Genomic DNA, 56891 nt, shown 5'->3' with positions numbered 1-56891 from the left:
ACCTGCATATACATGTAGACTAAGGAAAAGAGTGCCACCGTGATGAGAATCTTCAGTGCCTCTCCGGTGTAGAACGAAGCTGTAATTTTCTTTGCAGCCCGCGCTCCACTAAACAGAAATGCACATGTCGCGAATACGGTATTGGCGATGACAAAAATGCCGCCACCGACCAGCGCTGAAAATCCCCATTCAGCATTCACGGCTAGCGTGGTTCCTATTGCTACTAAAATGACCGCGCTCGACTGGATCATCAACAATCGCTTAGCAAGCTCTCGTCCTGGTCTAGCTAACGCAGCCACCATGTATTCGTACCTCTAGTAATATCCCCATTATTAAAAACTTAAATTGCAGTGGGGAAATTGGCGAAATTATACGGTCAGCTAATTGGATTGCAATCTAATCAGCGTAAAAAGTTACAATTTTGTTTAGTAACCGACAACTTCTCAACAAATAATTGCTTTTAAGAACAATTGATTTAGATCAATTATCTCATTTAGCCTTCGAGCTTGGCAATTAGCTGTTCTAATTTGTGAGGTTCATCAACACTGATTGTCATTTTTGCCTTGCCGCTCTTAGAACGAACAATATTCACTTTTACACCGAGTTTTTCACCCAATTTATGCGAGATTTGTTGCGCATCTAAGTCTTCTGGCTCATTTTTTACGTCAGACTGTGGTTCAAGACACTTTTTGACAATTTTTTCAGTTTGGCGGACGGTAAGTTGCTTTTTGGCAACCATGTGAGCGATTTCAATTTGCTGGTCTTTTTCAAGAACCAACAGTGCTCGAGCATGGCCCATTTCTAGCTGTTTGGAGGCTACTAACGTTTTCACTTGCTCGTCGAGCATGTTCAGACGTAGTAGGTTACTAACGGTCGCACGGGATTTCCCGATCACGTCAGCAACTTGTTGGTGAGTGAGTGTGAACTCATCTTGGAGGCGTTCCAGCGCTTGAGCTTCCTCAATAACATTGAGATCTTCACGCTGAATGTTTTCAATCAAAGCCATCGCGATTGCAGCGCGATCTTCCACAGCTTTGATAATACAAGGCACTTGGCGAAGCCCAGCGTGCCTTGCTGCGCGCCAACGACGTTCACCAGCGATGATTTCATATTTGTCATCAACAGGTCGAACGACGATAGGCTGAATAATACCTTGGGATTCAATCGAAGCAGCCAGCTCTTCAAGCGCTTCGTGCGACATATCTTTACGTGGTTGGTAAACTCCTGGCTTCAAGCTTGATACTGACAGTTCAACTAACTCACCATCAGCAGACAACGCTTGGCTTTGAATCGCCGTTTGCTGTTTTTCACGAGCCACAGAACTTGTAGAAAGCAGAGCATCAAGCCCTTTACCTAAACCACGTTTAGACATGTAGATGAATTCCTTTAGTTAATATTATTAAGCAGCAACTTCTTCACGACGCAGCATTTCACCCGCGAGCGCCAAATAAGATTTCGCACCGGCAGAATACTTGTCGTAATACATTGCTGGTTTACCGTGGCTTGGCGCTTCAGCTAAGCGCACATTACGTGGAATAACGGTACGGTAAACTTTATTGCCGAAGTGTTTTTTAAGCTGCTCAGACACTTCGTTTGATAGTCGGTTGCGTGGATCGTACATAGTACGCAGCAAACCTTCAATTTTAAGATTTTCATTTACCACAGCAGACAGCTTGCTAATGGTGTCCATCAATGCGGTTAAACCTTCCAGAGCGAAATACTCACATTGCATTGGGACCAACACGGAGTCGGCCGCAGCCATCGCATTGATGGTCAGTAAATTCAGCGCTGGTGGACAATCAATAAAAATAAAATCGTAATGCTCACGGGCGCTCGCCAATGCATTTTTCAAGCGAACTTCGCGCGCGAACACTTCCATTAATTTAATTTCAGCGGCCGTTACGTCACCGTTAGCAGGAATCAAATCATAATGGCCAGTGGTTTTTTTGCACACCACTTCTTCAAATGGCACATCTTCAACTAACAACTCATACGCGGTTGCATCGACTTGGTATTTATCGACGCCGCTGGCCATAGTGGCATTACCTTGCGGATCGAGATCGACAACTAAGATCTTACGCTTGGTCGCCGCCATTGATGCCGCTAAGTTAATACACGTTGTTGTTTTTCCAACGCCACCTTTTTGGTTGGCGATTGCTACAATTTTACCCACGATGAACCTCGCTGTTATCCCTTGCGCGATAAGATTACAAGATGGCGCTCACCCTCTAATTGGGGAACGCTCAACGCCTTGATATCGATCACAGAACACCAGTCGGGGAGTAGCGCAATTTCATCGTCAGGCTTTTGACCTTTCAATGCCAGAAACACACCCTCTTTCTCGTCTGGTAAATGATGACACCAATTAACCATATCGACCATTGAAGCAAATGCTCGACTTAGTACACCATGAAATTTGACTGGAGGTTGAAATTCTTCAACTCGACTTTGGACAGGGGTCACATTTTCGATCTTAAGCTCGTGAATCACTTGCTTGATAAATCGAATCCGTTTTCCCAGGCTGTCGAGCAGGGTGAATTGTTTCTGTGGATTCATTATCGCCAACGGTATTCCTGGTAAACCAGGACCTGTGCCCACATCAATAAAGTGCTCACCACGTAAGTGAGTACTGACCACTATACTATCAAGAATATGCTTAACTAACATATCACTTGGGTTGCGCACAGATGTCAGATTATACGCTTTATTCCATTTGTCCAACAATTGGACATAGCCAACGAGTTGGCTTCTTTGCTGATCGGACACTTCTAAATCGGTTTTAGCGATTAATGCATCAAGTTGTTCACGCAGCGCGTTCATTATGCTGCCTCTCCCTTCTTCAGTAGCCCTTGCTTTTTGAGGTGGACTAACAGAATCGAGATGGCTGCAGGCGTGATACCTGAAATACGCGAAGCAATGCCTAAGGTTTCAGGTTTGGCTTCGTTGAGTTTGGCCACCACTTCGTTTGATAACCCTTTTACATCGCGGTAATCAAGATCGAATGGCAACTTAGTGTGTTCATGGCGCAGCGATTTCTCAATCTCGTCATGCTGGCGCTTAATGTAACCTTCGTACTTAACTTGAATTTCAACTTGTTCTGCCGCTTGATCATCAGCCAACGCAGGAGCAAAGGCTTCAAGTTCAACCAGTTGATCGTATGTCATTTCTGGACGACGCAGCAGATCTTCACCACTGGCTTCGCGTACGATTGGAGTTTTGAGTAATCCATTCAATTTCTCAATGCCTTGAGAATTTGGATTAACCCACAAACTGCTCAAACGTTGACGCTCAGCTTCAATGTTTTCGATTTTCTGATTAAAACGCATCCAGCGGTTTTCATCGATCAAACCAAGCTCATGGGCTTTTTCAGTCAAACGTAAATCAGCATTGTCTTCACGCAGTAACAAACGGTATTCCGCACGCGAGGTAAACATGCGGTACGGCTCTTTGGTACCCATGCTAGAAAGATCATCGATTAACACGCCCATGTAGGCCTGATCGCGTCGTGGGCTCCAACCCTCTTTGTCTTGACTGAACAAACTCGCGTTCAGACCCGCCATCAAGCCCTGGGCTGCAGCCTCTTCGTAACCCGTGGTGCCGTTGATTTGTCCCGCAAAGAACAGACCAGACACAAACTTAGTTTCGTAGGTTTGTTTGAGATCGCGAGGATCAAAGAAATCGTATTCAATCGCGTAACCTGGACGAACAATATGCGCGTTTTCAAAACCTTTCATTGATTGAACGATCTTGACTTGAACATCAAATGGCAAGCTGGTGGAGATGCCATTTGGATAAAGTTCGTGAGTATTTAACCCTTCAGGTTCGATAAAGATTTGGTGGCTGTTCTTATCCGCAAAACGCATCACTTTGTCTTCAATTGACGGACAGTAACGCGGACCAATACCTTCAATAACCCCTGAATACATTGGGCTACGATCAAGGTTGTTACGAATCACATCATGAGTTTTCTCATTGGTGTGAGTGATGTAACAAGGAATTTGATGCGGATGATGCTCACGTTTACCCATGAATGAAAACACCGGTGTTGGGTTATCACCATGTTGTGCTTCTAGCTGAGAAAAATCGACACTGCGCGCGTCAATGCGTGGTGGTGTACCGGTTTTCAAGCGATCAACGCGAAACGGTAAAGCACGCAAACGATCAGCAAGAGCGATCGATGGAGGATCGCCTGCGCGGCCTCCTGCGAAGTTTTCTAGGCCAATATGGATCTTTCCACCAAGGAAGGTGCCAACGGTCAATACAACCGCTTTAGAGTGAAATTTAAGGCCCATTTGAGTCACAACTCCACGGACTTGATCATTTTCAACAATCAGATCATCCACTGACTGTTGGAATAACGTCAGATTAGGAGCGTTTTCAAGAGCGTGGCGAACATAAGCTTTGTAAAGAGCGCGATCAGCTTGAGCACGGGTGGCTCGAACTGCCGGGCCTTTCGATGCATTTAATGTTCTGAACTGGATACCAGCGTGATCGATGGCTTCTGCCATCAAACCGCCCATAGCATCAACTTCCTTGACTAAGTGTCCTTTGCCGATGCCACCAATTGCTGGGTTGCATGACATTTGACCTAAAGTATCAATATTGTGAGTCAATAAGAGGGTTTTTTGCCCTGTTCTTGCTGCTGCAAGTGCGGCTTCCGTTCCTGCATGACCGCCACCAACTACGATGACGTCAAATGTTTCGTGGTAAAGCATGAACCGACCTCTGGTATCCAAGCGAGTATGAGATAGATAAAAGAGCGACATTCTACCTTCTTTCCAACACAGAGAAAATCGGTTTTGTATTTTTTAATTTAAGGTCCTGATACTTAATATATATAAGATCTATATAGAGATCTTTTTTATTAGTACTATTATTAGGATCGACGATCTTTGTGGATAACCGAAAAATGATCAACAAGATCATGGATCTGAAATGGATCATATCATGTGATCTGATCCTGATCTAAGCGAGGATTAGCTGGGATCAAAATTGGCACTTATACACAAGGGGTGGTTACCTTCAAAGTTATCATTTGGATAACTATAGGTTAATCACTGGAAAACGATCTATTTATACACAGCTCAATTGGTTAAATAATGAACGGTATTTTTTTCAGTCACCGATTATCCCCAACTTAGTCCCTATCTGATGTATAAAAAAAGCAGCTCTAGGCTGCTTTTTTTTATCATTATGATGATTTAGAACTGCTCAATATGCTCTTTTAACCACGCTTCCGCAGCTTCTTCTGGCAATGCATCGACAGTTACGTCGATGGTTAAGCAATCCGTTATTGGGGTTGCGCCAATATCTTGCAGTAAATCGTAGGCGTGTTTGCCTGCTTCACAGAACGTATCGTAGCTAGAGTCGCCAATCGCGATCACGGCATACTTAACGTTACTCATGCGTGGTGGCGTGTCTTGTAGCGCGGCAATAAAGGGTTGGATATTGTCTGGATAATCCCCCGCTCCATGGGTTGACGTGATGATCAACCAAGTGCCTTGTGCGGGGATCTCTGCCAAATCAGGTTGGTTGTGGATAGTGGTCTCGTGGCCTTGTTCGATGAGGAGATCACTTAAATGATCGCCCACATATTCCGCACCACCTAAAGTGCTGCCGGTAATGATTTGTATCATGCGTTGTCCTTGTTAAGCATCGCTTGTCGTTGAATTATTTGCCGATACAGAATGAAGAGAAAATACGGCCAAGTAAATCGTCAGAGCTGAATTCGCCAGTGATTTCACTTAAATATTGCTGAGCAATACGTAACTCTTCCGCCAATATTTCACCTGCCATATAGCCTTCTAGCTGTTGCTGTCCGGTATCTAAGTGCTGCGCGGCATGCTCAATTGCTTCGAGGTGACGTCGACGTGCCATAAAGCCGCCTTCGCTATTACCAGCAAAGCCCATACACTCTTTAAGATGCGAGCGTAGCGCATCAACACCATCACCGGTTTTCGCGGAAAGGCGAATCAGGGTTGGTGAGTTTACGTGGCAAATACCAAGAGACTCTTTAGTTTGATCAACTTTGTTGCGAATGACCGTCATGCCCATTTCGGGTGGCAAACGATCGACAAAATCTGGCCAAATCTCACGAGGATCGGTGGCGTCTGTGGTGGTGCCATCAACCATAAATAGCACTCGATCCGCTTGAGCGATTTCTTCCCAAGCTCGTTCAATACCAATGCGTTCGACTTCATCAGAAGCGACGCGCAGACCTGCGGTATCGATGATGTGCAATGGCATACCATCAATGTGGATGTGCTCGCGCAGTACGTCGCGAGTGGTGCCGGCGATATCGGTTACAATCGCAGACTCTTTACCTGATAAAGCGTTAAGCAAGCTCGATTTACCTGCGTTAGGACGCCCTGCGATCACCACTTTCATCCCTTCACGTAAAATCGCGCCTTGGTTGGCTTCTTTACGCACTGAGTTGAGGTTATCGATGATGGCTTGTAAATCGCTGGCCACTTTACCGTCAGCCAAAAAGTCGATCTCTTCTTCTGGAAAATCAATCGCCGCTTCAACGTAAATACGCAGATGGATGAGCGATTCCACCAGCTGATTAATTCGGCTGGAAAATGCCCCTTGTAGCGACTGTAGCGCGGACTTGGCAGCTTGCTCAGAACTGGCGTCGATAAGGTCGGCTATCGCTTCAGCTTGGGCTAAATCAAGCTTATCGTTAAGGAATGCCCGTTCAGAGAACTCACCTGGCTTAGCGGTGCGAATACCTTCAATCTTGAGGATGCGATTAATCAACATGTCCATCACGACTGGGCCACCATGACCTTGCAGTTCGAGCACATCTTCACCCGTAAACGAGTTTGGATTAGGGAAGAAAAGTGCGATGCCTTGGTCAAGTTGCATACCGTCTTGCGCTTTAAATGGCAGGTATTCTGCGTAGCGAGGACGTAATTCTTTGCCGGTGACTTCGCGTGCAACGTGTGCCGCGAGCGGGCCTGAAACACGAATGATTCCGACGCCACCACGACCTAATGCGGTCGCTTGAGCAACAATGGTCTCTGTGGTCATAGTTTTGCCTGTGGTTGGTGTATTGAATGCCAACTCTGTGGATTAAATGATTAGCTGAATTGTAATCAGCCAAAAACAAAAAGGCGACCTTTTAGGCCGCCTTTATCAAGTCAATTTGCTTTTACTTCTTGGAGTGTAAGCCTTTTTTCTCTAGTGACTTATAAATCAGAGTTTGCTGAATCAGCGTCACTACGTTCGACACCAACCAGTAAAGTACTAGGCCTGATGGGAAGAACAAGAAGAATGCAGTAAACATCACCGGCATAAAGGTCATGATCTTTTGCTGCATTGGATCCGTTACTGTTGATGGGCTCATTTTTTGGATCATGAACATACTTGCACCCATTAGGATCGGCAAGATGTAGTAAGGGTCTTGCGCTGACAAGTCATGAATCCAACCAAAGAATGGTGAGTGACGAAGCTCAACCGATTCCATCAATGCCCAGTAGAGCGAGATGAAGATTGGCATTTGCAGTACTAGCGGTAGACAGCCACCCAATGGGTTTACTTTCTCTTGCTTGTACAGCGCCATCATCTCTTGGCTCATACGTTGGCGATCATCACCGATACGTTCACGCATTGCAGCCAATTTAGGTTGCAGCATGCGCATTTTGGCCATTGAGGTGTATTGCGCTTTGGTTAGTGGGTACATTGCGCCACGAACGATGAAGGTCAAGCACATGATTGCTACACCCCAGTTACCCACGAAGCTTTGAATGAATGAAAGCAGTGAGTGAAGAGGTTTTGCGATAAACCATAGCCAACCGTAGTCAACTACCAAGTCTAGGTTTGGAGCCACTGCCGCCATTTGGTCTTGCAGTTTAGGTCCAACCCAAAGTGTCGCTTTCATTTCCGCTTGGCTACCATCTGCGATGGTTTTGTTTGGCATGCGCAGACCGATATCGCCAACGTTGCCGATAACGCGAGTGTAAAGGCTAGTACCTGGCTCGTTACGCGGAATCCATGCGGTGGCGAAATAGTGTTGAATCATAGCCGCCCAGCCTTTACCGCTTGGTAGCGGGATAGACAGGTTGCGGTCTTGCATATCGTCAAAGCTGTATTTTTTGTAGCGAGTGTCTTCGCTTGAGTAAGCACCGCCGCGGTAAGTCGGCATAGTGATGCTGCCACCGTCATCGACAACACTTTGACGTAAGTGCGCGTACATACCAACCGTTGCATTGCTGCCTGAGTGGTTAGCTACATCATAAACGACGTCCATTGCGTAGCTGCCACGCTTGAGAACGAAAGTCTTGGTGTAATCAATGCCGTTTGCGCTGTAAGTCATTGGAACGCGAAGTTCATCCTGGCCTTCGTCCAGAGTGAAGCTATCGCCTTGAACTTGGTAGCTAGGACGATTGTTGCTGGTTAAATCGATACCTTGAGCGCCAATCAGACCGCTTTGGGCGATAAATTGGTGGCTAGGTGAATTCTTTAGCAATACAAAAGGAGTATTAGAATCAAGCTCTTCGTCGTATTTGTTTAGTTTTGCAGTAACGACATCACCACCAACTGTGTCAATAGACAGAGTCAATACATCAGTTTTAACGGTAATGGTTTTTGCCGATGCCTGAGTTGCTCCAGGAGCCGGGTCTAAATCATCAGCCAGTGACGGCGCAGGTAGCGAGCTGCTTGATTGAGTCTGTTCAACCGGCTGAGGAGCTGGGTTCTTTGCTGTTTGCCATTGTTGGAAAAGCAGAAAAGAAACCAGTGCTAGCGCGATTAACAGGATATTACGTTGAGAATCCATCGTTATTTATCTCTGTCATGTTTTTGGTTTGGCGGTACTGGGTCATACCCACCTTCATTCAAAGGGTGGCATTTTAATAGACGTTTGCCTGATAACCAACACCCTTTTACAAAACCGTGAGCTTTCAGTGCTTCGATCGCATACCTAGAGCACGTTGGCGTAAAGCGGCAACGTGGACCAATTAGTGGACTAATTAGCCAGCGGTATAAGTAGACTAGCCCGATGGCTAACCACGCGAGGGGCGAGACAGGCGATGCCATAGCTTATCAAACAACTGGAACATTTCTTCATTGCTCAGATCCTGAGCGCTTTTCTTGGCAATGACAACAAAATCTTTGCTTGGAAGTTGATGTTGTTTATTACGAAAGCTCTCGCGGGCCAAACGTTTAAAGCGATTACGGCCAACGGCGGTTTTAATTTGCTTTTTCGGAACGGCTAAACCTAGTCGAGGATGAGATAGGTTGTTATTACGAGCGATGATGGTGAAATGAGGTGAGCCTGCTCGGTGAGCTTGCTGAAAGACATTTTGATAATGTTCGGGAGTTAACAGACGTAACTCCCGATTGAACGCGTACGTATTCAAAATAAACGAGCGATTATTTTGATAGGCGCTTACGGCCTTTTGCACGACGTGCATTAATTACTTTACGACCGTTCTTAGTTGCCATACGAGCACGGAAACCGTGAGTACGTTTGCGCTTTAGAACTGAAGGTTGAAAAGTGCGTTTCATGTTTATTACCTTTACTGATCAGTAGTTTTAGGTCAATGTTAACCCGGCGTGGGCTTCCGTTTACTCTTTTAATTAAAGAGGAAAACACCGACGCCTCTCAACAAAGAGGCGGAATTGTAATCACAGTGACCCTCAGTGTCAATGACTGGAGTCATGAGATATTCCGGCCGGGCGATTATACGGAGTGTGAACGAAATCTCAAGGATCGATCGAGTTTGATCCTCGAACTTTATTCGACTCCAACTTGGCGAAGAAACTTTTGCAAGCGTGGATCTTGCGGGTTGCCGAACAGTTGTTGAGGCGAACCTTGTTCGACAATGTGCCCTTCTGCCATGAAGATCACTCGATCGGCGACCTCTCGAGCAAACTGCATTTCATGGGTGACCACTAGCATGGTTTGGTGCTGCGTGGCTAACTTTTTCATTAGTGCCAGCACTTCTCCAACCCATTCTGGGTCTAACGCTGAAGTTGGTTCATCAAATAGCAACAGTTCTGGTTGTAGTGCCATCGCGCGGCCAATTCCGACTCGTTGCTGCTGACCGCCAGACAGTGACGCTGGATACGCATCACCCTTATCACCTAAACCAATATCGTCCAAAATCTGCTGTGCTTTATCTAAGGCTTGCTGTTTGTTCCAACCGCGCACCGTGATAAGCCCTTCTGCAATATTTTGTCTGGCATTCATGTGAGCAAATAATGCGTAGTTTTGAAACACAAAACCGGTTTTTCGTCTGAGCGCTAATTCTTCGGCTCTGCTGTAACGTTCTACGTCAACACTAATGTCATCAATGGTGATATGACCTTGATCGGCCTTTTCTAAAAAGTTAATGCAGCGCAGCAAAGTAGATTTACCGGTACCACTTGAGCCGATCACCACAATGATCTCACCGCGATTAATCTCTAAATCAATCCCTTTGAGTATTTCACTGTCGCCAAAGCGTTTATGAATGTTGGCTAATTTAATCATCGCACGTACGCCTTATTGAGTTTGGTTTCTGCCCAGGTTTGAATTCGCGTCAAAATCAGCACCACACCCCAATAAATCAGGGCGACCGCTAAGAAAGCCTCAAAAAATCGAAAGCTCGATGAGGCTTCCATTTGCGCTTTGGCCATGATTTCAGCCACGCCTAAAGTAAACGCCAGCGAGGTGGATTTGATCATATCAATGAAATAATTCATTAATGAAGGCAGAGCAACGCGAGTGGCTTGCGGCAGAATGACTCGGCGCATCGCTTGTGGAACCGTCATTCCGACCGACAAACTAGCTTCCATCTGACTGCGGTCGATACCGATGATCGCTGCGCGAATGCTTTCTGCCATATACGCGGCAAAGTGCAGGGTTAACCCAATCACGGCTGCCGAAAAGGCATCTAAGCCAACTAAGATAGGGAAAATTTGTGGCAGCCCATAATAAAGCAGAAATAACTGCACCAGTAGCGGCGTGCCACGAAAGAAGCTGATGTAAAGCTGGCTGATTTGATTCAGCACTGGAATTTGAAAAACACGAATGTTGGCGAGAACCACCGAGAGTATCAACGCAAACACCATGCCCCAACACGCCATTTCCATTGTGGTACTGAGGTATTTAAGCAGGATTGGCATTAAACCCAGCATGTAATCAAAATCAAAACCCATAGCGGTACCTTTTAGAGATAAGAAAAGGTGGAATCGAAATTCCACCTTTATACTGCATCGGCAAACGCAGTGCTTAGAACCTGGTTAGGATGACGATTTATTTGGTGATATCGGCATCAAACCATTTTTCAGAAATTTTAGCCAAAGTGCCGTCTTCACGCATTGCAGCCAGTGCTTGGTTAACTTCTTTTTGTAGGCGTTGACCTTTTTCGTTGTTCACGAATGGCCAAGCATTTTCGATGGTTTCAAACGGTTGACCAGCCAGTTGCAATGGTAAGCCGGTTTCTTTGATAAGTTGCAGTGTGGAGAGTCTATCCATCACAAAGGCATCGGCACGGCCAAGAGCAACATCGTGTTCAATACCTGTGTCGTAGGTTTTAATATTGATCTTGCCTTGCGTATCGTACTTCTTCAGTAGCTGTTCAAAGTTCGATCCTAAGTTTACCGCAACGGTTTTTCCTGCCAGATCATCAAGACCTTTGATTGCATTATTACCTTTGCGTACCGTGATCTGCGCGCCATCAACCACATACGGATCGGCAAATAGGTATTTAGCTTGGCGTTCTTTGGTGATGGTAATTTGGTTAGAAATGGTGTCGATACGGCCGGTTTCTAACAGACCAAATAGACCTGAAAAGTTGGCGGTGACATATTTCACCGTGTAATCGTTACGCTTACCAATCTCGTCCCACAGGTCTACTTCAAAGCCTTGAAGCTTATCTTGTTTAACAAACGTAAATGGAAAATAGCGTCCAGACATGCCTACTTTGACTTCAGTCGCGGCTTGAACACTTGCTGCAGAAAGAGCAATAGCGGCGATCGCCACCTTTAACCAGTTTTTCATAATGTGAATCCTTATTTTTTATAGTACAGAATTCTACTTTACCTACTGTTAATTAGATAAATAACTAAGTGAGATAACCTAGATGGCTTCGGAATAAGTTTGTATAAGCCATACTCATTTATAGGATAAGTCGTGGATTTTGCGTGGGTAACTTTTTTCATTCACACAGTTATCACCATCAGCAGGATCCGGCCAAAAACACTCAAATGTGGATCAAACTGTGAGTAAAAATAGTACGAGGTGTGCAGATCTCATCTAATCGGGCGAAATCATTGTGAATAACTTAGATCTTATTCACTGGATCAACGATCATTTGCTGGCGATCTTGGTTATCAACAGGTAAGATTGTCGTTCTTTTCCGATCGTCGATTTATTGAGTGGGGGCAACGTGTCATCTTCGCTTTGGTTGCAGTGTCTGCAACAGCTTCAAGAAGAGCTACCAGCAACAGAATTCAGCATGTGGGTTCGTCCGTTACAAGCGGAGCTAAATGACAATACTCTCACCTTGTTTGCACCGAACCGTTTTGTGTTGGATTGGGTGCGCGATAAATACCTCAACAACATTAATCGTCTGTTGCAGGAATATTGTGGCAACGATATTCCTAGCCTGCGTTTTGAAGTCGGCAGCAAGCCAGTTTCTCGCCCAGTAGCAGAGCCAAGACAACAGCGTCAACGTACTCCTGCGGATGTTGCCGCTGAGTCGTCTGCGCCTGCGCAACTACAAGCCCGTAAACCGATCCACAAAACTTGGGATGACGACAGAGAAGCGATGGCAGACATTAACCATCGTTCCAACGTCAACCCTAAACATAAATTCAACAATTTCGTTGAGGGTAAATCCAACCAATTAGGTTTGGCTGCGGCGCGCCAAGTGTCTGATAATCCAGGCGCTGCGTATAATCCGCTGTTTCTCTACGGTGGTACAGGTTTAGGTAAAACACACTTGCTTCACGCGGTGGGCAACGCAATTGTGGATAACAATCCCAATGCCAAAGTCGTTTACATGCACTCTGAACGTTTCGTTCAAGACATGGTGAAAGCACTACAAAACAATGCGATTGAAGAGTTTAAGCGTTACTATCGCAGTGTTGATGCGTTACTTATTGATGATATTCAATTCTTTGCTAACAAAGAGCGTTCTCAAGAAGAGTTTTTCCACACGTTCAACGCATTGCTTGAAGGCAATCAGCAAATCATTTTGACTTCTGACCGTTATCCGAAAGAGATCAACGGCGTAGAAGATCGCTTGAAGTCGCGCTTTGGCTGGGGTTTAACGGTAGCGATTGAACCGCCTGAGCTAGAAACACGCGTGGCGATTTTGATGAAGAAAGCCGAAGATCACCAAATTCATCTTGCTGATGAAGTAGCGTTCTTTATTGCTAAGCGCTTGCGCTCTAACGTTCGTGAGCTTGAAGGCGCACTTAATCGCGTGATTGCCAACGCAAACTTTACTGGCCGACCAATTACGATTGATTTTGTTCGTGAAGCGCTGCGTGATCTGCTTGCGCTGCAAGAGAAGTTGGTGACCATAGATAACATTCAAAAAACCGTCGCTGAATACTACAAGATTAAAGTCGCGGATCTGCTGTCAAAACGTCGTTCGCGTTCTGTTGCACGTCCACGTCAGTTGGCGATGGCACTGTCTAAAGAGTTGACTAACCACAGCTTGCCGGAAATCGGTGATGCCTTTGGTGGTCGCGACCACACCACTGTTCTGCACGCATGTCGTAAAATCGAACAATTGCGTGAAGAAAGCCACGATATTAAAGAAGATTATTCGAACTTGATTCGTACTCTTTCTTCTTAAATCATCGCGTTATGCGTATCCTAAGCACTATACTTATTCACAGCTAATCGTTAAGAGCGCACTATGAAATTTACTATTGAACGTAGTCATCTGTTAAAGCCTTTGCAGCAAGTGTCGGGCGCTTTAGGTGGCCGTCCAAGTTTACCGATTCTCGGTAATTTACTGATTAAAGTCGAAGATAACCAATTGTCGATGACGGCAACTGACTTAGAAGTGGAATTGATCAGTCGTGTGAGCTTAGAGGGTGAATGGGAATCGGGCAGCATTACCGTACCATCACGCAAATTTCTCGATATTTGCCGCGGTTTACCTGACGATGCCGTGATCACGTTTGTTTACGAAGGCGATCGCGTGCAAGTTCGTTCTGGACGCAGTCGTTTTTCTTTGTCGATCTTACCGGCCAATGACTTTCCTAACATTGAAGACTGGCAAAGTGACGTTGAAGTCACCATGACTCAAGCTGACCTGAAAGGTTTGATTGAAAAAACCCAGTTTTCGATGGCAAACCAAGATGTGCGTTATTACCTCAATGGTATGTTGTTTGAAATCGATGGTAGCACTTTGCGCAGCGTCGCAACCGATGGCCACCGTATGGCAGTGGCTCGCACCGAATTAGATGGCGAATTTGCTCAACAGCAAATTATCGTACCGCGCAAAGGTGTACAGGAATTGGTTAAATTGCTTGATGCACCAGAGCAAACCGTGGTTTTGCAAATCGGCAGTTCAAATGTGCGCGCAGAAGTGAACAACTTTGTGTTTACCTCAAAGTTGGTTGATGGCCGTTTCCCGGATTACCGCCGCGTTATGCCACAAAGCACCACTAAAACGTTAATCGCTGGCTGTGATGAACTGCGCCAAGCATTTTCTCGCGCGGCGATTTTGTCGAATGAAAAATTCCGCGGCGTGCGAGTGAATCTCAGCGGTGAAGAGATGTGCATTACTGCTAATAACCCTGAGCAAGAAGAAGCGGAAGAAATGCTTGATGTCAGCTTTGAGGGCGAGCCTATCGAGATCGGCTTTAACGTGAGTTATGTGCTTGATGTGCTGAATACACTGCGTTGCGACAATGTTCGCGTGTCGATGTCGGATGCTAACGCCAGTGCTTTGATTGAAAATTCTGAAGACGATAGCGCCATGTATGTGGTTATGCCAATTCGTTTATAAGCCGAACTTGAATGCCTCTTAACCGCTTAATCATACAGCAGTTTCGTAATATTAAAGCCTGTGATATTGAACTATCATCAGGCTTTAACTTTCTTATCGGCCCGAACGGCAGCGGTAAGACCAGTGTGCTTGAAGCCATTTATATGCTCGGCCATGGGCGTTCGTTTAAAAGTTCGCTAACTGGAAGAGTGATTCAAAATCAATGCGATGAGTTATTTGTCCACGGTAGAATTCGTCAACCGGAAGCAAATAATGACCAAGAAACTGCGCTTTTTTTGAACTCGGATCAATTTGAGTTACCGGTTGGCATTAATAAGCAGCGTGATGGCTCAACAGAGGTTAAAATAGGCGGTCAGTCTGGGCAAAAGTTAGCTCAGCTTGCCAAGGTTATTCCGTTGCAGTTAATTCACCCGGAAGGGTTTGAATTGCTTACCGACGGACCGAAACATCGCCGCGCATTTATTGATTGGGGTGTGTTCCATAGCCAAAGCGCTTTTTATGACGCATGGGGGCGTTTTAAGCGTTTAAATAAGCAGCGTAATGCCCTGCTCAAAACCGCCAGAAGCTATCGTGAGCTTAGCTATTGGGATCAGCAGCTCGCGACTTTGGCCGAGCAAATCAGTGAGTGGCGATCGGAATATGTCGCGCAACTGGGTGGCCAGGCACAAGCCTTGTGCCAAGCATTTTTGCCAGAGTTTGAAATCCAGCTCAAGTATTACCGTGGGTGGGAAAAAGATACCGCCTATAGTGAGTTGCTGGAAAACAATTTCGACCGTGATCAAGCATTGGGTTACACGGTCAGTGGCCCAAACAAGGCAGATTTGAGAATTAAAGTGAACGGAACACCAGTTGAAGATGTTCTGTCACGAGGTCAATTAAAATTGATGGTGTGCGCACTGCGCGTTGCTCAAGGTCAGCACTTGACTCAGCAGACGGGTAAGCAGTGCATCTATTTGATTGATGATTTCGCGTCTGAATTAGATAGCCAACGTCGTAAACGTCTTGCCGATTGTTTAAAAGCGACGGGGGCTCAAGTTTTTGTAAGTTCTATTACCGAGCATCAAATCGCAGACATGCGAGATGATAAAGGCAAGATGTTTCATGTGGAACATGGCACAATAGAACAAGGATAAATAGTGAGAGAGTAGCTCATGTCTGATAATTACGATTCATCGAGTATTAAAGTACTGAAGGGTCTGGACGCAGTACGTAAGCGTCCTGGAATGTACATCGGCGACACTGATGATGGTACCGGTTTGCACCACATGGTTTTTGAGGTGGTGGATAACTCAATAGATGAAGCGTTGGCAGGTCACTGTAAAGACATCGTAGTGACGATCCATGAGGATAACTCAGTATCTGTTTCTGATGATGGTCGTGGTATTCCAACCGAAATGCACTCTGAAGAGAAAGTCTCTGCTGCCGAAGTAATCATGACGGTTCTTCACGCTGGTGGTAAGTTTGACGATAACTCGTACAAGGTTTCTGGTGGTCTGCACGGTGTTGGTGTTTCAGTTGTAAACGCCCTATCTGAAAAAGTTGAGTTAACCATCAAACGCGGTGGTCACATTCACACTCAAACTTATCGCCATGGTGTTCCTGACGCGCCACTTGCTGTGGTCGGCGACACGGCAGACACTGGTACCATGATTCGTTTCTGGCCAAGCGGCGAAACGTTTACTGATACCGAATTCCATTACGAAATTCTAGCTAAGCGTCTACGTGAGCTGTCGTTCCTTAACTCCGGCGTATCGATTAAATTAAGCGATGAGCGTGAAGATGATAAAAACGATCACTTCATGTACGAAGGTGGTATTCAAGCCTTTGTTACTCACCTAAATACCAACAAAACGCCAATTCACGATAAAGTGTTCCACTTTAACTCAGAGCGTGAAGATGGCATCTCGGTTGAAGTGGCAATGCAGTGGAACGATGGTTTCCAAGAAAACATCTACTGTTTCACCAACAACATCCCTCAACGTGATGGTGGTACTCACCTTGCTGGTTTCCGCGGCGCATTGACTCGTACTTTGAATACCTTTATGGACAAAGAAGGTTATTCGAAAAAAGCCAAAGCAGCGACATCGGGTGATGACGCGCGTGAAGGTTTGACTGCGGTTATTTCGGTAAAAGTACCGGATCCAAAATTCTCAAGCCAAACTAAAGACAAATTGGTTTCTTCTGAAGTCAAATCGGCAGTTGAATCTGCGATGGGTGAAAAGCTCTCTGAGTTCTTGGTTGAGCATCCAAATGAAGCAAAAATCGTTTGTTCAAAAATCATCGATGCCGCCCGTGCACGTGAAGCAGCGCGTAAAGCTCGTGAAATGACTCGTCGTAAAGGCGCATTAGATTTAGCAGGTCTACCAGGTAAACTGGCGGATTGCCAAGAGAAAGACCCAGCGCTTTCTGAACTCTACATAGTGGAGGGTGATTCGGCAGGCGGCTCCGCAAAACAAGGCCGTAACCGTAAGAACCAAGCGATTCTACCTCTGAAAGGTAAAATCCTTAACGTAGAAAAAGCGCGTTTCGATAAAATGCTTTCTTCTCAAGAAGTTGCAACCTTAATTACTGCACTTGGTTGTGGTATTGGTCGCGACGAATACAACCCAGAGAAACTGCGTTACCATAACATCATCATCATGACCGATGCGGACGTTGACGGCTCGCACATTCGTACCCTGCTATTGACTTTCTTCTACCGTCAAATGCCAGAACTGATTGAACGCGGCTACATCTATATTGCTCAGCCACCGCTTTACAAAGTGAAGAAAGGTAAACAAGAGCAGTACATCAAAGATGAAGAAGCGATGAACCAATACCAAACGTCTTTGGCTCTGGATAACGCATCTCTATTTGTTAACTCAAGTGCTCCAGCGCTTACTGGCGAAGCTTTGGAAAAACTGGTTCAACAGTACAATTCTGCCGTGAAGCTGGTGGAGCGTATGAGTCGCCGCTACCCATACGCGTTAGTACATGAATTTATGTACGTGCCGCGCCTAACCGCTGAAATGTGTCACGATGCCGCGCAAGTTGAAGCTTGGACTAAGCAAATTGTTGAAAACCTCAATGCTAAAGAAGTGGGCGCGAGCCAATACAGCTATGAAGTTGAACAACACTTAGAGCTAGGTTTGAACTTACCGAAAATCGTGGTTCGCACCCATGGTGTGATGCATGAGTTTGCATTGAGTGTGGATCTGTTTAACTCAAAAGAATACGGCAAACTGGCGGATGTTTCTGAAGCTCTCGATGGTTTGGTTGAAGAAGGCGCTTACGTTCAACGTGGCGAGCGTACTCAACCGGTATCGACCTTTGTTCAAGCCACTGAATGGCTTATCAAAGAATCACGTCGTGGCCTAAGCACTCAGCGCTACAAAGGTTTGGGTGAAATGAACCCGGATCAGCTTTGGGAAACCACTATGGACCCAGAAACTCGTCGCATGATGCAAGTTACAATTGATGATGCAGTTGGCGCTGATCAATTGTTTACGACGTTAATGGGTGATCAAGTTGAGCCGCGTCGTAACTTTATCGAAGAGAACGCTCTGAAAGTGGCTAACCTCGACGTTTAGATGGATGTTCCGATACGGAATTATCGCTAAATAACAGCAAAACACCGCCTTTTTAGGCGGTGTTTTTTTGTTTTTAACTTATTGAAAATTAATTGATTAAAAATTTTTTCACCAAAATTCCTTGAAAGTGTTTTGGACCGTCCTTATATCTAGTTGTGAAGAGGATGCCGAATGGGCCTCTGTAACGCTTGTCCCTGAATCGTTATTTTGAAAATAAGGTTCCCTATTTGCTCAACAGAGAAATAGGACGTGGAAAGCACACAACTTGGAAATACATTCATCGCACTGTCCCCGAGCGCAGGCCAGAGGAAGTCGAGATGAATGCTTGATTCAACCATTACTGAATCGAGACTATTGCTTAATTAAAGAGGATAGAAATTATGCGTAATGTAGATTTTGCACCCCTATACCGTAATGCCATTGGTTTTGACCGTCTACTTAACTTGATGGAAGCGAACAGCGCCAAAAACTCTTCGGCGGGTTACCCTCCATACAACATCGAGCAAAAAGACGAGAATCATTACCGCATCACTATGGCTGTGGCGGGCTTCGCTGAAGACCAACTCGAACTCACCCAGAAAGAAAACATGCTGATCGTACGTGGTGAACGCCAAGAAGAAGAAGGCAAAAACTATGTATATCAAGGTATTGCTGAGCGTGATTTTGAACGTAAATTCCAATTGGCCGACTATGTGAAAGTCACTGGCGCGGCAATGGAAAATGGTCTCCTTCACGTCGATTTGGAACGTGAAATTCCAGAAGCGATGCAACCCCGCAAAATTGCGATTAATGGTCAAAAATTGATTGAAGGTTAACACTTCAGTTACATAAAAAAAGAGCGCCATTGGCGCTCTTTTTTGTTATCGATAACTTAGCGCTGTTGATACGCTTTTTGCACTTCTTCAGCAATAATCGCGATACCTTTTTGCATCATGTCATCATCTTGGACATAGTTCATGCGCAGACACTGATGGGCATGATCCCACTCGTCTTTTTGGCCGATAAAGAAATATTCACCCGGTACGATTAAGACGCCACGCGCTTTAAGGCGTTTATACAATTCCATGGTGGTAATCGGCAGTTCATCAAACCAAAGCCATAAGAAAATCGCCCCTTCGGGTTTATGAATTCGAAAACGCGGATCGGTAATCGCGGCTTGCAGCAGTTCGACCGCCCGTTGCGACTTGTGTTGATAGAAAGGTTTGATCACCTCACTGCTGAGTTTGAGTAAGTCACCCTGCTCTATCATATGGTTGGCGATGGTCGGCCCGACACTGCCAGGAGCCAAACTGATGATGCCGTTCATATTGGTCAGTGCTTGGGTAATCTCTTCACTGGCGATAACAATGCCGCAGCGCACTCCGGGCAATCCTAGTTTAGATAGGCTCATGCACAGAATGGTGTTGTCATTCCAAAATGGTTCGACATCCTCAAAAATAATATTTGGGAAAGGCACGCCGTAGGCGTTGTCGATCAGGAGTGGAATATTATTGGCGCGCGCTAATTCATCCAATTTGCGGATTTCTTCATTGGTGAGCACATTACCGGTTGGATTGGTTGGCCTTGATGCGCAGATCGCCGCCACACTGTCATCAATTTTTAACTGTTCAAAATCAACGTGATATTTGAACTGACGATTGTCTAGTAGCTCGATTTCCGGGTGATAAGAGACAAAGATATCTTCATCAATACCGGCGTCACCATAGCCAATGTATTCCGGTGCTAGGGGCAATAAAATTTTCTTGTGGGAACCATCAGGCTGCTGGCCGGCGAAGAGGTTAAACAGATAAAAGAAACCACTTTGGCTGCCGTTGGTTAGGCTGATATTTTTACTGCTGATGTCCCAGCCATAGGTTTGCTTGAGTAACTGCGCCAATGATGTCACAAAAGCATCTTTGCCTTGTGGTCCATCATAGTTGGCCAGCGCCGCAATCAATTGTCCGTTGCCAAGTAGTGTCTCACTGGCTTGGGTGAAGTAATCTAGCATCGCAGGAATGGCGGCTGGGTTGCCACCTCCGAGCATGATGGCGCCGGGAGTGCGCAGACCATCATTAAGATCATCCATTAACTGAGTAATACCGGAATACTGATTGAATTTTTCACCAAACTTCGAGAACTGCATGACGTTACCTAATATTTTTGTCGGTTTTAACAGGCGGGTTGAGCGTTGCATACGGCGATGCGTCTCTGACCTTACCGCAATCTAGTTAACAGGCAAGCACAAATTTGGGGCAGGCATAAAAACAAAGCCCAACTCCGATGAGTTGGGCTGGTGTTAAAACCTATTGGCGCGAATTATTTCTGCAGTAGTGAAATATCTGCGATTTGTAGGAACAGGTTACGTAGGTTATTAAGCAGAGTTAAGCGGTTGATTTTCAATGCTTCGTCATCTGCCATTACCATCACGTTATCAAAGAATGCATCAACAGGCTCACGCAGATCCGCAAGTTTGCTTAATGCTTCTTGATAGTTACCCGTTGCAAATGCTGGTTCTAACGCTTCAGTCATGACTTCAACGTTTTGAGCCAGAGTTTTCTCAGCATCTTCTTGTAGAAGAGCAAGATCGATGTCAGCTGGTAACTCGCCGTCAAACTTAGCCAGAATGTTACCCACACGTTTGTTGGCCGCGGCAAGAGATTCCGCTGCTTCCAACTCACGGAAGTGTGAAACCGCTTTAACACGCTGGTCAAAATCAGCAGGTTTGGTTGGATGACGCGCCAATACTGCTTGAATGATATCAACGCTGAAACCTTCGTCTTGGTACCAAGCGCGGAAACGACCAAGCATAAACTCAATCACTTCGCTTTCGACATTGTCGTTGGTGAGGCGATCACCGAATAGCGATTTCGCTTTGGCGATAAGGTCAGTCAGATCAAGGTTGTAACCGTACTCAACGATAATACGTAGCACGCCCAGTGATGCACGGCGAAGTGCAAATGGATCTGAGCCTTTTGGCGCTTGGCCAATACCGAAAATACCCACGATAGTATCGAGTTTATCCGCCATCGCAACCGCGGTTGAAACGCCATTTGATGGCAGTTCATCACCGGCGAAACGTGGCATATATTGCTCGTTTAGCGCTAGTGCTACTTGTTCGTTTTCACCGTCATGGCGTGCGTAGTGCATACCCATTACACCTTGAGTGTCGGTAAATTCAAACACCATTGAGGTCATTAGGTCACATTTAGCCAGTAGACCTGCACGCTTAGACAATTCAACATCAGCACCAATTTGCTCAGCGATATAACCTGCCAACTCAGTGATGCGGTCGGTTTTATCTTTGATGGTACCAAGTTGTTTTTGGAAGATCGCGTTATCGAGTTCTGGTAAGCGGTCAATCAACGGACGTTTACGGTCAGTGTTGAAGAAGAACTCAGCATCAGCCAAACGTGGACGAACTACTTTCTCGTTACCTTCAATAACGTGACGAGGCTCTTTCGATTCAATGTTAGAAACGAAGATAAAGTTTGGCAGCAGCTTTTTGTTGTCATCATAAACTGGGAAGTATTTTTGGTCCCCTTTCATGGTGTAAACCAAAGCTTCAGCAGGAACTTTCAAAAATTCTTCTTCGAATTTCGCGGTCAGTACCACCGGCCATTCAACCAGTGACGCGACTTCTTCAACCAAATCATCTTCAAGGTCTGCGACACCACCGACGGCAGCCGCCGCTTTTTGCGCGTCAGCGACAATGATGGCTTTACGTTTTTCGTAATCGGCCATGACTTTACCGCGCTCTTCAAGTAGCGCTGGGTATTGCTGTGCAGAGTCGATAGTAAACTCTTTTTCACCCATAAAACGGTGACCGCGAATCGTACGAGCCGATTGTACGCCAAGGATTTCGCCTTCAATCAGTTCATCACCAAATAAAATGGTCAGAGTTTTTACCGGACGAATAAATTGAGTGTCTTTGTCACCCCAGCGCATCGGTTTTGCGATTGGCAGATTGGCCAGTGCTTTTGCTGCCAATTCAACCACGACGTCTTTAGCGCTTTGGCCTTGCACTTCTTGTTTGAACAGCAGCCATTCACCTTTGTCTGTCACTAGGCGATCTGCTTGTTCAACAGTGATGCCGTTACCACGAGCCCAGCCTTGCGCGGCTTTGGTTGGATTGCCATCAGCGTCAAACGCAACCGCAATCGCAGGACCACGTTTTTCAACCACTTTATCGGCTTGACCTTCAGCAAGGTTAGCCACTTTCAGTGCTAAACGGCGCGGCGCTGCATACCAAGTGATGCCGTCGTTCGCTAGGTCAGCGGTTTTGAGTTCCGCAGCAAAGTTACTTGCAAAAGCTTCAGCCAAAGTACGCAGTTGCGTTGGTGGAAGCTCTTCAGTGCCAAGTTCAATGAGAAATTCTTTTGCCATAATGTCTTGTTCCTCTTATGCCTTGTCTTGTGGCTTTTTACACATAGGGAAGCCAAGAGCTTCACGAGAGGCGTAGTAAGCTTCTGCAACCGACTTCGTCAGGTTACGAATGCGCAGAATGTAGCGTTGACGCTCAGTCACAGAGATCGCTTTACGTGCATCAAGCAAGTTAAATGCGTGACCCGCTTTCAAGATACGTTCGTAGGCAGGTAGTGGCAGAGGTTTTTCAAGCTCAAGCAGTTTCTTACACTCTTTTTCGCATTGATCGAAGAAGGTGAAGAGGAAATCAACATCGGCGTGTTCGAAGTTGTAAGTTGATTGCTCAACTTCGTTTTGGTGGAAAATGTCACCATAGGTCACTTTGCCTAGAGGGCCATCTGTCCAAACCAAATCGTAAACCGAATCGACACCCTGAATATACATTGCTAAACGTTCGATACCGTAAGTGATTTCACCTGTAACAGGTTTACACTCAAGGCCACCCACTTGTTGGAAGTAAGTAAATTGAGTCACTTCCATACCGTTTAGCCATACTTCCCAGCCTAAGCCCCAAGCACCCAAGGTTGGGTTTTCCCAGTTGTCTTCCACGAAACGAATGTCGTGGACTTGTGGGTCAACACCCAGTACTTCAAGCGAGCCAAGGTAGAGTTCTTGGATATTGTCTGGTGATGGTTTGATGATCACCTGGAACTGGTAGTAGTGCTGCAGGCGGTTCGGGTTTTCGCCGTAACGACCATCAGTTGGTCGACGTGATGGCTGAACATAAGCCGCAGCAATTGGCTCTGGGCCAAGAGCGCGTAAACAGGTCATTGGGTGAGAGGTTCCTGCACCTACTTCCATGTCTAGAGGTTGCACTACAGTACAGCCTTGTTGGGCCCAATAATCCTGCAGCGCGAGGATCATACCCTGAAAGGTTTTGATATCGTATTTTTGCATAGTCAGGTTCGCGCGATTCTTCTTTGTGAATGGAGAAAAAATAACGATCAAGTATACCGAGATATTCTGCGTGGGAGTAGGGTTAATCTTGCCTAAATCGTGGTCAATTATTCCTTTTAATGGAAATTATTGCATTTAATCGCTGTTTTCCCTGAATTGGCATTTTGTGATCATGTTTACACTTGAGATTTAGCGCGTAGCTCATTAGAATGGCGTCTATCTTTGGGGAGTAGCCTACTTATTGAGCAGCAGCGAAGTAAGTTCTTTCGTCAACATAATTGGTGCAAAATCACCATGGCGTTTGAGACTCATCACCACTCTTTGGGTGAGTTTGGCAAGACCTTAGATAAGCATCGTCAACCGGGGTGGGGGGCGAGGTTTATCTTTGGTTAAAATAATTATCCCTGCCCCACTGAGTAGGTCGTGAGCGTTATTGCTATTTCTATCTCCACCGTTGCTTTGGCGGAAATCGGAGATAAAACTCAACTTTTGTCGTTAATGCTGGCCAGTTGCTATCGCAAGCCAGTGCCGATTATCGCCGCTATTTTCCTAGCCACTATTTTTAATCACGCTTTAGCTGCGTGGCTTGGTGTCGTAGTCGCCGATTATATTTCACCTGATGTTCTAAAATGGGTCGTCGCGGCCAGCTTTTTTGCTGTGGCGCTGTGGATTTTAGTGCCAGATAAATTAGACGATGAAAGCTGTCCTACCGAGCGTAATCCGTTCTGGGCAAGCTTCATTGCTTTCTTTATCGCTGAAATCGGTGACAAAACTCAAATTGCTACCTCAATTCTTGGTGCGCGTTACGCAGATGCGTTGATTTGGGTGATTGCTGGTACCACTATCGGGATGCTACTTGCCAACGTGCCTGTCGTGTTGATCGGTAAGCTATCAGCCGATAAATTACCACTCAAATGGATTCGTCGCGTTACCTGTGTGCTGTTTATCGGTTTGGCGATAGGCTCTGTTCTGTACGCGTGAGTTAACTCTCGCTTTTACTGAATGATGTCTTGTTATCAAGCATTTACTGTAAACGGCGTGATATTTGCCATATTTGTGTCATCCTTGTCATGGTAACGTCACTGTAAACGGTGGCGGGAGGGCAATATTATGCTGACACGTTATATGGGGATGACCCCGAGAAGTCAAAGTTACTTGTTTACCTTTGGGTTACTGTTAACTTTGTTGGGAATGGCGTTAACCGATATGTGGTTACCTATGGTTGCAGGCGCATTCATTTTGACCGGGCTGACGGTTGAAGCTTGGATTCGTGTTGCCCATATTATTCCGATGCATGAGGAGCTGCGTTCACTGCGAAAACAGGTGGATCAGTTGCAACGGAATCAACGTCAATTTACCGACCAAGAATAGAAAAAGGCTGCCAATTGGCAGCCTTTTTTATTGTTAATTGATGTAAGTAAAGCCTTGCTTAGTCTAGGCCTTTTTTGATTAAGTATTGGTATGGCAAGCTTTCTGTTTGCGAGTCGATAAGCTGGTGATCCATAAAGCGGCAGAAACTTGGAATATCACGAGTTGTCGATGGGTCGTCTGCGGTGATCAAGAGGGTTTCGCCGCTTTTCATATTGCGGATAGTTTTTCTCACCATCATTACTGGCTCAGGACAGCGTAGGCCTTCAGCGGCTAAGACTTGGTTGGCTGATTCGGGATTGAACGTCATGATCACTTCGATATTGCTAAGATAAGACCGTGATCATACTGCTGGAGAAAAAATATTCAATATCCCTTGGCAAAGAGATCATTTTGTTTTAAATTATTTAACAAGTTAGCAACATAAGAGGTAGCGCTGATGTTAACCGTTCTTGATAGATTAACCATCTACTCAGTTCTTTGTATTGTATGCTTCGGCGCTCTATTTGTTGTTCCAGCCTCGGGTTGGTCTCTCATGCCTCTGCTCGGTATGGCGGCCACCATAATCGGGATATGGCTGGAAGTGTTTTGCTGGTCTGGTATTTCAGAAGAGCAAGAACCCTAATCGACCGACACCTCCTTTGTTCGATAGCGCTAGACTATCTTCTCCAATTTTCTTGGGCTTCCCCGCTGTGAAAGGCGGGATTTTTTTGCCTGCTATTTAGATAATCGAGGCACAAAAAAGCCGCCCTGCGGCGGCTTGAAATGCTTATTTGGTTATTTGGATAAGAAGAATTTATACGCCGGGTTTGCTGACTCATCTTTGTATTGATAATCCAGCTCTCGTAGATGGGCAGAAAATTCGCTTAAATCGCTATCGTCCAATTCAAAGGCACACAATACGCGGCCGTAGTCGGCGCCGTGATTGCGGTAGTTGAATAAGCTGATATTCCAGTGGGTGGTGAGAACGCGTAAAAAGCGCAGCAATGCACCAGGATATTCAGGAAATTCAAAACTATACAAACGCTCATTCATAGGTTTTGAAGGTTTACCGCCGATCATATAGCGAATGTGTTGTTTCGCCATTTCATCTTCTGACAAATCGACCACTGGATAACCGCCTTCGCGTAAATCCTTAATGATGCTGTCGAGTTCTTGTTGGCCGTTTTGCAAACGGACACCGACAAAGATATTTGCCAGTTCGTCGTCACCGTAGCGGTAGTTAAACTCTGTTACTGCTCGACCGCCAATCAAGTTACAAAACTCGAGAAACGCCCCTTGTCGTTCTGGAATCGTGACTGCAAGTAAGCCTTCACGTTTTTCACCAAGCTCACAGCGCTCTGAAACGTAGCGTAAGCCGTGGAAATTGGTATTCGCACCTGACAACACGGTTGCCAATTTCTGGTCTTTAAGTTGTTGCTGCTCGGCGTATTTTTTTAGTCCAGCAAGAGCCAAAGCGCCAGATGGCTCAGCGATAGCGCGAGTATCTTCAAAAATATCTTTGACTGCAGCGCAGATTTCATCGCTTGAGACACACACATGGCCATCGAGGTATTTTTGGCACAGACGGAAGGTTTCGTCACCAATACGTTTTACTGCCACGCCATCGGCAAACATGCTGACTTGATCAAGCACTACGGGCTCGCCCGCGTCTAATGCAGCTTTAAGGCAAGCGGAATCTTCAGGCTCAACCGCGATCACTTTGATTTCTGGCATTAACTGTTTGATAAGAACCGCCACGCCAGCCGCAAGGCCACCACCGCCAACCGGAACAAAAATGTAATCTAGGTGGCCGTTTTGCTGCAGCATTTCCATGCCTATGGTGCCCTGCCCGGCGATCACCAATGGATGGTCGAACGGTGGCACAAAGGTATAGCCGTGCAGGGCAGATAAGCGTTCCGCTTCTGCTTTTGCTTCGTCAAAATTACTGCCATGTAGAACCACTTCTCCGCCGAAACTGCGCACAGCATCGACTTTGATGTCTGGAGTAGTTTTAGGCATAACGATAATGGTTTTAATGCCGAGTTTGGTGCCGGATAACGCCATGCCTTGTGCGTGGTTGCCCGCTGAGGCGGCAATAACCCCTGCCGCTTTTTGCTGTTCATCTAAACTCGACACCATATTGTAGGCGCCGCGCAGTTTAAATGAATGCACTGGCTGGCGATCTTCACGTTTTAATTGCACTTGATTGTGAATGCGTTCCGATAGTCTTGGCATGTCTTGAAGTGGCGTAACGCTCGCCACTTCATAGATAGGGGCTCTTAGGATTTGGCGCAGATAATCTGCGCCAGATTGACATTCACTCCCTGATTGTTCGTCGCTCATTTGGCTAGTCCTCTAGCTTAGATTTGTCTCGTACTGCCCCTTTATCCGCGCTGGTGGCCATGCTGGCGTAAGCTTTCAGTGCAAAAGAGACTTCACGCTGACGATCAACCGGTTTCCAGCCGAGCTTATCTTGCTCTGCGCGGCGCTCGGCCATTTCTTGCTCGGACACGTCCAAGCTAATGGTACGATTTGGAATATCGATAGAAATGGTATCGCCATTTTTCACTAAACCAATCGCACCGCCGTTGGCTGCTTCTGGAGAAGCATGACCAATCGAAAGGCCTGATGTACCACCAGAGAATCGACCATCGGTCAAAAGCGCACACTCTTTACCTAAGCCCATTGATTTGAGGTAAGTGGTTGGGTAGAGCATCTCTTGCATACCCGGGCCACCTTTTGGTCCTTCGTAGCGAATTACGACGACATCACCAGCTTTAACTTTACCGCCGAGAATGCCTTCTACCGCATCTTCTTGGCTTTCAAATACCACGGCAGGGCCTTGGAACTTGAGAATGCTTTCATCCACACCTGCGGTTTTAACGATACAGCCATCGAGAGCAATATTACCTTTGAGTACTGCAAGACCACCGTCTTGGCTAAAGGCGTGCTCTTTGGTGCGAATACAACCTTGTTCACGGTCGTCATCCAACGTTTCCCAGCGGCAATCTTGCGAGAAAGCTTGTGTGGTACGAATGCCTGCAGGACCCGCGCGATAGAAATCTTTCACCGCTTGCGACTCAGTTTGCATGATGTCGTATTGAGCCAATTGCTCGTTCCAGTTAAGGCCAAGTACGGTTTTCGCTTGGTTATGTAATAGGCCCGCACGATTCAGTTCGCCTAAAATACCCACGACGCCGCCCGCGCGGTGTACATCTTCCATATGGTATTTTTGAGTTGATGGCGCCACTTTACACAGGTGTGGAATTTGGCGCGACATACGGTCGATGTCGGTCATGTCAAAATTAACTTCTCCTTCCTGCGCTGCGGCAAGCAGGTGAAGTACGGTGTTGGTTGAACCGCCCATGGCAATATCCAGAGCCATCGCATTTTCAAACGCATCTTTGGTTGCAATGTTACGTGGCAACGCGGTTTCATCGTCTTGCTCGTAGTAACGCTTGGTCAGTTCGACGATTCGTTTACCTGCATTAACGAATAGCTCTTTGCGATCGGCGTGAGTTGCCAGCATTGAACCGTTACCCGGCTGCGATAGACCAAGAGCTTCGGTCAAACAGTTCATCGAGTTGGCGGTAAACATACCTGAGCAAGAACCACAAGTTGGGCAAGCTGAGCGCTCGATTTGTTCGCTTTGTGCATCGGAAACTTTTGGATCGGCACCTTGGATCATGGCATCGACTAAGTCGAGTTTGATGATTTGGTCAGAAAGCTTAGTTTTACCCGCTTCCATTGGGCCGCCAGAAACAAAGATCACTGGAATATTGATGCGCATTGCTGCCATCAGCATCCCCGGAGTGATTTTGTCACAGTTAGAAATACACACCATGGCATCGGCGCAGTGAGCGTTCACCATGTATTCGACTGAGTCAGCGATTAGTTCACGTGAAGGCAGCGAGTAGAGCATGCCGCCGTGACCCATTGCGATGCCGTCATCCACGGCAATGGTATTAAATTCTTTGGCAATCCCGCCTGCTTGTTCGATTTCTTGAGCCACTAACTGGCCAAGATCTTTCAGATGTACGTGGCCTGGTACGAATTGGGTGAAGGAGTTCACCACGGCGATAATTGGTTTACCGAAGTCTTCCTCTTTTACACCAGTGGCGCGCCACAGTGCACGAGCCCCCGCCATGTTACGCCCGTGGGTGGTGGTGGCTGAACGATATTTTGGCATTTCCTTATTTCTCCTGATTGCTTATTGCTCGCAGGGACGCTTTGCTCCCCTGCTCCACTTATCTTTAGTGGTGCCTTGGCATCGGCCAAAATAAGCGGTGTGTAATTTTATGCTCGACCAGCAACGTTCGCTGGCCGAATGTAATCTATTGAAGCAGCCTTTAGACTCACTGCTTTGATGACCGTTGGCGGCGCTATTACGCCGTCGAAGTAGTGGTTTTATGCGTAGACTTGTTGCTGCAAGTTGTTGTTTGGCAACTCATCATTGGCGATTTTTATCACTTCAACGCTACGCACATCCCATAACTTTTCAATCTGATTGGTGATGAACGAGATCGGTCTGTCACTGTCGACGATGATTTCAACACTTGCCACTTTGCTGGCATGGTTTTGCGTTGCCGCGACTTGTTTAATGATGAAACCACGATGACGGATGACGCGAAGAACACGTTCTAATAGCACCGGTTTGTCATCGGCTTTGATGTCCAGTAAGTATCTTTCCATATCAGGTGTTCTCCAACATATCGCTGTTTGACGCGCCCGGTGGGACCAATGGCCAAACATTTTCTTCTTCATCAATTAATACATGTAGCAGATAAGCGCTGTCGCTTGCCAACATCTCTTTAAGCGCTGGCTCCACTTCTTCTTTACGGGTGATGGTTTTGCCCGGAATATCAAATGCTTTTGCCAGCATGACGAAATCTGGGTTGTCATCAAGAATGGTTTCACTGTGGCGACCATCAAAGAACAGAGATTGCCATTGACGAACCATGCCTAAGCGTTGGTTATTAAGCAGTACGATTTTAACTGGGATTTTACGGCGCTTAAGTGTGCCAAGTTCTTGAATGTTCATCATAAAAGAACCATCGCCAGTGATCAGTACCGACTGATCTTGCGAACGGGCTACGGCTGCGCCCATTGCTGCAGGTAAGCCAAAGCCCATAGTGCCAAGGCCTGCCGAAGTGATGAAATTTTGCGGCGCACGTGGCTGAATATGCTGGGCTGCCCACATCTGGTGTTGGCCGACATCGGTCGAAACGACCGTGGAGTCTGGCATCATGTCTGAGAGCTGTTTAAGTAGCAGTGGTGCATAAATCAGATCGCCCGGATGGTCATAACGCCATTTGAAGCCGCTACGCAGGCTCTCGCTGTGTGTTACCCAAGGGGTAATGTCTTGAGTCAATTCAAGATGTGGCAGCAAATCTTTGATATCACCGCGCAGTGGTGCGTTGGCACGACGTAACTTATGAATCTCTGCGGCGTCGATATCGATGTGAATTACTTTAGCGTGCGGAGCGAAAGTATCGAGCTTACCAGTCACGCGGTCATCGAAACGCGCGCCGACAACGATCAACAAATCACACTCTTGAACCACTAAGTTGGCGGCTTTGGTGCCGTGCATGCCAAGCATACCCAAATAGTGTGGGTCGTGGCGTTCGATAGTGCCAAGACCTTTTAAGGTACTGACGGCTGGCATCGGGTTTAAGCGCAGAAACTCGCGCACACATTCAGTGGCTTTTGATAACTGAACTCCGCCACCAACATACAGGACCGGGCGTTCACTGGCGGCGAGCAAGCGTTGCGCTTCGGCTAATTCTTGAGAGCTAATTTCAGGAATGTCACACGGTGGAGTAAATTTCGGGAGCACACTAACTGGCGCTGCGGCAAGTTGAACATCTTTGGCTATATCGACTAATACAGGACCCGGACGGCCGGTTTTCGCAACTTCAAACGCTTCGGCTAGCGTTGGTGCAAGTTCATTGATGTCGGTAACGAGATAGCTGTGTTTAGTACAGGAAAGAGACATGCCGATCACATCCATTTCTTGGAAGGCATCGGTACCGATATGAGAGCTGGCGACTTGGCCTGTGATGGCAACAATTGGGATGGAATCGAGCAGTGCGTCGGCTAAACCGGTAACTAGGTTGGTTGCCCCTGGTCCTGAAGTTGCCATGCACACGGCCACTTCTTGACTTGCTCTTGCCATGCCAATAGCAGCCATGGCGGCGCCTTGTTCATGTCGGCAAAGGATGTGTTCAACGCCTCCGTCATAAAGGGCATCGTAGATCGGCATGATTGCGCCGCCTGGATAGCCGAACACTTGCTTGATGCCTTGCTGCTGCAATGCTGTTACGACTAATTCAGCTCCTGTCATCGTAACCTCCCGTGCTTCGCTTATTGCGATGTTGTGTGATATTGCACGTCATGTGCGCTCCCGTTGTGTTCCTGTCAGACTTGATTATTGTGTTATCAAAATGTGCTTCTTGGTTGAGCTCAACTTGTAAAAAAACCCCCGGACTTTTCAGTGCGGGGGTTTCTTTGTGATTCAGTGGTTATCTTTCGCCCACAAGCCCCCGCGTGGTGTCAATAATGACCACGATAATCAGGAGAATCAGTGCGTTTAGGCGAATAGAGAAGTTCATTTCAATATCTTTGTTGTGTTAATTTCTACGTCACTGCCTGAGAGTAAAAACCAGACATTGTGCGTAAATTTGATACGATTTTGTTTGCGTCTCTAGTGGTATCACACAAATCCGTTACCTGACAAGCAAAAACTCATTCTTTTTTCAGATTCTTTCAACTGTATTACAGGCAAGATTAGAACAATCTTAAGTTCTTGAGCACCTTACTGCTTCCAGTGTGCGATTGTGAAAGAGTATTCAAATATGGGACTAGCCATTATTTATAGTCGCGCCAGTGTTGGCGTTGAGGCACCGCCGGTAACGGTTGAGGTACATATTAGCAATGGGATGCCCGGTTTTACCTTGGTGGGTTTACCGGAAACGACCGTCAAAGAGTCGCGCGATCGGGTGCGCAGTGCGATCATCAATTCGCAATTTGAATTTCCTGCTAAGCGTATTACCGTCAATTTGGCGCCCGCGGACTTACCCAAAGAAGGTGGACGTTTCGATTTACCGATTGCTTTGGGGATTCTCGCCGCATCAGAACAGATTCCGGATACCCTACTTGCTGAGCGTGAGTTTATTGGTGAACTGGCGTTATCAGGGGAATTGCGCTCGGTCAAAGGTGTATTGCCTGCAGCACTTGCGGCCAGTCATGCTCGTCGTTCGCTGGTGGTTCCGCATGATAATGGCGACCAAGCTGCTTTGGTGGGTAAAGAGCGCCATCAGTCGGCGCAGTCGCTGTTGCAAGTGTGCGCGGCGTTATGTGGTCAGCAGGAGTTAGGGCTGCATCAATCGAGCGAACAGCAAGTTCAGGCTCCACCATCACGAGATCTGCAGGATATTATTGGTCAGCAGCAAGGTAAGCGTGCTTTGGAAATCGCGGCGGCAGGCTCTCACAACTTGCTGTTTCTAGGGCCGCCGGGTACTGGTAAAACCATGCTCGCTTCGCGGCTGTGCGATTTGCTCCCGGAAATGGATGAGCAAGAAGCGATGGAAACCGCAGCGGTGGCGTCTTTGATTCAACAAGATATCAATATCTACAACTGGAAACGTCGTCCGTTTCGAGCGCCGCATCACTCCAGTTCGATGGCCGCTTTGGTGGGTGGTGGCAGTGTACCGAGGCCGGGTGAAATATCATTGGCCCATAACGGATTACTGTTTCTTGATGAAATGCCGGAATTTGAACGTAAAGTGCTTGATTCACTGCGCGAGCCGCTGGAATCTGGCGAAATCATCATTTCTCGCGCACAAGGCAAAACGCGTTTTCCGGCTCGCTTTCAATTGATTGGGGCATTAAACCCTAGCCCCACCGGCTATTACGAAGGCAACCAAGCGCGAACGAACCCTCAAATGATTCTGCGCTATTTAAGCCGCCTTTCGGGGCCGTTGCTCGACAGGTTTGATATGTCGCTGGAAATCCCAGCTCTTCCCAAAGGAACGTTAGCACAGGGTGGTGAGCGCGGAGAAACCACCCAAACGGTGAAACAACGTGTTTTAGCTGCCAGGCAAACCATGCTTACGCGCAGTGGTAAAGTCAATGCACTGCTTAGCAGCCAAGAGATTGAACGCTATTGTCCGCTGGATAAACAAGATGCGCGCTTTTTAGAAAATGCCCTGCATCAACTCGGGCTGTCGATTCGCGCGTATCATCGCATTATTAAGGTTGCCCGTACCATTGCCGATTTAGCGGGTGAGTCCGATATTCAAAAATCCCATCTTGCTGAAGCCTTGGGTTATCGCGCGATGGACCGATTGCTACGCCAGTTGACTGCGCAATCGGTATGACCCAGCTCTAAAATTTAAAGTTAACCCCAAGCGCTACCAAATAGCTGTCTTCTTCATAAAATTTGATGTTGGAGTCGGTGGCGTTATAGCCAGCAAATGAGACGATCGACCACAATGGTGTTACCGAGTATTCATAAGCCAAAAACAACTTCAGTTGTTCGTCTGAGCGTTTGGTATCAAATACCGGGTGGTTGGCGGAGTAATCCCGCTGGCTGTAGCCTAAAGTTAGGCCAATGCGTTGCTGGGGTAGAAACTGAAATATCGACAGTTCACCGCCATACGAGCGAAATGACATTGCCTCGCCATCGGCGGTGCTATCGATGAATTCCAAAGATGGGCTGACAAAGGTCATGGTTGGAAAACGCAGCGCAGCACTACCCTTAATGTATACCGCCGTGCTATCACGCCCAAGTAGGCGCTGCTGCTGTTCGCTCAGGCCTAAGTACTCACCGGAATGCTCGCTGTGAACGTCTTTTTGAGTATAAGCGGTGTCAATTGAGAAGACAGACCCGAACAGCTTGTTTACTTTGAGGCGAAAGGCATTGCCATTGACATCAGTATCATGGCGCTTACTACCGGTGACAAACGGGTCTTTCCACGCTTCCCCATTTAACACGGTTGGTAGGTAGGAAACATCGACGACCATACCATCAGGAAAGGCTTCTTTATAACCAATCTCTGCGGCCAGTGTCCCTACCGCGACGTCATCACGTGATGTACCGATGTAGACTTGTTTTTCTAAACTGCTGCCAAATGTGTACTTAAGATTTCCAAGCGGTGCGGCAAAGCTTTTACTATCGCTAGATGCTGATTGGTTAAAATCGGTGAGAATCGGGTTGGTTCCAGTATTGAGTTGGGATTTTTGTTGAGCGTATCCAGCCAGAACCGATAACTCTCCGCTTAGCCCGCCGTGATCGGCGAGCTCTGCCCAGCTCGGTGAGCTGCACAGGCAAAGCAGTAACCCGACATGGTGCTTTCTCATGGTGTTTTCCTTTTTGTGTATCAGTTTGACTACTCTGACCATTCCATCAGCGATTCCAAACTGGGGATTCATTTGTATAATGACCCGCTCAATTATTATCCGAACTTCGTGTTGTAAATATGTTGGCGTACTTGTTACTCATTCTTAACGTTTTTCTTGTGATTATTAATTCGGCATTGTGTTCGATTGTTATTTGTTTGATCGCGATCGTAAAAATACTGCTTCCTAGTGACAAACTTAAAGCGTTCGCAACGCGATTTGCCAATAAGATCATGTGGATATGGGCAACGGTAAACAGCTGGATATTAAAAACCTCCAACTCGGTCGATTGGCAAATCGAAGGTATTGAAGGACTGAGTAAAGAGTCTTGGTACCTGCTGATTTGCAATCATTTGAGTTGGACGGATATCGTAGTCCTTTGTTGCGTGTTTAAAGATCGCATTCCGATGCCAAAATTTTTCCTCAAGCAGCAACTGTTGTACGTACCTTTTATCGGTATGGCTTGTTGGGCATTGGATATGCCATTTATGCGTCGTTATTCACGTGAGTACTTAATTCGTCATCCCGAGAAACGTGGTCAAGATTTAGCGACCACACGGCGTTCATGCGCAAAGTTTGCTTATCAACCAACTACTGTGGTGAATTATGTTGAAGGCACGCGTTTCACTCAGCAAAAACGCGCCAAATCAGCTAGTGGGTACCAACATCTGTTGCAACCTAAGTCGGGTGGCATCGCGTATACGTTAGCGGCGATGGGCGAGCAATTTGATAGCATTTTGGATGTGACCCTCGCCTACCCTAACAATCAGACGTTACCATTTCGCGATCTCTTGATGGGTAAAATGACCTCGATTGTCGTTCATGTGCGCCAACTCCCCGTTGATGAGCGTGTGCAAGGTGATTATTTCAACGATAAGAAATTTAAACGCCAATTTCGCTTATGGCTTGATGAGGTTTGGCAGCAAAAAGATTTACGTCTGCAGCGCGTTCATCACGGTGTCGAAGTGGATGATTCTTTGCTGGAAGCGCACAAATAAAAAAGGAGCCTTTCGGCTCCTTTTTTAATGCGTGACGCCGAGATGGCGGCAGGCTTTATTTTTTCTTCAATAGGAAGTTAACCAGATCAAAGTACTCGTCTTCGGTTTTCAGTGTTTGTGCTTGAACTAGGTATTTATTGTTCACAACCACGCTTGGAACACCTTGTAGGCCCGCATCTTGGAACTGTTTGTCAAAGCGGCGCACCATGGAATCAACCGCAAAGCCGTTAAATGCCGCATCAAATTTCTTACCATCAATACCTTCATCAACGAAGATTTGACGTAGCTCGGCATCATTTTTTGGTGGCTTACGCAGATTGTGAATGCGGTTAAACATCACTGGAATCATTTTGTCTTCAACTTTCAGGGCCACCATAGTCGCGTAAGCTTTGCTCATGGATTTACCCATGTTGCCGCCCATAAACGATACGTGGTTTTTAATGAAAGTCGCATCTGCTGGTAGGTGCTGTTTTAGCTCCTGAATGATAGGTTCAAAGTGATTACAGTGTGGGCAGTAGAAAGAGAAAAACTCAGTTACGGTTGGAGTTTTAGTTTGTTCTAGGCCATCGATCACTTTGTAGTGTTCGCCTTCTTTAAATTGAGCGGCATGAACCGTTAGGCTCAGCATAAGAGTTGCGACAAGGGCAAACAGTTTTTTCATTTCTTTCTCCATTTGATTTTATTATCGGCGATAGCCTACTACCACTGAGGCATTAGTGACAATGGTGTTTCCTCTAATGCAGCCAGCTGTTCTTTAATGGCGAGCACCTGATTTTCCCAATACTTTGGATCATTAAACCAAGGAAATGCAACGGGAAATGCTGGGTCGTGCCACCGTTTTGCTAACCATGCCATATAGTGCACCATTCGTAGACCCCTTAAAGGCTCGATTAGTTTCAATTCGGCGTGATTAAAATCACAAAACTCTTGATACGCTTCCAAAATCACATCGAGCTGCATCAATTTTTCGTGGCGTTCTCCGCTTAATAGCATCCATAGGTCTTGCACGGCATGCCCGTTTCGACTGTCATCGAGATCGACAAACATCGGTCCGTCACGCCACAAAATGTTGCCAGGGTGGCAATCGCCATGTAGGCGAATGATTGAGGAAGACTCTTTTGGCCAATGGTTTTCTAACGCTTTGATTAATAGATCTAAGTCGTTAAAAAATGCTGATTCCAAGTGCAAAGGAATAAAGTTGGAGTTTTGCAGCACATCACGAGGTTGGTACAAATACTCTTGTAACCCAAGGGTTGGTCGATGCGCAAAAGTTGTGCGGCTGCCTACTTTGTGAATACGACCAAGAAAGCGCCCAACACCTTCAAGTTGATCCAAGTTATCGACTTCAAATTGGCGACCACCGACACTGGCAAACAGCGCAAATAAATGGCCATTGTAGTGATGTAAGGTTTGCCCGTTGATCCGCACTGGAGGCGCAACAGGAATCTCGGCGTCAAGCAGCTCGAGAGTAAAGTCGTGCTCTTCCTGAATCTGTTGTTCGCTCCAACGTTGCGGACGATAAAACTTCACTACGTAGCGCTGTTTGTCTTCGTCGCTAAATTGATAGACGCGGTTTTCGTAACTATTGAGCGGCAAAAAACCGGATTCAGCGCGAATACCAACGCTTTCCAGCGCATACCACATAAAATCGGGTGTTAGAGTGTCAAAGTGAAAAGCGGTGTTATTAGTCATAGCAACAAAAGGCTTATTGCTAAGCCTTTTCCGTTGTAAATCGCGTACCGAAGTGATTATAACTTTTTGATAAATCGGCTTTCGACAGCGATCTGAAAATCGTTTGTGCCAGACAGTATAAACTGAATTTTCGCCACAGGTGAGGAGAGATTTTCGGGGGCAACACCAAGGCTCATCGGTAAGCTCAGGACTTCGCCGGGGTTAACGGTGACCACTTGCTTGCCGTACCAAGTTGGCTCGGTAAGCCCAGTGACGCTGAGTTGGTATTGTTGCGGCTGTTGGGTCTTATTGATGATTTTTAACGTGTAGGTGTTGGCGATTTCCCCGGCATTATTGATGTGTGAAAGCTGGTTACGATCGCGCAGGACGCTAAGCCCTGCAGGGTCGACGTTCGCCACTTGAGTAAAGAACAGGCCAATCATAATCAGTAAAATGGCGCCATAACCGAGCAATTTGGGTCTGAGCACTTGAGTTTTATTGCCGGAAAGCTGATGTTCGGTTGTGTAGCTGATGAGGCCTTTGTCATAGCCCATCCTATCCATAGTGTTATCACAAGCATCGATACATGCGCCGCAGTTGATGCATTCATACTGCAAACCATCGCGAATATCGATGCCGGTTGGACAGACCTGAACACACAGATCGCAGTCGATACAATCGCCCAGTCCGAGAGTTTTAGGGTCGGCTTTGCGTGAACGTGGCCCCCGTTGTTCCCCGCGTGTGCGGTTGTAGCCAACAATAAAGGTGTCTTTATCAAACATCGCAGATTGAAAGCGTGCATAGGGGCACATGTGAATACACATGATCGAGCGCATCCAACCCGCGTTGCCATAAGTACAAACCGCAAAAAATAGCACCCAAAATATCGGCCAGAACCCCGCATCTAAGGTGAAGAACTGCACCACTAACTGATTAATCGGCGTAAAGTAGCCGACAAAAGTGAAGCCGGTGATCAGCGCAATCAGCCACCATGCGATGTGTTTGGCGGTTTTACGCAGCGCAAGATTGGCGGTGAGTTTGCCCTCATCTTGCTTGCGGCGTTTATTGGCGCTGCCTTCAAGCTTTTCTTCAAACCAGATATACATAAATGTCCAAACGGTTTGTGGGCAGAGGTATCCGCACCATACGCGGCCTAAAAAGGTGGTGATAAAAAATAGAGCAAAGGCGGCGATGACAAACAGTAGTGCCAGTAGCGTTAGGTCTTGTGGGTAAAGAGTGGTACCGAAGAAGTTAAATTGTTGCTGACCGATATCGAGCAAGATTGCTTGACGATCGCCATAGCGAATCCACGGCAGACCAGCAAACAGAATCAGCAGAAACCAGCCGCCATAGCGGCGCAGTTTTTGGTAACTGCCTTTACTTTCGCGCACATAAATTCGATTGCTGGGATTAAATCGATCGCCGCTTTGTTTGTGGGTCGTTCGTGAGGCTTTTTTATCAAGCTGTTTAACCTCGATTTTATCCTGGCTCATTGAAGGCTCCTTGTGCGGCATTACGGCATGATTTCTATCGTTCATGCTTTGCGATAATGCGGGCTGACTTTGCTCGGTAATGTGTCGTTATCAATAAATTAGTGATCGCTGATATTTATTGAGTATACAGCGGATGAAAATTTTATTTGTTTAAGGCTATCAATCTTTAACAACAAAGCATTGCTAATAATCCGCCGAAAATACGCGTAAAAAAAGCGCCCTAGCCTAGGCGCTTTTTGTGTCAGTCTATGGGTTATTTAATGATGCCGCGGGCGCGTAAAATGGCGGTTTTGAAATCATCTTCTTGGTCTTTTTTCAGACCTGGGATCATTTCATCTTTGGCGCTATTACGCATTTTGAGATGGTAGATCAAAACATCATCGGTGAGCTCTTCAAGTGGTCCGCTGTAACCCGCTTCTTGAGCAAGTTTGATGACAAAAGGAATCAGGTTGAGCTCTTGATCTTTTTGCCACTCAGGGCCAATCAGTTCAAGCAATTCTTCAATTCGATGGCATTGCATTCTTTTCTCCACACTTTTGTTGTGTCTTTATCGATAAAGTATCAGATCGTTTACGGGAAGGTAAGCGTGAAGAGAATAAAAAAGCGCAGTTTCCTGCGCCCTTTAATTTAAGCAGCCTGAACCACTTTCTTCTGAGCGGCCGCTTGAATAGCGTATTGCTCTGCCAAAGTAGCCATTGGCGCTGACTTGTTTGCGACAGGCGAAGTAGCAAAGCCACTACGACGACGCATTGCACTGCGATTTGTGTGTGAGAACCTGACGGATGTTGGTCGCATCTGTTAACCTAACGGGTCAGGCATATCCATTGCCGATGTTACAACCCGAGTAATCATGAGTTGAGCTTCATTATCAAGTGAAGGGTGGCTCTCTGGCTTGCGCCAATCCAAATAATTACTTGGGGATTCCGATATGAAAACATATCAAAATCAAGATTAGCACCATCCGAAAAATTGATCGATATATAATCAACACAAACGCAGAAATTGTACGCAAACTGTCATTGAGTTGAGACTCCCACCGAGATTAGTATGGTATTTTCTCCAAGGAGGTCACTATGTCGCTTTTTAAGAAAACCCTTGCAACTTTCGGTATCGGTTCAGCCAAAGTGGATTCTGTGCTTAAACAGGAAGTCCTCTATCCGGGAAAAAGCGTGAATCTTACGATTCATGTCTACGGTGGTTCGACCGAACAAGATATTGATAACATTGACGTTAAGCTTTGTTGTCGCTACATTCGCGAAGTGTCGATGAATGTCAAAGAGCCCCATACAGGAGGCCCAACACGACGCGCCCACCAAACTTATGCCCTTGCCAATTGGAAACTGCCCTACGCCTTTACAATTCACCCTGGTGAAACTCGCGATTTTGAAGTGGAACTCGATGTGCCATGGAATACGCCTGTCACGATTGGCGATGCCAAAGTGTGGTTGGAAACCGGCCTCGATATCGCCATGGCCGCCGATCCTTCCGATACGGACACGGTGACAGTAAGACCAGATCCGATTATGGATGGCATTTTTACCGCTATGGAAGAGCAAGGTTTACGTATTCGCCAAGTGGAATGTGAAGCGGTGGATGGTTTTGCTCTGCCTTTCGTTCAAGAGTTCGAATTTGTTCCGACCACTGGGCCATATCATGGCCGTTGGCGTGAACTGGAAATCGTGGCTCACCGCAGTGAAGAACATATCAAGTTGTGGTTTGAAATTGACCGTCATCGCGAAGGCATGAAAGGTATGCTAGCGAGCTTGCTCGGCACGGGCAGTTTGCAGCGAGAGTTGGTGATTCCATTGACTGACAGCGGAAAAGAAGCGGGCGAAAAAGTATTGAATTACTTAGATACCTTTTCTTGAATCCGCTTCTAATTGATTCACATTTGTTATTGATTTTTAGCTTACACGTGTAAGCTAAATATGCCATACTCGCCGATGAATCCGCGAAAACCAATCACAGGAGTGATTATGTCGGCACCCTCATCGAGCGAGTATAGCGTCAAAGAAGAAGTGGCGAATGCAATAACCCATGGCCTTGGCATGGTGCTTGGCATCGTTGGTTTGGTCCTGCTTTTGATTAAGGCGGTTGACCATGATGCCGATGCTTTGACCATCACCAGTATGAGCATTTATGGCGGCAGTATCGTGGTGCTGTTTTTAGCCTCGACGCTGTACCATTCTATTCCCTACCAGCGCGCGAAAAAGGCGCTTAAAACCTTTGATCACTGTGCGATCTATTTGCTGATTGCGGGCAGTTACACGCCGTTTTTATTGGTGAGTTTGAGAACGCCGCTGGCGATTGGTTTGATGATCACCATTTGGTCGATTGCGCTGTTTGGAATCATCATGAAACTGGCGTTTATTTACCGCTTTGAGAAGTTATCTCTGGTCACTTATTTGATCATGGGCTGGTTGTCATTGATCGTGATCTATCAATTGGCGGTGCATTTAAATGTTGGTGGATTGACACTATTAGCCGCTGGTGGCGTGGTGTATACCTTAGGGGTGATCTTTTACGTCGCTGAGCGCATCCCATTTAATCATGCGATCTGGCATGGCTTTGTGCTTGCGGGATGCGCGTGTCATTTCCTAGCGATTTACTACTTCGTTGATCCCATTTAGCGGGTGGTAACATCCACCACTTTGGCTGATAAGTAGTATTGATCCGCGGGTTTAGCTGCCAGGCGGATCACGCGTCCTTGGACGGATTGCTCGGGGCGCAAATACGTTTCCGCCATCCGTTTGATCGACTGCCAAACCTCGACAGTTTGGTGGTCAATCTGCTTTCCAGATAGATCCGATAAAGTTAATTCGACCGCAACCAAGATAACCGATTGGCGGCTTTGGTTGGTTAACGAGGTGGGAATGATTAATTCCCCGTCTTCATAGCGCGGCGCACCAAGCAAAATATCCACGCCTGAGTCAGACAGCTGCATGATTGGCTTGGTGGATTTGAGCGACAGTTTGGTGCCAACGTGTTTGTGCGCAACAGGAATGCTAGGCGTTGCTGCAATCGGACTGTTTACGGCATCTTCCGTGTCATGGCCAAGCGGCGTCACTTTATATTCCCAAGTAAAGTCATCATTGAGTTGTACTTGGCGACCATCTTCAAGAGTAATGGTTTGAACCGCAAACGCGCTAGTGCTGGCGAGCAGAGCCGCCAAAGCGAAGCATAATTTCATTGTCTATCCTTAACGACGCCAAAAAGCAGGGAAGAACAGCACCAGTAGGGTCAAAATTTCCAAGCGTCCCATTAACATACCTAGGCTAAGCAACCATTTTGCCGCGTCAGGCAGTGGTGCAAAGTTACCGGTTGGACCAATAATGTTACCCATGCCCGGACCGACGTTAGCGACAGCGGTAATCGAGCCAGAAATACTGGTGACAGGGTCAAGGCCCATCGCACTTAATCCACCTGCAATAGCGATAATCGTAATAAAAAACGTAATACCAAATGCCACAACGGAACGAACGATGTCGTCGTTGACTGGACGATTATTGTATCTCTGTACAAAGACTCCAGATGGATGAATAAGTTTCATCATTTGCTTGTGCAGTAAGGTCATTGCGATTTGAAAACGGAAGATTTTTATTCCGCCAGCGGTTGAGCCAGAACACGCGCCTGCCATCATTAAAAATGCGAACAGAGTGGTCGGTAGCCCGCCCCAAGCGGTGAAATCTTCGAGACCGTAACCTGTGGTGGTAATGACCGAAACGATGTTAAACATCGATACTCGTAGCGCATCCATAAATGGATAGCCGTCATTGAAGGTTAGCCACAGTGCCACCACTAAACTGGTGGTGAGAAATAGGTAAGCGAAGCCACGGACTTGGGCATCTTGGAATAGGATGCTCGGGCGTCGTTTGCGCCCTGCCATGACAAATAGTAAGAACGGTAAGCCGCCCAAAAACATAAATACCGTTGCGACCCAATGAGCGCCTTTGGAAAAGTGGTTCATCGAACCGTCAGAGGTTGAGTAACCTCCAGTCGACAATGTGGTGAACGAATGGTTGATGGCTTCAAATAGCGTCATGCCGGTGAGTAAATAGCCGATCATGCACAGTATGGTGAGGGTCAGATAAACCACGACGATATTTTTGGCGACGGTTTTTGCCCGCGGGCTACTTTTATCCGACCAATCTGACGATTCCGTTTGGAACAGCTTCATTCCACCGACGTTGAGCATCGGCAGCACGGCTACCGCCATTACGATAAACCCAACCCCGCCTAGCCATTGCAATATCGAGCGCCACAGCAAAATGCTCGGCGCCATGTTGTCTAACCCACTTAGCACGGTTGAACCTGTCGTGGTAATGCCGGACATGGTTTCAAAATAAGCGTCGGTGAAACTAATGTGGTTAAGGAACACAAATGGCAGCGCGGCAAAGGCACTGGCAATCGTCCACACGAGGCTGGTGATCATAAACATGTCGCGGACACTGAGCCGAAAATTACTGGTTCGCCCTAAGGTCAAACATAAAAATGCGGCAAAGTGGGTAATCAGCACCGACTCTCCAAACTCAATGAACCCATCGGTACCAGAAAAGAAGGCCACGAGAGTGGGCACATACATAAATAGCGCCAGCTTGGAGAGCACCAAACCGATCACAAACAGTATCGGGCGTAAATTAACCATGACCGTAAAACCTACAAGAAGAACGGGCTTGGTTGGAACAGAGCTTCGACGTCAGGCACGTATTTTTTGTCGACTAAGAACATCACCACGTGGTCGTCTTGTTCAATGACGGTGCGGTCATGAGCAATCAGCACTTCCTCGCCACGCACGATAGCACCAATCGTGGTGCCCGGCGGTAGCTTGATGTCGCCGATTGGGCGGCCAACCACTTTAGAGGTGGTCTCATCACCGTGAGCGATGGCTTCGATGGCTTCTGCTGCGCCGCGGCGCAAAGAAGACACGTTAACGATATCGGCGCGGCGCACGTGGGTCAGCAGCGCTGAAATGGTCGCTTGTTGCGGCGAGATAGCCACATCAATTACACCGCCTTGCACCAAATCCACGTAAGCGCCACGTTGAATCAGTACCATCACTTTTTTGGCGCCCATGCGTTTGGCGAGCATTGCCGACATGATGTTGGTTTCATCTTCGTTGGTCAGGGCGATGAACACGTCAACTTGGTCGATGTTCTCTTCAGTCAGCAGCTCTTGGTCCGCCGCATCACCACAAAATACGATGGTATTTTCTAATTCTTCAGACAGACGCTCTGCACGCTGGTAGCTGCGTTCGATAAGCTTGACGCTGTAAGTGTGCTCAAGACGCTTGGCAAGGCTGGCGCCGATGTTACCGCCGCCGACAATCATGATGCGGCGATATGGTTTTTCAAGGCGTTGTAGTTCGCTCATCACGGAGCGAATGTGATTGCTGGCGGCGACAAAGAATACTTCGTCATCGGCTTCAATAATGGTAGTGCCTTGAGGACGAATTGGACGTCCTTGGCGGAAAATCGCGGCGACGCGAGTGTCGATGTGCGGCATATGCTCACGCAAAGCCGACAGCGCATTACCAACCAAAGGACCGCCGTAGTAGGCTTTGACGGCCACTAGGCTGACTTTTTGATCAGCAAAGCTCACCACCTGTAGCGCACCAGGATATTGGATCAGACGTTCAATATAGCTGGTGACGAGTTCTTCTGGTGCAATCAAATGGTCAACCGGTACCGCGCCTGATTGAAACAGCGCTTCTTTCTCGGCCAAATATTGCGGAGAACGAATTCGCGCGATGCGGTTGGGAGTGTTAAACAGAGAAAACGCTACCTGACACGCCGCCATATTGGTTTCGTCCATATTGGTTACCGCAACCAGCATGTCCGCATCTTGGGCACCCGCTTCGCGCAGCACGTCCGGGTGGCTGGCGTGGCCAATCACAACACGTAAATCATATTTGTCTTGCAGTTCGCGCAGGCGTTCACTGTCTTTATCGACAATGGTGATGTCGTTGTTTTCACCGACTAAGTTTTCTGCCAGTGTTCCCCCGACTTGACCTGCACCAAGAATGATGATTTTCATACCGTTTTCTCTTTTTACCACTGTTTAGGCGCCAGTTCGGCGCCATCGATTGTGTTGTTATGCTTGCTTAATTAATACCGCGTAATAGAAGCCGTCCATATCTTCTTCACCCGGTAAAATTTGGCGGCCTGGATTACTTACTTCTGAGCCGCTCAGCGTTGCGTTGTCAGTACGGGCGAGGAAGTCGGTCACTTGTTGACGGTTTTCCTGCGGCGTAATTGAGCAAGTCGCGTACACCAGTGTGCCACCAGGTTTAAGCTGTTGCCACATGGCATCGAGGATTTCACTTTGCAATTTCGCTAATGATTCAATGTCTTGAGCGCGTCGTAGCCACTTAATATCTGGGTGACGACGAATGACTCCAGTGGCTGAACATGGCGCATCGAGCAAGATACGATCGAATTGTTCACCTTTCCACCATTGATTTGGTGTGCGCGCATCACCGCAAATGACTTCGGCGCTTAGATTCAGGCGTGAAAGGTTTTCATGTACGCGGCGTAGGCGTTGATCGTCGCAGTCAATCGCGACCACTTGGGTATTTTCAGTGTGCTCCAAGATATGAGCCGTTTTCCCACCTGGTGCTGCGCAGCAGTCGAGGATCAGCTCACCATTTTGGGGGGTTAGATAATCCACGGATAATTGCGCTGCGGCATCTTGTACCGATACCCAACCTTGTTCAAAACCCGGTAGCGAGTGAACATCGCATGGCGATAACAGTTTGATGGCATCTTGCGCTTGTGGGTGCAGTTGATATTCAATATCTTGTGCATCGAGCAGCGCAAGATATTGCTCACGAGTATGATGTTGGCGATTCACACGCAGCCACATCGGGGCTTTTTGGTTATTGGCTTCGACGATCGATTGCCACTGTTCTGGGTAGCTGGTTTTGAGTAAGTTCAGTAGCCAACTTGGGTGGCCATATTTGCCGGCATCATGACTGACCGCTTGTTGGTCGAGTTGCTCTTGGTTGCGTTGATAGTTACGCAATACCGCATTGATTAAACCGCGCAGCCGTGGACCTTTAAGATCTTTAGTGCCTTCGACGGTTTCGCCAACCGCTGCGTGCGGTGGAATACGCATAAAGCTAAGTTGATAGATACCAACCAGAATCAAATGGTGAAATACGCGCTGTTTACCTTTTAATGGTTTGTCCATTAGTTGGTTAGCAATGCTTTCTAAGCGAGGTAAGTAACGCAGAGCTCCGTAGCAAATTTCTTGAAGGAGAGCGTGGTCTCGAGGGCGGATGGTTTGTTGAGCCGCGGGTAAAACGTTGGAAAGTGATTGGCCTTTATCTACAACTTGAAAAAGGACATTAGCCGCTGCAGCGCGAACATTCATAAGGTCACCATAAAAACAGGAGGGCATCTCTGCCCTCAAAAAGTTCTAACTATAGGGTTTTAGTCCAGCACTGAGCCGACTTCAAACCAGCTCGATCGAGCATTCAATATATCTTGTACTGGCATGGCTTTTTTGCCTGGGATTTGCAGTTGCTCAAGTACCAATACGCCGTTGCCGGTGGCGACATAGATGCCGCTTTTATCTACCTGAATGATGGTACCTGCAGGCTTGTCACTGCCAAGATCAGCAACACGGCTTTGCCATACTTTGATGCTGTTATCGGCCGCCATAAAATGACTCATTGGCCAAGGATTGAAAGCGCGCACGCAGCGTTCGATGTGCTCAGCATCATCAGACCAATCAATCTTCGCTTCTTCTTTGCTTAGCTTTTTAGCGTAATTGGCGAGGCTGTCGTCTTGTTTGGTGGCGACGGCGTTTCCTTGGGCGATATCGTTTAAGCACTCAATCAAGGCATTTGGGCCAAGGCCGGCCAGCTTTTCGTACATCGATGCACTGGTGTCACTGGCTTCAATCGGCAAAGTGGCGATTTTGAGCATATCGCCAGTATCTAAACCGACATCCATTTGCATGATGGTGACACCGGTTTGTTCATCTCCAGCCCAAATTGAGCGCTGAATTGGCGCCGCACCACGCCAGCGTGGGAGAATCGAACCGTGAACGTTGATACAGCCAAGTTTGGGTGTATCTAATACCACTTTAGGTAGTAATAGGCCGTAAGCAACCACCACCATGAGGTCGGCGTTCAAATCCGCAAGTTGTTGTTTGGCTTCATCAGATTTGAAGTTTTCTGGTTGGTAAACCGCGATATCATGCTCAAGGGCGATATTTTTGACTGGACTGGCAGTCAGTTTTTTGCCGCGGCCGGCTGGACGGTCTGGCTGGGTGTAAACGGCAATCACCTCGTGCTCCGAAGACAACAACGCCGCCAAGTGACGGGCGGCGAAATCGGGAGTACCGGCAAAGACAATTCGTAAAGGCTTGCTCAAGGTAAACTTCCTTTCAAAAATGGGTTAGGCGTGTTTCTCGTTGTAGCGCTTGATTTTCGCTAGCTTATCTTGAATGCGTTTGCGTTTTAGCGGCGATAAGTAGTCGACAAACAACTTGCCTTGTAAGTGGTCGAGTTCATGCTGAATACAGATAGCCAGTAGCTCATCTGCTTCAAGAGTGAATTCGTTACCATCACGATCCTGTGCTTTAACGGTTACGCCAGCGGCACGTGGTACAAGCGCGCGAGCGCCAGGGACTGATAGACAGCCTTCTTCAATACCATCTTCACCGTGTTTTTCGATGATTTCTGGATTGATAAACACTTGTGGCTGATCGCGAGAATCGGACACATCGATGACGACGATACGTTGGTGAATATCGACCTGAGTCGCAGCTAAACCAATACCTTCTTCTTCGTACATGGTTTCAATCATGTCGTCGACGATTTTCTGGATTTCTGGTGTGACGACTTCGACCGGTTTTGCCACCGTACGTAAGCGGTCATCAGGGAATGTTAATACTTGTAATACAGACATATACACTCAAAATGTTGAACTTTGCCGAATGAGGCTGAACTTTGCTGGCTCAATTCTAGACATTTTATAACCCAAATGACAGCATCAAGACGTTTTTTCAGCGCGATTATCGGCCAAGACTGCACTTTATTCTACAAACAACTGTGGACACAAAGCTTGATAAACCGAGAACTTGTCTAGGATTGGGTTATGTTACGACTACCATGTTTTATGCTGAGTGTTGTGATGGTTTGGACACCGAATACCAGCAGTAAAGAGCACCGTATGTCGTCGCTCATCGAGCCTTTGTCCCCCTCTGCAACCAAGTTTAGTTCAGCGAGCAAGCCTGTGGTGGTGTTACGACCACAAGTGAGACGTATTCCCCGCTTTGAGTCTTTATTGGCTGATCGCGTGCCTCAACATCGATACGCAATACATTTGCTGAACGATGCCGAAATCGCCACGCTCCATGCTATTCAACCTCTATCTTCTCAGCGCCACTATTTATCTAACGGCGATCGTCTTCATGCGCCAGTATCCACAACACTCTCTGAGGTTTGGGGAGTGTATCGACAGCGGCAAAGCTTTACTCGCCAAGTTTCTAGCGACAACGTTTCTTCACGCACGGCATTTTTGCTCGTAGCTCAGGCGCGCGTGATTCAAGACCAGCCGCACTGGTTGTCACTTGAGAAGGTTCACCAAGAAGTACGACCAAGTGATGTACTGATGCCACTCGAAACCAGCATTGCGAGCGATGTTGAGACGAATTCCGCCTCTTTACCTAATGCTCAGTTGCTTGGTTCTGTGGTGGGAGAACATTATGTCGCGACTGACCGCTGGCTGGTGATTGATAAAGGCTATCAAGATGGCATGCAGCGCGGCGCGCATTATCGTGTAACCAAAGGCCTATCCGGTACTCAAGCCGTCGGTGAATTACAAGTTATGCGGGTTTACCCACGGATGAGCGTAGCAAAAGTGGTGACGAGCCAGATGCCGATACGTTCTGGTTATCATGCTTGGCCAATGGCTTTTACCCTAGTGGAGAATGCTCAGTGACTCAGGCGCATCTTGAAGCATGGCTGCGTTTATATTTCGCACCGCAACTGGGGCCCAAGTTATTTGCACGCTTATTAGCTCATGATGCGCCGCAGAACTTGGTCGATTATGACGTGCAGACACTTGCGTCGCTTGGGCTAAATTCAGCCCAGATTCAGTTTGTTCACCACGATTATCAAGCTCAAGTGACCAGCTGTTTGGACTGGTTAGCGCTGAGTCCTCAGCATCGTATTGTGACTTTTGATGACAATGATTACCCGCCACTACTGCAGCAGATCAGCGCCGCTCCCAAAGTCTTGTTTGTCAGTGGCAATGTCGCCAGTTTAAGTCAGCCACAAATTGCGATTGTTGGTAGCCGTAACGCCAGTGTTGATGGCTTGCACTCTGCTCGGTATTTTGCCAAACAACTGGCGGCGCAAGGTATTGCGGTCACCAGTGGTTTGGCGCTTGGTGTCGATGGCTATGCGCATGATGGTGCGCTGCAAGCCAAGGGTGAAACCGTTGCGGTGTTAGGCAGTGGGCTAAAACATATTTATCCGTCTAGGCATAAACGCCTTGCGCAGCGCATTGTTGAAAGTGGCGCTTTGGTGTCTGAGTTCCATCCCGACGCTAAGCCGCGTCCTGCGCATTTTCCGCGCCGTAATCGCATCATCTCGGGGTTATCGGTTGGCGTTTTGGTGGTTGAAGCGGCTGAAAAAAGTGGTTCACTGATCACCGCTCGTTATGCTACTGAACAAGACCGTGAAGTTTTTGTCGTTCCCGGCTTGATTGATAACCCGATTGCCCGCGGCAGTAACCAACTTATCCGCCAAGGTGCCTGCTTAGTGCAAAGCGTCGAAGACATCCTGTCTGAAGTGACACATCTGCTTAATTGGTCAAATAAAATTGCTCTTGGGCAGCAAACTCTCAATTTTGCTCAAAATGAAGTGAAAGAAGAATTGCCATTTCCTCTCCTGTTAGCTAACGTAGGAAATAAACCGACACCAGTTGATATTCTTGCCAGCAGGACCAATATACCTGTGCATGAAGTCATGATGCAGCTCCTAGAGCTTGAGCTTTTAGGGCATGTGGCTGCAGTTTCCGGTGGCTATATTCGAAAGGGGAGAGGCTAGCTATGATGATGGACATACTGATGTATTTGTTCGAAACCTACATCCATAGCGATGCAGAGTTACAGGTGGACCAAGATGAACTCGAAGAAGAGTTGCTTCGTGCTGGCTTCCACCAACAAGATATATACAAGGCCCTCCAATGGTTAGAAGATTTAGCCGCATTACAACAAAGTGATGCTCAATCGGCGATTTCAACTAGCGCGGCCACTTCAACACGTATTTACACTGCTAAAGAAATGGAACGTCTCGACATCGAATGTCGTGGTTTTCTTCTGTTCCTTGAGCAAATTAAGGTGTTGACGACAGAAACACGCGAGATGGTGATTGATCGTGTGGTGGGATTGGAAACCAACGAATTTGAGTTGGATGATTTAAAATGGATCATTTTGATGGTGCTGTTTAATGTACCTGGAAATGAAAACGCCTATACGCTAATGGAAGAGCTGCTTTACTCAAAAGAACAAGGTATTTTGCACTAAACCTTGGGCGGTCTTCCCTTCTCAGTCAGCTTAGCGGGCGCCCAGCGCTCGCAGGCCAACCCCTTCATATTCCGTTTTACCTATATTTTTGATGCGTTTGCTGTAGCGTTGTTTTCACATCAAGCGTGGTTGAAATGACATTCGATATTGAAATATGAATAAAAAGACTGACGACAAGCTGTTCTCTGCACAGGAACATGCTTTTGACAACCAACCTTGCCCACAATGTGGTGGCCAATTGCAATTGCGCCATGGCAAGCACGGTCCATTCTTAGGCTGTACTCAATATCCCGCTTGTGAGTACATTCGCCCGTTACACCAGAACGACGGTCATATCGTCAAAGAGTTAGGTGTGCCATGTCCGCAGTGTGGTCATGAATTGGTATTACGCCAAGGGCGCTATGGCATGTTTATCGGTTGTAGCGACTATCCAAATTGTCATCACATCGAGTCTCTTGATGCTCCGGCAGAAGAAAAATCCGCGAGCGAAGAATTTGCCTGCCCTGAATGTGGTAAAGGCCACTTAGTTGAGCGCAAGAACCGGTTTGGTAAAGTGTTTTACGCTTGTGATAATTTTCCTAAGTGCAAATTTGCCGTGAATCAACCTCCTGTCGCAGGTAAGTGCGAAGTGTGCGGTTATCCACTACTGGTAGAGAAAAAGTTAGCCAGTGGCGGGAAACGCCAGTGTGCGGATCGTAAGTGTCATCACATTCAAGGCGACAAGTCATAGCTTGATTGCTTGGTGAACATTTCATTGTGAACATTGCTTTGCGAACTTTGTTTTACGAACAGTAAGAAAAAAACGGCGCCTTAGGCGCCGTTTTGTCTTAGATGTTGTGTTGGTATTTATTTTTATGACTGCTGAGTCAGTTGATGAATCGCTGGATACGCGCTTTCATCTAACACTTTCGCGAGTTCAATGAGCTTTTGGGTTAGTGCAGGCTGATTGCTCGCACAAACGTTAATGTGCCCCATTTTACGCCCGGCACGTTTCTCTTTTCCGTACCAGTGCACGTGAACTCCGGCTGTATCGAGCAGAGATTCAGGTACGCTGTCTTGACCAAGAATATTGATCATCGAGGTTGGTCGAATTTGCTCAGTGCTGCCAAGCGGCAAACCACAAACGGCACGGAGATGGTTTTCAAACTGACAAGTTTCAGCGCCTTGCTGAGTCCAGTGCCCGGAGTTATGCACTCGAGGTGCAATTTCATTGACCAGCAATTCACCATCAAGATCAAAGAACTCCAGAGCTAACACGCCAACATAATCAAGGCTGTTCGCGACCGCGCTGAACATCTGTTTGGCTTGTTGCTGTAAAGCTTGGTCGTCAATCGCTGTTGATAAACTCAGCACGCCATTGACGTGAATGTTTTCCGCGAGTGGATATACCGCGATTTGACCGTCTTTGCCTCGCGCACCGACCAAGGAAACTTCACGTTGGAATGGTACAAATTGCTCGGCAACGATCGCTTGCGTTGGTGTTTGTGCAATACACTCAGCCATTTCCTGCCAGATGGTTTCAACTTGGCCGAGTGATTTTAAGCGCCACTGGCCTTTGCCGTCATAGCCGCCCAGCGCACTTTTCAACACCATAGGAATGCCGACAGTTTCAATCGCTGCTTCAAAGTCGGCGCGGGTTTCAATGATTGCGTACTTAGCGTTTTTTACCCCAGCATTGTCCAATAGCGCTTTTTCAATACGGCGGTCACCGCCAGCTTTGATTGCATCCGTCGTAGGCAGAAATTTTCCGCTACGTTCACATTCATCAAGTACGTCATGAGGAATGTGCTCGAATTCTGCGGTAATCACATCAGCAGCGGCAATAGCACTTGCTAAGCCTTGACCGATCACCGCTTTGGTCAGTGGATGAACGACCGTTTCGCTAGTGACATCAAAAGCGCTGATTTCTATATTTAAAGGTGCACCAGCCAATGCCATCATTCGCGCTAGTTGACCCGCTCCTAGGACTAACACATGCATGGATTAGTCCTCTTGTGGATTTGGATTAGCGAGTACGGTTTCAGTCTGTTCTGCACGAAATGCTTCGACTTTCGCCATGATCGCTTCATCGTGAGTACCAAGAATTTGCGCCGCTAGAATGCCCGCGTTGGCGGCGCCTGCTTCGCCAATGGCAAGCGTGCCGACCGCAATTCCTTTTGGCATTTGAACAATCGACAGTAAAGAATCCATGCCTTTTAACGCACGTGATTGAACTGGAACACCAAGAACTGGCAAGCTGGTAAAAGCTGCTGCCATGCCGGGTAAATGCGCAGCACCGCCAGCACCGGCGATGATCACTTTAATCCCACGTTGTTTTGCGCCAGAAGCGTAATCGGCAAGGAGTTGCGGGGTGCGATGAGCAGACACGACTTTGGTTTCGTAATCGATCCCAAATTTATCTAGCATGTCTGCGGCCAGTTTCATGGTTGGCCAATCTGATTTTGAACCCATAATAATACCGACTTTCATCTCGAACTCCTTCAGGCTGCAATTGGGTGAGCTGATAATTTGTGGGCATTATACGGAGATTTTATTTTCAAGCAAACGTTTGCGCAACGCGAAAACTCCGGCTGGAAAAATTTCTAACTAAATAGCTTTAGTCTCAAGCTTGGAATCTTTGTACACTTAGCAAAAAATCAGCCGCAATAATAAAAAGGAAGTGTAAGTGAATAACTTTGAACAGGCGCTTAGCGCTCTTATGCAAGGTGAAGTCATTGCTTATCCAACCGAAGGAGTATTTGGTGTCGGGTGTGACCCGGATAATCCAGAGGCCATTCAAAAGTTACTTGCCATCAAGCAGCGCCCGGTCGAGAAAGGGTTAATTTTAATCGCTGCCAATTATCAGCAGTTATTACCTTACATCGATGAATCGCAACTCAGTCCGCAGCAACTTGAAACCGTTCATGCCACATGGCCTGGCCCTGTGACTTGGATTATGCCGTGCAGCGATAAAGTTTCATCTTGGGTCAGTGGCCAGTTTGACTCTATTGCCGTGCGTGTTACTGATCATCCGCTGGTGCAAAAAATGTGTCTGGCGTTTGGTAAGCCGCTGACCTCGACCAGTGCCAACCTTACGGGGTTGCCACCGTGCATGACTACCGAGCAGGTTCATCAGCAGTTAGGTGACAAGTTAGTGGCGGTTCTCGAAGGTCAAACCGGTGGCCGAGATAAGCCAAGTGAAATTCGCGATGCCAAAACCGGGCAGATTTTACGTCAAGGGTAATTAAGTCAAAAAGGAACAGTAGATGTCAGCAATAGATAAACACGCCGTTAAGCAGTTCTTAATGGAACTGCAAGATTCGATTTGTCAGCAGTTAGAGCAAGCGGATGGAAAAGCCGTGTTTGTAGAAGATGCTTGGCATCGTGAAGAAAGTGAACGCTTAGGTGGTGGTGGTCGTACTCGAGTGATGCGTGGCGGCGATGTGTTTGAGCAAGGTGGCGTGAATTTTTCCCATGTCACGGGGAAATCGATGCCAGCATCGGCGACAGCGCACCGCCCTGAATTGGCTGGTCGCCGATTCGAAGCTATGGGGGTGTCTTTAGTGATGCATCCCAATAACCCTTATGTACCTACTTCGCACGCGAATGTACGCTTTTTTATTGCTGAAAAAGACGGAGAAGCGCCAATTTGGTGGTTTGGTGGTGGCTTTGACCTCACGCCGTTTTATCCGTTTGAGCAAGATTGCCAAGATTGGCACGCGACAGCGAAAGCACTGTGCGCGCCATTCGGAGAAGAAGTGTATGCGGAGCATAAAGCTTGGTGTGACCGTTACTTCTATTTGCCTCACCGAGAGGAAACTCGCGGTATTGGTGGGCTGTTTTTTGATGATTTAAACCACTGGGAATTTAACAAGTGTTTTGACTACATTAAAGCAGTAGGTGAAGGGTACACTCAGGCGTACTTACCGATTGTCGAAAAACGTAAAAACACGACCTTTGGGGACCGTGAGCGTCAATTCCAGCTCTATCGCCGTGGTCGTTATGTTGAGTTTAATCTGGTTTATGACCGAGGCACGCTATTTGGTTTGCAAAGCGGCGGTCGAACAGAATCCATCTTAATGTCGATGCCGCCACTTGCTCGCTGGGAGTATGATTACCAAGTGGAACCCGGCACGCCTGAAGCGTCTTTGTATCAAGATTACTTACGTCCAAGAGATTGGTAACGCTTTCTTCGTTATAGAGTTAGTGATAGGGTCAAACAAGGGAGTTGGCCCTATTGGTTTGTTGTTTGAGGTAATGTTATGAATTCACGAATTGATCGTTATGCGGTGTTTGGCAATCCTATTGGACACAGTAAGTCGCCGTTTATTCATACCTTATTTGCACGTCAAACCAATCAACACCTCACCTACACGGCAGAATGCCCACCAATCGACGGCTTTGTTAATGCGGCGCGTGAGTTTTTTGCCGCAGACGGACGCGGTTGTAATGTTACGGTGCCATTTAAAGAGCAAGCGTATCAGTTTGCAGATCGTTTAACCGAACGCGCTCAATTAGCCGGTGCGGTAAATACTCTTAAGAAGCTTGATGACGGACTGATCATTGGTGATAACACCGATGGAGAAGGTTTGGTTCAAGATCTGTTGCAATATCAAGTACCGCTCAAAGGCGCTAAAATTCTCTTGATTGGTGCTGGTGGTGCGGCGCGCGGTGTCATTAAACCGCTGCTTGAACAAGGGCCAAAGCAAATCATCATCACTAATCGTACGTTTGAAAAAGCCGTGCAGCTCGAGCAGGTGTTCCAAGACTATGGCACAGTGAAAGCGCAACAGATGTCGAGTATTGATAGTAGCTTTGATGTGGTGATTAACTCTACATCTGCTAGTCTGAACGGAGAATTACCGCAGATCTCCAGCGCGATTATCAGCTCAGATACCGTCGCCTATGACATGATGTATGGAAAAGGTAGAACGGCGTTTAACCAGTGGGCGATCGACCACGGTGCGATGCGCGCTTATGATGGATTAGGCATGTTGGTCGGCCAAGCGGCAGAAAGTTTTATGCTGTGGCGCGGTCTGCGTCCAGGTACGAAACAAATCTTGCGTGAATTAAGAAAGAATTTGGAAGGCTAATATGAACCAGTCTATTTTATTTCCTGACATCCAGAGTTGGGATGAGGAAAATCGGCGGGTTATTTTCTCGGCACAACAAGGTGGCGCTTTGATTGAATGTAGCGTTAGCAGTGATGAGCTTGAGATTATCTCTGGTTATGCGATTAAAAATGGCGAGCAAGCGCTCGCCGTATTTGATGATTGTCGTTTTGATATGGAAGAACTTGCCGAACAACTTATCGAAGATGAGCTGTTTAGTGAAGACGGCAAAATTGTTATCGGCAGCTGATGTCTTCGACATGGTTTAAGAAGTCGTCTTTATTCTCTACATAATTATCAGCAGATTTTTGTAAAAACAGCCGCTCTTTTTCACTTAAAGGGCGAGCTTGTTTCACTGGGCTTCCTATATAGAGATAACCACTCGTTAGTGTTTTCCCAGGCGGAACTAAGCTCCCTGCCCCAATCATTACCTCTTCTTCTATTACTGCACCGTCAAGAACAATCGAGCCCATACCTACTAATACTCGGTTCCCTATCGTGCAGCCATGCAACATGACCTTGTGGCCTATGGTCACATCATTACCAATAATAAGAGGATAACCTGCCGGGTTCTCGGGGTTTTTATGAGTGACATGCAATACGCTGCCATCTTGAATGTTGCTACGCTCACCGATTCGAATATGATTTACATCGCCACGAGCAGCGACAAGAGGCCAGATGCTAGAGTGGTCGCCAATGTGGATATCGCCAACCAGTACAGAACTACTATCTATATAGACGTGTTGACCTAGTTGCGGAGATATACCTTTATAACTTCGTAGAGTACTCATTATCTTTCCTTGTTTATTTTGCTGTACGTGGAGAATTTTACCCCTGAATTGTGGGTAAAAGTGACCATTTTGAATAGAAACTGGCCAAACGGAAAAAAAAACAAAAAAAACGTTAAAAAGGGGTTGCCAATGTGAGCTCGATCTCTATAATGCCCCCTCGCTGACACGGGAAGAGTTCAAAAAACTCAAACCAGTCAGAGGCCAAAAAAAGAATAGCGAAATAAACAAAAAAGTGTTTGACACCTTGATTTATCTCGTTAAAATGGCCGCCTCTTCCGAAGTGACTCCGGTCACAAAGAAGAACGCTCTTTAACAATATAAACCTATCAATCTGTGTGGGCACTCGTTGATGATAATCATAGCTTCTTAGGAAGCACAATGGTTTCAATGAACTGAGTGACCAATCGATATTTTCTTTTATAAGAGTGGTATCGGCACAGTCAATTCACAGTCTTCTATTCGAAAGAATAGAGAATGTAATCAGTATTCATTGAGCCACAAAAAACTTTTAATTGAAGAGTTTGATCATGGCTCAGATTGAACGCTGGCGGCAGGCCTAACACATGCAAGTCGAGCGGCAGCGACATAAACAAACCTTCGGGGGCGTCTATGGGCGGCGAGCGGCGGACGGGTGAGTAATGCCTGGGAAATTGCCCTGATGTGGGGGATAACCATTGGAAACGATGGCTAATACCGCATGATAGCTTCGGCTCAAAGAGGGGGACCTTCGG

The 56891-nt window shown here is 46.9% G+C and carries 58 protein-coding genes and 1 rRNA gene (1 of these 59 running past the window's edge); 22 read left to right on the top strand and 37 right to left on the bottom strand.

Going from position 1 to position 56891, the window contains the following annotated elements; genetic code table 11:
* From BLS03_RS20230 to BLS03_RS20160, 14 genes are all read right to left on the bottom strand, one after another.
* Positions 1–302, bottom strand: partial view of a F0F1 ATP synthase subunit I gene (locus BLS03_RS20230; RefSeq protein WP_093278294.1) — the 5' portion only. The gene continues 88 nt to the left of window position 1, outside the view; the window shows 302 of its 390 coding nt (coding positions 1–302); it begins with the start codon at positions 300–302; its stop codon lies beyond the left edge, outside the window.
* A 191-nt stretch (positions 303–493) separates the two neighbouring features.
* Positions 494–1372 carry a ParB/RepB/Spo0J family partition protein gene (locus BLS03_RS20225; protein WP_093278292.1) on the bottom strand — a complete coding sequence of 293 codons (879 nt, stop codon included), beginning with the start codon at positions 1370–1372 and terminating at the stop codon, positions 494–496.
* 27 nt (positions 1373–1399) lie between these two features.
* A complete protein-coding gene (locus tag BLS03_RS20220; RefSeq protein ID WP_093278291.1) occupies positions 1400–2173 on the bottom strand; it encodes a ParA family protein in 774 nt (257 codons plus the stop codon).
* 14 nt (positions 2174–2187) lie between these two features.
* The gene (gene rsmG / locus BLS03_RS20215; RefSeq protein ID WP_093278289.1) at positions 2188–2820 is read right to left on the bottom strand and encodes a 16S rRNA (guanine(527)-N(7))-methyltransferase RsmG; all 633 of its coding nucleotides are present in this window, start codon (positions 2818–2820) and stop codon (positions 2188–2190) included.
* On the bottom strand, positions 2820–4715 hold the full coding sequence (gene mnmG / locus BLS03_RS20210) for a tRNA uridine-5-carboxymethylaminomethyl(34) synthesis enzyme MnmG (RefSeq protein WP_093278328.1): 1896 nt from the start codon (positions 4713–4715) through the stop codon (positions 2820–2822). The genes rsmG and mnmG overlap by 1 nt, the downstream gene beginning before the upstream one ends.
* Before the next feature lie 486 nt (positions 4716–5201).
* Positions 5202–5636 (bottom strand): FMN-binding protein MioC, encoded by a 435-nt coding sequence (gene mioC, locus BLS03_RS20200; protein WP_093278287.1) that lies wholly within the window; start codon positions 5634–5636, stop codon positions 5202–5204.
* A 34-nt stretch (positions 5637–5670) separates the two neighbouring features.
* Positions 5671–7032, bottom strand: coding sequence for a tRNA uridine-5-carboxymethylaminomethyl(34) synthesis GTPase MnmE (gene mnmE / locus BLS03_RS20195; protein WP_093278284.1), 1362 nt, complete (start codon positions 7030–7032; stop codon positions 5671–5673).
* Between the two features lie 121 nt (positions 7033–7153).
* Positions 7154–8779 carry a membrane protein insertase YidC gene (gene yidC / locus BLS03_RS20190; protein ID WP_093278280.1) on the bottom strand — a complete coding sequence of 542 codons (1626 nt, stop codon included), beginning with the start codon at positions 8777–8779 and terminating at the stop codon, positions 7154–7156.
* 2 nt (positions 8780–8781) lie between these two features.
* Entirely contained in the window at positions 8782–9039 is a 258-nt protein-coding gene (gene yidD, locus BLS03_RS20185) for a membrane protein insertion efficiency factor YidD (RefSeq protein WP_093278278.1), read from the bottom strand.
* A complete protein-coding gene (gene rnpA, locus BLS03_RS20180) occupies positions 9006–9329 on the bottom strand; it encodes a ribonuclease P protein component (protein ID WP_245696741.1) in 324 nt (107 codons plus the stop codon). The genes yidD and rnpA overlap by 34 nt, the downstream gene beginning before the upstream one ends.
* Before the next feature lie 46 nt (positions 9330–9375).
* Positions 9376–9510, bottom strand: coding sequence for a 50S ribosomal protein L34 (gene rpmH, locus BLS03_RS20175; protein WP_093278272.1), 135 nt, complete (start codon positions 9508–9510; stop codon positions 9376–9378).
* A 229-nt stretch (positions 9511–9739) separates the two neighbouring features.
* Positions 9740–10477: an amino acid ABC transporter ATP-binding protein gene (locus tag BLS03_RS20170; protein WP_093278270.1), complete on the bottom strand. Its 738-nt coding sequence runs from the start codon at positions 10475–10477 to the stop codon at positions 9740–9742.
* Positions 10474–11145 carry an amino acid ABC transporter permease gene (locus BLS03_RS20165; protein ID WP_093278268.1) on the bottom strand — a complete coding sequence of 224 codons (672 nt, stop codon included), beginning with the start codon at positions 11143–11145 and terminating at the stop codon, positions 10474–10476. Before BLS03_RS20165 ends, BLS03_RS20170 begins: the two co-directional genes overlap by 4 nt.
* A 97-nt stretch (positions 11146–11242) precedes the next feature.
* Entirely contained in the window at positions 11243–11989 is a 747-nt protein-coding gene (locus tag BLS03_RS20160; protein WP_093278266.1) for an amino acid ABC transporter substrate-binding protein, read from the bottom strand.
* 388 nt (positions 11990–12377) lie between these two features.
* Between BLS03_RS20160 and dnaA the strand changes: the two genes are divergently transcribed.
* The 5 genes from dnaA (at position 12378) to BLS03_RS20135 (ending at position 19344) form a co-directional block, all read left to right on the top strand.
* Positions 12378–13796, top strand: a complete 1419-nt coding sequence (gene dnaA, locus BLS03_RS20155; protein WP_093278264.1) for a chromosomal replication initiator protein DnaA — start codon at positions 12378–12380, stop codon at positions 13794–13796.
* Between the two features lie 63 nt (positions 13797–13859).
* Positions 13860–14960, top strand: a complete 1101-nt coding sequence (dnaN, locus tag BLS03_RS20150; protein WP_093278262.1) for a DNA polymerase III subunit beta — start codon at positions 13860–13862, stop codon at positions 14958–14960.
* Positions 14961–14971: 11 nt separating this feature from the next.
* Complete coding sequence (recF, locus tag BLS03_RS20145) at positions 14972–16093, top strand: DNA replication/repair protein RecF (protein ID WP_093278260.1); 1122 nt, start codon at positions 14972–14974, stop codon at positions 16091–16093.
* 18 nt (positions 16094–16111) lie between these two features.
* On the top strand, positions 16112–18529 hold the full coding sequence (gyrB, locus tag BLS03_RS20140; protein ID WP_093278258.1) for a DNA topoisomerase (ATP-hydrolyzing) subunit B: 2418 nt from the start codon (positions 16112–16114) through the stop codon (positions 18527–18529).
* Between the two features lie 380 nt (positions 18530–18909).
* A complete protein-coding gene (locus BLS03_RS20135; protein ID WP_093278256.1) occupies positions 18910–19344 on the top strand; it encodes an Hsp20 family protein in 435 nt (144 codons plus the stop codon).
* A 56-nt stretch (positions 19345–19400) separates the two neighbouring features.
* Here the strand turns inward: BLS03_RS20135 and BLS03_RS20130 are convergent, their stop codons facing one another.
* The 3 genes from BLS03_RS20130 to glyQ form a co-directional block, all read right to left on the bottom strand.
* A complete protein-coding gene (locus BLS03_RS20130; RefSeq protein WP_093278254.1) occupies positions 19401–20651 on the bottom strand; it encodes a valine--pyruvate transaminase in 1251 nt (416 codons plus the stop codon).
* A gap of 173 nt (positions 20652–20824) precedes the next feature.
* A complete protein-coding gene (glyS, locus tag BLS03_RS20125) occupies positions 20825–22891 on the bottom strand; it encodes a glycine--tRNA ligase subunit beta (RefSeq protein WP_093278252.1) in 2067 nt (688 codons plus the stop codon).
* Between the two features lie 15 nt (positions 22892–22906).
* Positions 22907–23827: a glycine--tRNA ligase subunit alpha gene (gene glyQ / locus BLS03_RS20120; RefSeq protein ID WP_093278250.1), complete on the bottom strand. Its 921-nt coding sequence runs from the start codon at positions 23825–23827 to the stop codon at positions 22907–22909.
* Between the two features lie 222 nt (positions 23828–24049).
* Between glyQ and BLS03_RS25720 the strand changes: the two genes are divergently transcribed.
* The 3 genes from BLS03_RS25720 to BLS03_RS20110 all read left to right on the top strand — a co-directional run bounded on the left by BLS03_RS25720 (position 24050) and on the right by BLS03_RS20110 (position 25198).
* Positions 24050–24220: a hypothetical protein gene (locus BLS03_RS25720; protein ID WP_176765650.1), complete on the top strand. Its 171-nt coding sequence runs from the start codon at positions 24050–24052 to the stop codon at positions 24218–24220.
* Positions 24221–24250: 30 nt separating this feature from the next.
* On the top strand, positions 24251–24808 hold the full coding sequence (locus tag BLS03_RS20115; protein ID WP_093278248.1) for a TMEM165/GDT1 family protein: 558 nt from the start codon (positions 24251–24253) through the stop codon (positions 24806–24808).
* Positions 24809–24937: 129 nt separating this feature from the next.
* Positions 24938–25198 (top strand): hypothetical protein, encoded by a 261-nt coding sequence (locus BLS03_RS20110; protein ID WP_093278246.1) that lies wholly within the window; start codon positions 24938–24940, stop codon positions 25196–25198.
* Between the two features lie 58 nt (positions 25199–25256).
* On the opposite strand, the gene tusA is transcribed toward BLS03_RS20110, so the two are convergent.
* Complete coding sequence (gene tusA / locus BLS03_RS20105) at positions 25257–25505, bottom strand: sulfurtransferase TusA (protein WP_093278245.1); 249 nt, start codon at positions 25503–25505, stop codon at positions 25257–25259.
* A 129-nt stretch (positions 25506–25634) separates the two neighbouring features.
* Here tusA and BLS03_RS20100 point away from each other — a divergent pair, with 129 nt between their 5' ends.
* Complete coding sequence (locus tag BLS03_RS20100; RefSeq protein ID WP_093278243.1) at positions 25635–25820, top strand: hypothetical protein; 186 nt, start codon at positions 25635–25637, stop codon at positions 25818–25820.
* A 152-nt stretch (positions 25821–25972) separates the two neighbouring features.
* Here the strand turns inward: BLS03_RS20100 and ilvA are convergent, their stop codons facing one another.
* From ilvA to ilvG, 4 genes are all read right to left on the bottom strand, one after another.
* Positions 25973–27520: a threonine ammonia-lyase, biosynthetic gene (gene ilvA, locus BLS03_RS20095; protein ID WP_093278241.1), complete on the bottom strand. Its 1548-nt coding sequence runs from the start codon at positions 27518–27520 to the stop codon at positions 25973–25975.
* 4 nt (positions 27521–27524) lie between these two features.
* The gene (gene ilvD, locus BLS03_RS20090; RefSeq protein WP_093278239.1) at positions 27525–29366 is read right to left on the bottom strand and encodes a dihydroxy-acid dehydratase; all 1842 of its coding nucleotides are present in this window, start codon (positions 29364–29366) and stop codon (positions 27525–27527) included.
* Between the two features lie 218 nt (positions 29367–29584).
* Positions 29585–29869, bottom strand: coding sequence for an acetolactate synthase 2 small subunit (gene ilvM / locus BLS03_RS20085; RefSeq protein WP_093278237.1), 285 nt, complete (start codon positions 29867–29869; stop codon positions 29585–29587).
* Between the two features lies 1 nt (position 29870).
* Positions 29871–31520: an acetolactate synthase 2 catalytic subunit gene (gene ilvG / locus BLS03_RS20080; RefSeq protein ID WP_093278235.1), complete on the bottom strand. Its 1650-nt coding sequence runs from the start codon at positions 31518–31520 to the stop codon at positions 29871–29873.
* 511 nt (positions 31521–32031) lie between these two features.
* Here ilvG and BLS03_RS20075 point away from each other — a divergent pair.
* Complete coding sequence (locus tag BLS03_RS20075; protein ID WP_093278233.1) at positions 32032–33555, top strand: YifB family Mg chelatase-like AAA ATPase; 1524 nt, start codon at positions 32032–32034, stop codon at positions 33553–33555.
* A 7-nt stretch (positions 33556–33562) separates the two neighbouring features.
* On the opposite strand, the gene BLS03_RS20070 is transcribed toward BLS03_RS20075, so the two are convergent.
* Entirely contained in the window at positions 33563–34537 is a 975-nt protein-coding gene (locus BLS03_RS20070) for a DUF2860 domain-containing protein (RefSeq protein ID WP_176765649.1), read from the bottom strand.
* Positions 34538–34656: 119 nt separating this feature from the next.
* Between BLS03_RS20070 and BLS03_RS20065 the strand changes: the two genes are divergently transcribed.
* Positions 34657–35574, top strand: a complete 918-nt coding sequence (locus BLS03_RS20065) for an acyltransferase (RefSeq protein WP_093278229.1) — start codon at positions 34657–34659, stop codon at positions 35572–35574.
* 55 nt (positions 35575–35629) lie between these two features.
* Here the strand turns inward: BLS03_RS20065 and BLS03_RS20060 are convergent, their stop codons facing one another.
* From BLS03_RS20060 to BLS03_RS26050, 5 genes are all read right to left on the bottom strand, one after another.
* Entirely contained in the window at positions 35630–36235 is a 606-nt protein-coding gene (locus tag BLS03_RS20060) for a thiol:disulfide interchange protein DsbA/DsbL (protein WP_093278226.1), read from the bottom strand.
* A gap of 38 nt (positions 36236–36273) precedes the next feature.
* Complete coding sequence (locus tag BLS03_RS20055) at positions 36274–37266, bottom strand: serine/threonine protein kinase (RefSeq protein ID WP_093278225.1); 993 nt, start codon at positions 37264–37266, stop codon at positions 36274–36276.
* 56 nt (positions 37267–37322) lie between these two features.
* Complete coding sequence (gene ccoG / locus BLS03_RS20050) at positions 37323–38738, bottom strand: cytochrome c oxidase accessory protein CcoG (RefSeq protein ID WP_093278223.1); 1416 nt, start codon at positions 38736–38738, stop codon at positions 37323–37325.
* Positions 38739–38991: 253 nt separating this feature from the next.
* Positions 38992–39258, bottom strand: a complete 267-nt coding sequence (locus BLS03_RS20045) for a YihD family protein (RefSeq protein ID WP_093278221.1) — start codon at positions 39256–39258, stop codon at positions 38992–38994.
* 107 nt (positions 39259–39365) lie between these two features.
* Complete coding sequence (locus BLS03_RS26050; RefSeq protein ID WP_281241246.1) at positions 39366–39488, bottom strand: hypothetical protein; 123 nt, start codon at positions 39486–39488, stop codon at positions 39366–39368.
* 323 nt (positions 39489–39811) lie between these two features.
* Here BLS03_RS26050 and BLS03_RS20035 point away from each other — a divergent pair, with 323 nt between their 5' ends.
* The gene (locus tag BLS03_RS20035; protein ID WP_093278217.1) at positions 39812–40606 is read left to right on the top strand and encodes a sporulation protein; all 795 of its coding nucleotides are present in this window, start codon (positions 39812–39814) and stop codon (positions 40604–40606) included.
* 108 nt (positions 40607–40714) lie between these two features.
* Positions 40715–41368 carry a PAQR family membrane homeostasis protein TrhA gene (gene trhA, locus BLS03_RS20030; protein ID WP_093278215.1) on the top strand — a complete coding sequence of 218 codons (654 nt, stop codon included), beginning with the start codon at positions 40715–40717 and terminating at the stop codon, positions 41366–41368.
* Here trhA and BLS03_RS20025 read toward each other — a convergent pair.
* Genes BLS03_RS20025 through def form a run of 6 tightly spaced genes read right to left on the bottom strand, consistent with a single transcriptional unit; the run spans position 41365 to position 47653 of the window.
* Complete coding sequence (locus BLS03_RS20025) at positions 41365–41928, bottom strand: DUF3157 family protein (protein ID WP_093278213.1); 564 nt, start codon at positions 41926–41928, stop codon at positions 41365–41367. The genes trhA and BLS03_RS20025 overlap by 4 nt on opposite strands.
* A gap of 9 nt (positions 41929–41937) precedes the next feature.
* Complete coding sequence (locus BLS03_RS20020; protein WP_093278211.1) at positions 41938–43383, bottom strand: TrkH family potassium uptake protein; 1446 nt, start codon at positions 43381–43383, stop codon at positions 41938–41940.
* Positions 43384–43394: 11 nt separating this feature from the next.
* On the bottom strand, positions 43395–44771 hold the full coding sequence (gene trkA / locus BLS03_RS20015) for a Trk system potassium transporter TrkA (protein ID WP_093278209.1): 1377 nt from the start codon (positions 44769–44771) through the stop codon (positions 43395–43397).
* 57 nt (positions 44772–44828) lie between these two features.
* On the bottom strand, positions 44829–46109 hold the full coding sequence (gene rsmB, locus BLS03_RS20010) for a 16S rRNA (cytosine(967)-C(5))-methyltransferase RsmB (protein WP_093278207.1): 1281 nt from the start codon (positions 46107–46109) through the stop codon (positions 44829–44831).
* 59 nt (positions 46110–46168) lie between these two features.
* Positions 46169–47116, bottom strand: a complete 948-nt coding sequence (gene fmt, locus BLS03_RS20005; protein ID WP_093278205.1) for a methionyl-tRNA formyltransferase — start codon at positions 47114–47116, stop codon at positions 46169–46171.
* Between the two features lie 24 nt (positions 47117–47140).
* Positions 47141–47653, bottom strand: coding sequence for a peptide deformylase (gene def / locus BLS03_RS20000; RefSeq protein WP_093278203.1), 513 nt, complete (start codon positions 47651–47653; stop codon positions 47141–47143).
* A 189-nt stretch (positions 47654–47842) separates the two neighbouring features.
* On the opposite strand from def, the gene BLS03_RS19995 reads away from it, so the two are divergent.
* The 4 genes from BLS03_RS19995 to BLS03_RS19980 all read left to right on the top strand — a co-directional run bounded on the left by BLS03_RS19995 (position 47843) and on the right by BLS03_RS19980 (position 51009).
* A complete protein-coding gene (locus tag BLS03_RS19995) occupies positions 47843–48688 on the top strand; it encodes a hypothetical protein (protein WP_093278201.1) in 846 nt (281 codons plus the stop codon).
* A complete protein-coding gene (gene dprA, locus BLS03_RS19990; RefSeq protein ID WP_093278199.1) occupies positions 48685–49800 on the top strand; it encodes a DNA-processing protein DprA in 1116 nt (371 codons plus the stop codon). The genes BLS03_RS19995 and dprA overlap by 4 nt, the downstream gene beginning before the upstream one ends.
* Before the next feature lie 2 nt (positions 49801–49802).
* Positions 49803–50279, top strand: coding sequence for a DUF494 family protein (locus tag BLS03_RS19985; RefSeq protein WP_093278197.1), 477 nt, complete (start codon positions 49803–49805; stop codon positions 50277–50279).
* Between the two features lie 154 nt (positions 50280–50433).
* Positions 50434–51009 (top strand): DNA topoisomerase family protein, encoded by a 576-nt coding sequence (locus BLS03_RS19980; RefSeq protein WP_093278195.1) that lies wholly within the window; start codon positions 50434–50436, stop codon positions 51007–51009.
* 122 nt (positions 51010–51131) lie between these two features.
* Here the strand turns inward: BLS03_RS19980 and BLS03_RS19975 are convergent, their stop codons facing one another.
* Positions 51132–52259: a 5-(carboxyamino)imidazole ribonucleotide synthase gene (locus BLS03_RS19975; protein ID WP_093278193.1), complete on the bottom strand. Its 1128-nt coding sequence runs from the start codon at positions 52257–52259 to the stop codon at positions 51132–51134.
* A gap of 3 nt (positions 52260–52262) precedes the next feature.
* Positions 52263–52748: a 5-(carboxyamino)imidazole ribonucleotide mutase gene (gene purE / locus BLS03_RS19970; RefSeq protein ID WP_093278191.1), complete on the bottom strand. Its 486-nt coding sequence runs from the start codon at positions 52746–52748 to the stop codon at positions 52263–52265.
* Positions 52749–52944: 196 nt separating this feature from the next.
* Here purE and tsaC point away from each other — a divergent pair, with 196 nt between their 5' ends.
* The 4 genes from tsaC to BLS03_RS19950 all read left to right on the top strand — a co-directional run bounded on the left by tsaC (position 52945) and on the right by BLS03_RS19950 (position 55619).
* The gene (gene tsaC, locus BLS03_RS19965; protein WP_093278189.1) at positions 52945–53502 is read left to right on the top strand and encodes an L-threonylcarbamoyladenylate synthase type 1 TsaC; all 558 of its coding nucleotides are present in this window, start codon (positions 52945–52947) and stop codon (positions 53500–53502) included.
* A gap of 22 nt (positions 53503–53524) precedes the next feature.
* A complete protein-coding gene (gene hemF, locus BLS03_RS19960; RefSeq protein WP_093278187.1) occupies positions 53525–54442 on the top strand; it encodes an oxygen-dependent coproporphyrinogen oxidase in 918 nt (305 codons plus the stop codon).
* Positions 54443–54520: 78 nt separating this feature from the next.
* Positions 54521–55351: a shikimate dehydrogenase gene (gene aroE / locus BLS03_RS19955; protein WP_093278185.1), complete on the top strand. Its 831-nt coding sequence runs from the start codon at positions 54521–54523 to the stop codon at positions 55349–55351.
* Between the two features lies 1 nt (position 55352).
* On the top strand, positions 55353–55619 hold the full coding sequence (locus tag BLS03_RS19950) for a DUF1488 family protein (RefSeq protein WP_093278183.1): 267 nt from the start codon (positions 55353–55355) through the stop codon (positions 55617–55619).
* Here BLS03_RS19950 and BLS03_RS19945 read toward each other — a convergent pair.
* Positions 55606–56160, bottom strand: a complete 555-nt coding sequence (locus tag BLS03_RS19945) for a gamma carbonic anhydrase family protein (protein ID WP_093278181.1) — start codon at positions 56158–56160, stop codon at positions 55606–55608. The two genes, BLS03_RS19950 and BLS03_RS19945, sit on opposite strands and share 14 nt — an antisense overlap.
* A 509-nt stretch (positions 56161–56669) precedes the next feature.
* Between BLS03_RS19945 and BLS03_RS19940 the strand changes: the two genes are divergently transcribed.
* Positions 56670–56891 (top strand): 16S ribosomal RNA (locus tag BLS03_RS19940); the annotation flags it as partial.

It is taken from the genome of Vibrio xiamenensis, from assembly GCF_900100015.1.
Lineage (GTDB): Bacteria > Pseudomonadota > Gammaproteobacteria > Enterobacterales > Vibrionaceae > Vibrio > Vibrio xiamenensis.
Note: the sequence above shows the minus strand (reverse complement) of the source record. Positions and strands in the feature narration are given on the sequence as shown.

Bases quoted from the DNA above. Each gene is read 5' to 3' on its own strand.
- BLS03_RS20225 (WP_093278292.1), bottom strand. From the start codon at position 1,372: ATGTCTAAACGTGGTTTAGGTAAAGGGCTTGATGCTCTGCTTTCTACA.
- rsmG (WP_093278289.1), bottom strand. From the start codon at position 2,820: ATGAACGCGCTGCGTGAACAACTTGATGCATTAATCGCTAAAACCGAT.
- mnmG (WP_093278328.1), bottom strand. From the start codon at position 4,715: ATGCTTTACCACGAAACATTTGACGTCATCGTAGTTGGTGGCGGTCAT.
- mioC (WP_093278287.1), bottom strand. From the start codon at position 5,636: ATGATACAAATCATTACCGGCAGCACTTTAGGTGGTGCGGAATATGTG.
- mnmE (WP_093278284.1), bottom strand. From the start codon at position 7,032: ATGACCACAGAGACCATTGTTGCTCAAGCGACCGCATTAGGTCGTGGT.
- yidC (WP_093278280.1), bottom strand. From the start codon at position 8,779: ATGGATTCTCAACGTAATATCCTGTTAATCGCGCTAGCACTGGTTTCT.
- yidD (WP_093278278.1), bottom strand. From the start codon at position 9,039: ATGGCATCGCCTGTCTCGCCCCTCGCGTGGTTAGCCATCGGGCTAGTC.
- rpmH (WP_093278272.1), bottom strand. From the start codon at position 9,510: ATGAAACGCACTTTTCAACCTTCAGTTCTAAAGCGCAAACGTACTCAC.
- BLS03_RS20170 (WP_093278270.1), bottom strand. From the start codon at position 10,477: ATGATTAAATTAGCCAACATTCATAAACGCTTTGGCGACAGTGAAATA.
- BLS03_RS20165 (WP_093278268.1), bottom strand. From the start codon at position 11,145: ATGGGTTTTGATTTTGATTACATGCTGGGTTTAATGCCAATCCTGCTT.
- BLS03_RS20160 (WP_093278266.1), bottom strand. From the start codon at position 11,989: ATGAAAAACTGGTTAAAGGTGGCGATCGCCGCTATTGCTCTTTCTGCA.
- dnaN (WP_093278262.1), top strand. From the start codon at position 13,860: ATGAAATTTACTATTGAACGTAGTCATCTGTTAAAGCCTTTGCAGCAA.
- recF (WP_093278260.1), top strand. From the start codon at position 14,972: ATGCCTCTTAACCGCTTAATCATACAGCAGTTTCGTAATATTAAAGCC.
- gyrB (WP_093278258.1), top strand. From the start codon at position 16,112: ATGTCTGATAATTACGATTCATCGAGTATTAAAGTACTGAAGGGTCTG.
- BLS03_RS20135 (WP_093278256.1), top strand. From the start codon at position 18,910: ATGCGTAATGTAGATTTTGCACCCCTATACCGTAATGCCATTGGTTTT.
- BLS03_RS20130 (WP_093278254.1), bottom strand. From the start codon at position 20,651: ATGCAGTTCTCGAAGTTTGGTGAAAAATTCAATCAGTATTCCGGTATT.
- glyS (WP_093278252.1), bottom strand. From the start codon at position 22,891: ATGGCAAAAGAATTTCTCATTGAACTTGGCACTGAAGAGCTTCCACCA.
- glyQ (WP_093278250.1), bottom strand. From the start codon at position 23,827: ATGCAAAAATACGATATCAAAACCTTTCAGGGTATGATCCTCGCGCTG.
- BLS03_RS20110 (WP_093278246.1), top strand. From the start codon at position 24,938: ATGCTGACACGTTATATGGGGATGACCCCGAGAAGTCAAAGTTACTTG.
- tusA (WP_093278245.1), bottom strand. From the start codon at position 25,505: ATGACGTTCAATCCCGAATCAGCCAACCAAGTCTTAGCCGCTGAAGGC.
- BLS03_RS20100 (WP_093278243.1), top strand. From the start codon at position 25,635: ATGTTAACCGTTCTTGATAGATTAACCATCTACTCAGTTCTTTGTATT.
- ilvA (WP_093278241.1), bottom strand. From the start codon at position 27,520: ATGAGCGACGAACAATCAGGGAGTGAATGTCAATCTGGCGCAGATTAT.
- ilvD (WP_093278239.1), bottom strand. From the start codon at position 29,366: ATGCCAAAATATCGTTCAGCCACCACCACCCACGGGCGTAACATGGCG.
- ilvM (WP_093278237.1), bottom strand. From the start codon at position 29,869: ATGGAAAGATACTTACTGGACATCAAAGCCGATGACAAACCGGTGCTA.
- ilvG (WP_093278235.1), bottom strand. From the start codon at position 31,520: ATGACAGGAGCTGAATTAGTCGTAACAGCATTGCAGCAGCAAGGCATC.
- BLS03_RS20075 (WP_093278233.1), top strand. From the start codon at position 32,032: ATGGGACTAGCCATTATTTATAGTCGCGCCAGTGTTGGCGTTGAGGCA.
- BLS03_RS20070 (WP_176765649.1), bottom strand. From the start codon at position 34,537: ATGAGAAAGCACCATGTCGGGTTACTGCTTTGCCTGTGCAGCTCACCG.
- BLS03_RS20065 (WP_093278229.1), top strand. From the start codon at position 34,657: ATGTTGGCGTACTTGTTACTCATTCTTAACGTTTTTCTTGTGATTATT.
- BLS03_RS20060 (WP_093278226.1), bottom strand. From the start codon at position 36,235: ATGAAAAAACTGTTTGCCCTTGTCGCAACTCTTATGCTGAGCCTAACG.
- BLS03_RS20055 (WP_093278225.1), bottom strand. From the start codon at position 37,266: ATGACTAATAACACCGCTTTTCACTTTGACACTCTAACACCCGATTTT.
- ccoG (WP_093278223.1), bottom strand. From the start codon at position 38,738: ATGAGCCAGGATAAAATCGAGGTTAAACAGCTTGATAAAAAAGCCTCA.
- BLS03_RS20045 (WP_093278221.1), bottom strand. From the start codon at position 39,258: ATGCAATGCCATCGAATTGAAGAATTGCTTGAACTGATTGGCCCTGAG.
- BLS03_RS26050 (WP_281241246.1), bottom strand. From the start codon at position 39,488: ATGCGTCGTCGTAGTGGCTTTGCTACTTCGCCTGTCGCAAACAAGTCA.
- BLS03_RS20035 (WP_093278217.1), top strand. From the start codon at position 39,812: ATGTCGCTTTTTAAGAAAACCCTTGCAACTTTCGGTATCGGTTCAGCC.
- trhA (WP_093278215.1), top strand. From the start codon at position 40,715: ATGTCGGCACCCTCATCGAGCGAGTATAGCGTCAAAGAAGAAGTGGCG.
- BLS03_RS20025 (WP_093278213.1), bottom strand. From the start codon at position 41,928: ATGAAATTATGCTTCGCTTTGGCGGCTCTGCTCGCCAGCACTAGCGCG.
- BLS03_RS20020 (WP_093278211.1), bottom strand. From the start codon at position 43,383: ATGGTTAATTTACGCCCGATACTGTTTGTGATCGGTTTGGTGCTCTCC.
- trkA (WP_093278209.1), bottom strand. From the start codon at position 44,771: ATGAAAATCATCATTCTTGGTGCAGGTCAAGTCGGGGGAACACTGGCA.
- rsmB (WP_093278207.1), bottom strand. From the start codon at position 46,109: ATGAATGTTCGCGCTGCAGCGGCTAATGTCCTTTTTCAAGTTGTAGAT.
- def (WP_093278203.1), bottom strand. From the start codon at position 47,653: ATGTCTGTATTACAAGTATTAACATTCCCTGATGACCGCTTACGTACG.
- BLS03_RS19995 (WP_093278201.1), top strand. From the start codon at position 47,843: ATGTTACGACTACCATGTTTTATGCTGAGTGTTGTGATGGTTTGGACA.
- BLS03_RS19985 (WP_093278197.1), top strand. From the start codon at position 49,803: ATGATGATGGACATACTGATGTATTTGTTCGAAACCTACATCCATAGC.
- BLS03_RS19980 (WP_093278195.1), top strand. From the start codon at position 50,434: ATGAATAAAAAGACTGACGACAAGCTGTTCTCTGCACAGGAACATGCT.
- BLS03_RS19975 (WP_093278193.1), bottom strand. From the start codon at position 52,259: ATGCATGTGTTAGTCCTAGGAGCGGGTCAACTAGCGCGAATGATGGCA.
- purE (WP_093278191.1), bottom strand. From the start codon at position 52,748: ATGAAAGTCGGTATTATTATGGGTTCAAAATCAGATTGGCCAACCATG.
- hemF (WP_093278187.1), top strand. From the start codon at position 53,525: ATGTCAGCAATAGATAAACACGCCGTTAAGCAGTTCTTAATGGAACTG.
- aroE (WP_093278185.1), top strand. From the start codon at position 54,521: ATGAATTCACGAATTGATCGTTATGCGGTGTTTGGCAATCCTATTGGA.
- BLS03_RS19950 (WP_093278183.1), top strand. From the start codon at position 55,353: ATGAACCAGTCTATTTTATTTCCTGACATCCAGAGTTGGGATGAGGAA.
- BLS03_RS19945 (WP_093278181.1), bottom strand. From the start codon at position 56,160: ATGAGTACTCTACGAAGTTATAAAGGTATATCTCCGCAACTAGGTCAA.